Below are 53,428 nucleotides of genomic sequence, written 5' to 3'. Positions count from 1 at the left end.
TCTCCGACGCCGTGGCGCCGGCGCGCACCGCCCCGGCGGCCCGGCCGCCCGCCGCCCCGGCACCCCGGCCCGTCGACGGCCTCGCGGCTCTGCTGCGCAAGCCGGCGGCCCCGCCCGAGGACCGCGAGACGCTGCTGCGCGACGCCGAGGCCAGGGGCCTGGCGCGCGGGCGCGACCTCGGCCGGGCCGAGGCGGCGGCCGAGACCGCCTCGGTCCTCGCCTGCCTGCAGGCCGATTACGACGCCCGCCTCGTCGAGATGCGCCAGGCTTGGTGCGCCGACGAGGGCGACCGCCTCGCGGCCGGCTTCGCCGAGGCGCTCCAGGCGCTCGGGGCCGGTCTGACCGACCGCGTCGGCCATCTGCTGGTGCCGGTGCTGACCGAGGCGCTGCGGCGCCAGGCCGTCGACGAACTCGCCCGGAGCCTCGCCCGCATCCTCGGCGACGTGCGCGCGCCCGTCCGGGTGAGCGGCCCGGCCGACCTCCTCGAGGCGGTGGCGGGCAAGCTCGGCCCCTTCGAGGCCTCCGTCGCCTTCGTGCCGTCGGATGCCGCCGACGTGTCGGTTCAGGCCGACCAGACCGTGATCGAGACCCAGCTCGGCGCCTGGGGCCGCCTCATGACCGCCGCGGTCGGGGGAGCCTGACGCCATGGCGGACGACAAGCTCCAGGAGATCATCATCATCCGGCGCCGGGGCGGCGAGGAAGAGGGCCATCACGGCGGCGCCTGGAAGATCGCGCTGGCCGACTTCATGACCGCCATGATGGCGCTGTTCCTGGTGCTCTGGCTGATCGGCTCCACCACCAAGGAGACGAAATCCGCCATCGCCGAATACTTCAACCCGGTGAAGCTCGCCGATTCCAGCTTCGACCGCCGCGGCCTGCGCGATCCCCAGAACAAGCCCGGAGAGCCGACCCCCGAGGAGGGCAAGCCGGACGGGGGCACGGGCGAGGGCAGCACGGAGGGCAAGACCGGGGGCAAAAGTGATGGGAAGAGCGACGGCAAGGGCGCTTCCGCCGCGCCGGGCACCCGGGCGCGCGAGGCGGCTCTGTTCCAGGACCCCTACGCGGTGCTGGCCAAGCTCGCCGCCGAGATCGAGCCCGGCCCCGAGACCGCCTCCGCCGACGCGGTCGCCACCGAGACCGGCGAGCCCGGGATCAAGGGCGGCGAGGCCGCGCGCGATCCGTTCGACCCGCTCTACTGGCAGGTCGCGCCGCTGGCCAAGACCCGGACCGAGCAGGCCGGCTCCACCGCGACGGTGACGCCCCTGCGCCAGGACAGTCTGCCCGACGCCCGCGGGGCGGCCCCCGGCCCGAAGCCGGCGCCGATCCGGGTCGCGTCGGCCCTGCCCGGCGAGACGGATTCCAAGGTCCTGGCGATGCTGGGCAAACCCGATCCGGTCGCGGGTCCGAAGGACGGCAAGGCCGTGCCGGATTCCAAGCCCTCGTCGGAGTCCAAAGCCTCCGAAGCGAAGGCGTCCGAAGCGAAGGTGGCTGCGGAAGCGGCGGAGAAGATTCTTCGGGATGCCAAGCAGGCGGCCGACGCGGCCGAGACCGCCGCGATGGCCGAGATCAAGGCGGAGATCGCCAAGGTCCTGCCGTCGCAAGGGGGCGCTCCGGCACCCCGGACAGAGGTTCGGCGGACCGGCGAGGGCATCCTCATCAGCCTCACCGACGAGGTCAATTTCAGCATGTTCAGCGTCGGGTCGGCCGAGCCGCAGGCCAAGGTGGTGCGCGCCCTGGAGCAGGTCGCCCGCATCCTCAAGGACCGTCCCGGGCGGATCATCGTGCGCGGCCACACCGATGCGCGGCCGTTCCGCTCGGAGGTCTACGACAACTGGCGCCTGTCCTCGGCCCGCGCCCAGATGGCCTCCTACATGCTGGTGCGCGGCGGCGTCGCCGATGCCCGCCTCGAGCGCATCGAGGGCTATGCCGACCGGCAGCCGCGCAACGGCGCCGACCCGAAGGCCGCCGAGAACCGGCGCATCGAGATCCTGCTGCGGGCGCGCCCCGAATGAGGGCGGGCGCCGGATTGCGCCGGGCGTGGCTCGCCGGCGGCCTTTTCGTCGCCGGTGCGATGCTCGCCGCACCGGCCGGAGCGGCCGATGCTCATGGAAGTTCCCCGGCGGGTGGCCACGGCAGTTCCCCTGCGGGGGGAGCGACAAACGCCCCGGCAAGCTCTCCTATCGGCGATCACGGAAGTGGCGCCGCCGCGGCCGCGCCGATCGAGCCGCTGCCGGTCAAGCCGCGCCCGGTCCCGGTCGAACTCGTTCGGACCCTGCAATTGCTGCAGGACCGCATCGCCCAGGGCTCGGCCCAGGCGCATCAGGGCCAGCGCGCCCTTCTGGCGCTGGCGGAATCGCGCATGCTCGCCCTCGAACCCGAGGTCTGGACCGACTCCGCCGCCCTGAATGCGGCCGTCAGCTTCGCTCTGGGCGGCGGTGGGCCGACGGTGCTGCGCCACCTCGTCGCCTCGGGCAAGCTGCCGGAGGCCGAAACGCCCCTGGTCCTCGGGGCGCTCGCCTATCTGGAGGGGCGCGAGAAGGAGGCCCGGGCCCTGCTGGTCAAGATCGACCCGCAATCGGTGCCGGTCAGCCTCGGCGGCCAGCTCGCCCTGGCCCAATCGGCGCTCGTCGTGCGCGATGATCCGACCCAATCGGTCCGCCTGCTCGACCTGGCGCGTCTGCTGGCGCCCGGTACGCTGGTGGAGGAGGGGGCCCTGCGCCGCGAGATCTTCGTCCTCGCCCAGGCCAACGACCTGTCCAAGTTCGAGACCCTGGCGATCCAGTATCTGCGCCGCTTCCGCCACTCGGTCTATGCCGGCAATTTCCGCCAGCGCTTCGCCGCCGCGCTCACACGGCTCGATTTCACCGGGGACGACACCCGGTTCGGGCGCCTCCAGGCCATGCTCGACGAGATCGAGGTCGAGGGACGGCGCGAACTCTACCTCCTCGTCGCCCGCGCGGCCCTCGACCAGGGCAAGGGCGGGACGGCGGTCTTCGCCGCCGAGCGCGGCGTCACCCTGACCGAGCCCGGCTCGGTCGATGCCATGCGAGCGCGCCTCTACCGGGCGGCGGCCCTCGTCGTGGTGGACGGACGCTTCGAGGAATCGATCGAGACTCTGCGGATGACCGATCGCACCCTGCTGGAGCCCGCCGACCGCGACCTGCTCGATGCGGCCCTGTCGACCGCGCGCGGGATCCGGGCGAATGTCGTTGCCCCAGCCCTTGCCCCAGCCCTTGCCCCAGCCCTTGCCCCGGCCCCGGCCCCGGCCCCAGCGCCGGCCCCGGCGCCGATTCCGGCCGCAGCGGAGCCGACGGGCGCCCGGGTTCTGCCCGTCGCCCCCGCCATCGCGCGGGCGCAGGGCGCGCTCGGGCGCGTCGACGAGATCATGCGGAGGAGTGAGCGATGAACGCGCTCGGTGCCACTTATCCCGGTTCCCGATCCCTCACCGATCCGGCGGGGTCCCGCTCAACCGGATACGAGACGCCGGAGCCCGGCGCCGACGCCTTCGGGACCGTGCTCGGAGCCCTGCACGGTGCGCGAGCCCCGGGCGACACCGTTCCGCCGAAGGCCGAGCGCGGGAAGCGCGGGGAGGACGCCGCCGGCATCGACGACAAGACAGCGTCGCGAGACGGCGAGACGGCATCGCGGGAGGACAAGACGGCGGAGGCGGAGGGCCATCCGGCGTCCGCCGACGCACAGGCGCCGTCACCCGGCGAGGGCTCCGGCCCGATGGCCCTCCTCGCCCTCCTGATGCCGTCCGGCGGGACGCCGGCACCGAGACCGCACGACCTGCCTCAAGAAACGCTGGAAACGCTGGTGGCCCGCGCCCTGCCGGGCCAGGGCGTTGCCTCGGTGGCCGTGCAGGTTGACGGCGTGGCTCTGGCGGCCGGGTCGGAAGCCAGCCTCGCCATCGGGGCACCGGGGATGGAGGCCGCGGCCGGAACGGCCGAGGCGCGCACCCGCGTCACGGTACTCCAGCGCGAAACCCACTTCGCCCCGGTTCGCCCGAACCTCCTGCCCGGCACCTCTCCATCGGGAGCCGAGACGGGCAGCCAGGCGATCATCGCCGGAACCCCGGCCTTCGGCCCGCCCGATGCGGCATCTCTGGCGCATGAGGCCGCCGGTCTGCTCGATGCCGCGGCGATGCCCGCATCCCCGTCCGTGTCACCTCCGGGCGGTGCGCCGGTCGCGGCTGCGGCTCATTCGGGCTCGGCAAGCCCGGTTCAGGACCCGGACCGAGCGATGGCCGCAGCCCTGGCCGATCCGGCGCGGCTGGCGGCGGCGCGCGCGCAGAGTGCCGGCGCGAACGGGTCTCCGCTCCCGGGCGCGCCCTCCGGCCCCCCGGCCGGGCTCGGGGCCGCATCCCCGGATGCCGAGGCGCGGGCGGATGCCCAATCCGGCCCCGGCGAAACTCGGGGAGCCGGCGCGGCCGCGCGGACGCCGGATCTCGGCGTCGCCTCCGCGCTGCGCGGTCCGCTGCCGTCCAGCGGTGGGCCGGTCCAGTCCGCCGGCCTCGCCCGGACGATGGCGGATGCTGGGTGGCGGATCGCGCCGGCGGTCGCCTCTGGGGCTGGCGAAGCCGCCATCCCGTCCGTGCCCAGCCCGGCTCCCTCCCTGCCGGGGATCGCCGATCCCGGCCTTCTAACCGGGGCCTTGCCCGGCCCCGCGGCCGCCCCCGCGCAGCAGGTCGCTGCCGCCGTCGTGGCGGCGCTTCCACCCGGCCCGCCTGTGCTTCCCGGCGCAGCCCAGGGGGAGGGGCCTTTGAGGCTCCTGACGCTGCAACTGCACCCGGCGGATCTCGGCACCGTCCTGGTGCGGATGCGCCTGCGCGACGGTCAGCTCGCGCTGAGCCTGCAGGCTGGTCGTGAGGACACGGCGCGTCTCCTGCGCGAGGGCGGTGCGGTCCTGAACGACCTCCTGCGTCAGGCCGGATATCGTTCCGAGGCCGTGACGGTCACCATCCTGCCGGCCAGCCCGCAGGGCGACGGGTCGGCCAATCCAGGCTCGCAACAGGGACAGGGCGCACAAGGCTTCCCGGCGCAGGGCGAGTCCGGCGCGAACCACGGCCGTGCGACGCCCGACCAGTCGGGCCGGCGTGCCCCGGACGAGTCCGGTGCGGCCTCCCACGATTCCCGAGAGCGGATGCATGAGAGCGTTTCGAGCAGCCCTGATCGCAGCGGCGTTTACCTCTAGCCTTCCGGGCGCGGCGGTCGCCAACAGCGCGCCGCCGGCGCCGGCCAAGGCCGCCGCGCTGCCCGCCTCGGCCAATATCTGCGAGCGCGAGATGGCGGGCGCCTCGGCCCGGCACGGGGTACCGCTCGGCGTGCTCTACGCGGTGGGCCTGACCGAGAGCGGCAGGCGCGGCTCGCTACAGCCCTACGCCATGAACATCCAGGGGCGGGCCTATTTCGGGACCAGCGCCGCCGACGTGATGAGCCAGCTCGCCCAGGCCCGGGCCGGCGGGATCAAGCTCGTCGATCTCGGCTGCATGCAGATCAACCATCACTACCACCGCGAAAAATTCGCGAGCCTGGAGGCGATGATCGATCCGCGCCAGAACGTCGAGTACGCCACCCTGTTCCTGAAGCAGTTGAAGGCGCGCGAGGGCAGCTGGACCCTGGCGGTGGCGCGCTACCATGCCGGGCCGAACAACAACCCGGCGCAGAAGCAGTATGTCTGCCGGGTCATCACCAACATGGTCGCCACCGGCTTCGGAGCCTGGACCCCGGGGGCGCGCAGCTTCTGCCAGTGAGGGAGATCAGCCGACGAAGGTGTAGCCCATGAAGCGCTTGGCTTCGATCGGATCGTAGCCGAGGCGCTGGCTGAGCTTCTTGCGCAGCTTGCTGACGTGGCCCTCGATGACGCTTTCCTCGACGCCGTTGCTGTAGACGCCGTAGACGATGTTGTAGATCTGCGCCTTCGTCATGCGGCGGCCGCGATGGCGCACCAGGCATTCGAGGATGTGCCGTTCCCGGCGCGGCAGGGGCAGCACCGCGCCGTCGACCTCGGGGTCGCGGCCATCGAAATGCACCTTCAGGCGCGCGGCCTCGGGCGTCGTTTCCCGGACCGGCTGGGTCTCGGCGTTGACGCGGCGCCAGATCGCCTCCGAACGCGCCAGGATCTCGCGGATGTGGACGGGCTTCGGCAGCACGTCGTCGATGCCGGCCTCGAACAGCTGGAGGGTCTGGTCGAGCGAGCGCACATCGCTCAGCGCGATGATCGGGGCGCGCGACATCTTCCGGATCAGACCGGCGCAGCGCGCCCGGCCCTCGAAATCCCCGAGCAGGAAGCCCTGGATCGCCTCCCGGTCGACCGGCGATGAGGACTGGAACCAGTGCGTGAATTCCTGCGGATCGAGCCCGAGGGAGGAGATGCCTTCGCGATCGAAGCTGGCCTTGTATCCGGAATTTACTGATGGCCGCTCATCGACCAGGACGTACATCGACAGTCTCCGGGTCACCGTGCACGTCAATCACAGGCGAACGTGTCAACGCGCATAGGCAAGACAACTGAAAGTTCCGCCGGCGCTTAGTCAATGTAGGCGGAGACAAAGCAGGGCGGTTCGATTCGGCTATCATTCAGCAATGTCGAGCATCGACCGCGCCGTCAATGGCTGAATGAGCACACGCGAACGTGATCGAACCGCTTTGGCATACCAAATTGCCGCGCCCGAGATCGTGCCGCATCACGCCGCCGCGCGCACCAGCCTGGCATCCTCCAGGGCCGCCTTGAATTCGGCGAGGCAGAAGCCGGGTTCCTTTTTGGCGCGGATATCCTGATTGGCGCGGATGTCCTGATTGGTGCGGATGTCCTGGTCGGCGCGGATATCCCGGTCCGCGAGGATGCGCTGGATGGCGACGCCGACATAGACCCCGTCGAGGATCAGCTTGAAGAAGACCGTCACGGGTTCGGTGACGAATTCCATGTCGAGCACGACGGTGAGGGAGCGGCCCCAATCGAACTGCACGTCGGCGCCGTCCGCATAGGCGATCGTCGCTTCCTTGAAGAACGGTTCGGCCGAGGAGGCGACGAGGTCGGCGATGTTGCCGTGTCGCGCAGCCTGCACCCATCCGATCAGGATGCCGCCGTCGAGCAGGCAGAGTTCGGCGATGAAGTCGCGGATCGCGGTGGCGAAGACGCGCTCGGCATCGGCGAGCACGTCCGGCTCGTGCCAGGGCGAGGCTTCGGCGGAAAACGACGTTTCGGTCATCAGCGCGCCTTCGAGAACAGGAAGAACAGGATCTGAGCCACTGCGCTGTAGAACTCCGCGGGAATCATCTGGTCCACCTCGACACTGTCGTACAGGGACCTTGCGAGAGGCTTGTCTTCCACCACCGCGATGCCGTTCGCCTCGGCGATTTCTCGGATGCGCAGGGCGACGAGGTCCTTGCCCTTGGCCAGCACGAGGGGCGCGGGCTGCTCGTCGCGGGCATAGCGCAGCGCGATGGCGTAGTGCGTCGGGTTGGCGATCACCACGGTGGCCTGTTTGACGTTGGCGAGCATGCGCTTGCGCGAGCGATCCTGCGCCAGCGAGCGCAGCCGGCTCTTCACCAGCGGATCGCCCTCCGTCTGCTTGTGCTCGTCCTTCAGATCCTGCTTCGACATCCTGAGCGAGCGCTGCCAGCGCATCCGCGACCAGACCAGGTCGGCGGCCACGATGACGATCGTGGCGATGCACACGACCGAAATGAGCCGGATCGACACGGTCAGGATGAGATCCGGGATCTGGCTCGGGTCGGCGAACATGGCACTCACGACTTTGCCGCCCTCCGAGCGCAGGAGCAGCAGGGCAATGAGACTGACACTTAAAAATTTAAGGACCGATTTCAGGAATTCGGCCTGACCCGCCTTTCCGAAGATCCGTCCCCAGCCGGCCATCGGCGACACCCTGGACCATTGCGGGCGGATGCGTTCGAGGACGAGGCTCGGCACGTTCTGGATCAGCGCCGAGACGAGGCCGCAGCCGCCGATGACCAGTACGATCGGCACCAGGAAGCGCGCCGCCGCCAGGGCGGTGGCTTCGAGGAGGCGCGCTACGTCCTGGTTGTTCTCGAGGGCGAAGTCGCGAGGGTGGTCGAGGAACGGAGCCAGCGCCTGGATCAGGGGCGTGAGGGACTCGCGGAGACCGAAGCTGAGGGCGATGAGCAGCCCGAGAATCGAGGCGAAGATCGGCGCCTCGCGCGAGAACGGGACGTTGCCCTTCTCGACCGCCTCGCGGATCTTGCGCTCGGTCGCCGCCTCGGTCTTGCTCTCCTTGTCGTCGTCGGACATCGCATGACCGGGCCGGGACCGCTCGCCTTAGCGGACGAGGGTCTCGACCTCGCCCTCGGCGTTGATTTCGAGTTCGCCGCGCCCGGCCATCTCCAGGGCGAGATCGGTGATGCTGCGGCGCGCCTCGGTCACGTCCTTCTGGGCCGCCGGCTCGCCGCCGTTCAATTCGTGCTCGACCATGCGGCGGACGCGGGCGGAGAGCGCACTCAGGATGACGCCGCGGAACTCGGCATCGGTGCCCTTCAGGGCCAGGACGAGGCGATCGTTGGGCACCGCGTCGAACAGGGTGGTGCGGGCGCGCGGCGCCAGCTTGACGATGTCGTCGAAGGTGAACAGCAGGCCCTTGAGGATCTCGACGGATTTCGGCCGCGATTCGGACAGGCTGGACAGCACCTCGTCGATCTGGGTGCGCTCCATCTTGTTGATGATGTCGGCCATCTTGGCGTGGGTGTCCGCCCCCGCATTGCGGGCTCCGTTGGCGAGCAGGTCCTCGTTCAGGGCGCGCTCGATGGTGGCGATCACCTCGTCGCAGACCGGCTTGAAGCTCAGCATCCGCCGCATCACCGTGTTGCGGGTGGGCTGGGGCAGATGGGCCATCACCTTCGCGGCCGCCGCGGGCTTGAGGCGCGACAGGATGAGGGCCGCCGTCTGCGGATGCTCCTTGACGAGGTAGCTCGCGATCACGCCCTCGGAGACCGCCGCCATGCGTTCCCAGACCGAGCGGTCGGCATCGCCCCGGACATCGGCCAGGATGGCGGCCACCTGATCGGCGGGCATCAGGCCGGTGAGCAGCTTCTCCACCTCCGACGCGGTGCCGATCAGACGGCCGTCGGCGGAAAACTCGTGCGAGAACATCTCGACGATGTCGTCGAGCTGATGCGCGCTGACCGTGCCGAGCTGCGTCGCCGAGCGGGTGATGCGGCGGATCTCGTCCGGCTCGAAATATTTCAGCAGGCGCCCGGCCGCGGGCTTGCCCATGGCCAGGAGCAGGGCCGCGACCTCGTCCACCGGGTTGAGGGGCCGATGGGCGCCCGGGGCCCGTTGGGGGATCGGCACGCTCGCCACGGTCTTCGTCCTCAGCCGTTCTGGCCGGCGTCGGCCGGGCCGACGATCTCGGTCAGGGAGACTCCGAAGCGGGAATTGTCCTCCTCGACCACGACGATCTCGCCGCGCGCCACGACCCGACCGTTGACGGTGACGTCGACGGGTTCGCCGACCCGGTGGTCGAGGGGCACGATGGCGCCGCGCCCGAGCTTCATCAGGTTGGCCACCGGCATGGTGGCGGAGCCCAGCACGACCTGGATCAGCACGGGGATGCGCAGGATCGAATCGAGGTTGCGGCCGTCGCCGATCCGCGCGTCGTTCCCGGCCGGCACGTCGACCGACACGCTGGGGAACACCGGGGCGGTGCCGGCGGCGGCGATGTCCGCATCGTCGAAGGGGCTGTTGCTCATCATCCGCTCGTCAGGGGCTGCAATCGAAAGCCGGACAGGAGGCCGGCCGGGTGCGGAAGGGATAAGGATCGGGGAAAGTCGGTCCGCACGCAAGCGGATCGGCGTCAGGCGGTCAGTTGGTGCCGACCTGTGGCCGCCACATCGCGGCCCGGTCCTTCGCGATCCGGTCCTTCGCCACTTGGTCCTTCGCGACCCGCGATCTCGCGACGGCTGGCCTCCAGCTCGGCCAGGGTCTGGCGCGCTTCGCCGATGCGCTGGTCGAGCGCTTCGAGGATCTCGCGACCCTCGGCGCTGAAGTTGCGCACCGCCTCGCCCGCCTGGGCCAGGGCCTGACCGGACTGCGTCAGGATGCGGCCGTATTCGGCCTGCGTCCGGTCGAGGCGCTTCAGCTTGAGGTACATCGGCACCACGCAGGCGCTCGTCGCCATGAGGGCGAGGAGCAGAATGGTATCAACCCACGGGGTCATGGGGCACGCCCTCCTGGTCCTGCGTGATGGCTTCGTCGACGCGCAGCACGTAGGAGCCCTGCGCCTGGCCCATGTGGCACCAGAACAGCGCCCGGTCGTTGCCCTCGAGCTTCACCCGCGTCGACGGCGTCGCGTCGAGGCTGATGACCTGGCCGACCTTGAGGTCCGCGATCTCGCCGAGCGTGAGCGTGCGCTCCTCGAGCACCGCCCGCAGGGTGACCTCCGCCTTCTGCACCTCGGCGGCGATCTGCTGCGTCCATTTCGGGTCGCGGGCGGCCGAGTCGCCGGTCAGCACCTTGGCAAGGGCCGGCCGCATCGGGTTGATCACCGACTGGGGCAGGATCAGGAACATCTCGCCGCCGCGATTGAGCGCCTGGACCGAGAACTTGGCCTCGACGGCCTTGTTGTTGCGCCCGCCGATCACCGCGAACTCCATCCGGGTCTCGGTGCGCTCCAACCGGAACGGCGTCATCGAGACGAGGGAGAACGACGATTCGAGGGCCTTGCCGACCTGCTCCAGGATGGTCTGGGCGAGGCGGATCTCGAGGCTGGAGAACGGGCGCTCGTCCTCCACCGGCGGCTCGGCCCCATCCGCACCGAACAGAGCCTCCACCAGGGTGAAGAGGAAGTCGCGGTCGAGGCCGACCAGGATGTGGCTGTCCCATTCGGGGGCGTGGAAGATGCCCGCGATCGCGTTGTTCTCGTAGGCGTCGAGCATCTCGCCGAAGCGGCCGCTGGTGACGCCGCTGAAGGAGAAGTAGACCGGCGATGAGACGAGGGGCTTGAGGTTGTCCGAGCAGCCCGAGGTGAGCCGGTCGAACACCACGTGCAGCATCGGCATGCGGTCGAGGGAGAGCCCGCCCGCTTCGATCAGGCGGGCACGGACCTCGGCGGCGTTCCCGGTGGGGACGTTCATGCTCAGGCGGCCTCCCTCTGCGCGCCGCCGTTGACGGTGGCGTTCTCGACCTCGTCGATGGTGGGCCGGTCGCTCAGGGCGATGCCCTTGCGGCCATGCTCGACGGCGATCTGCGGCACGGCCCCGCTCATGTAGGCGATCAGGCTCTGCTTGACGATGACGTAGACGTGGTTCTGCTTCTCGCGGATGATCTTGATCTTGATGGCGAAGGGGCCGAGCACGCCGTAGGACATGAACACGCCGAAGAAGGTGCCCACCAGCGCCGCGCCGATGAGGCCGCCGAGGATCTGAGGCGACTGATCGAGGGCGCCCATCGCCTTCACGATGCCGAGCACCGCCGCCACGATGCCCAGCGCCGGCATCGCCTCGGCCACGGTGGTGACCGCGCCGTAGGGCTTGAGGCGATCCTTGCGGTAGCCGCTGATCTCCTCCTCCATCAGCGCCTCGATCTCGTGCGCGCGGGCGTTGCCGATCAGGATGAGACGGGCATAGTCGCAGATGAACAGCACGAGGTCGGCGTTCTTGGCGATGTCCGGGTAGGCCTTGAAGATCTCGGAATTGGCCGGGTCGTCGAGGTGGGGCTCGACCTCGTTGCGGGGCTTGGCCTTCAGCTCGCGCATCAGGGCGTGCAGGAGGCCCAGCAGGGCGAGGTAATCCTTGCGCTTCGGCACCTTACCGGTCAGCGCATCGAGGCTGGCCTTGCCCGAGTCGACCACCGTCTTCATCGGGTTGGCCATCACGAAGGTGCCGGCCCCCATCCCGCCGATGATGACGAATTCCCAGGGCTGCCAGAGCACGACCAGATGGCCGCCCATGGCGACGAAGCCGCCGAGCATGCAGCCGATTGCGATGACGAGGCCGATCAGAACGCCCAAGGCTCGACGCCTCCGCTGGGGATGGAAAAATCCGATGGAGCGGACCTAACCAGGATGGCTTGCGTGGGGCTGGATCGTTTCTCCCCCGAAACGCCGGGTCCGGGTGGGACCGCGCGCGGCGCCGCGCGTTGACGCTGCGCAGAGTAACCGAAGCGAGACCGCCCGATGAGCAGCACGGCCACGCCCGACAACGACCACGAGCCCGCCACCGTCAACGTCTCGGAGCCCTGGACCCTGGCCTACTGGGCCCGCCGCTTCGAGGTGCCGCGCGAGGAGGTCGAGGCGGCCGTCGCGGCGGTGGGGCACGATCCCCAGGCCGTCGCCGCGCGGCTCGGCCGGCCCTGGCCGTTCGAGGGCAGCGGCATCGTGTAAGGGCGAAGCGGCGTCCCTCAGCGGCGCCCGCTCGAGCCGAAGCCGCCGGTGCCGCGGGGGCCGGACTCGGTGAGGCGCGGAGCCGCACCGGGCCCGTCATGCCCGGTCTCGTCCCGAATCGCGAAGGTCGGCCGCGTCACGCGGGTGAAGACGAGCTGGGCGATGCGGTCGCCCGGCTCGATCCGGATGCCGGCGGCGTCCGGGCCGGGCGGATTGCGGTTCCAGGCCGAGATCATCAGCGGCCCCTCGTAGTCCGCGTCGATCACGCCCGTGCCGTTGCCGAGGACCAGGCCCTCGCGGTGGCCGAGGCCGGAGCGCGCGAAGAGGAGGCCGCACCAGCGCGGATCGCGGATCGCCAGGGAGAACCCGGCCGGGATCAGGGCCGGCGGACCCTGCGGCGCCAGGATCAGGGGCGCGTCGAGGCAGGCGTGGAGATCGAGGCCGGCGGCCTGGGCCGAGCCCCAGCGCGGAAATCCCCAGCCGGCGAGGCGGGAATCGAGCAGGCGCACGTCGACGGCGAGGTTGATGACGATGGAGAGGTTGACGGCGAGGCCCTCGGCACCGTCGGCTCCGGCGGTCACGCGGTCCGCGCCGCGATGGCGTCGGCCAGCGCGACCGTCCGGGTCGCCTCCGCGGCATGCAGGCGCTCCACCATCTTGCCGTCGAGGCCGATGACGCCGCGGTCGCGATTCTCCGGCTCGGCGAAGGCCGCCAGGATGCGTCGGGCCCAGGCGATGTCCGCCTCGCTCGGGCCGAAGGCGGCGTTGGCGGGCGCGATCTGGTCCGGGTGGATCAGCATCTTGCCGTCGAAGCCGCAATCGCGCCCCTGCGCGCATTCGGACGCGAAGCCCGCCGCATCGCGAAACTCGTTGTAGATCCCGTCGATCACGTCGATCTCGTAGGCGCGGGCGGCGGCGATCACGCTCATCAGCCACGGCATCAGGGCCGGCCGGCCCGGCACGCCGAGGCGCAGGCGGCTGGCCTTGGCCAGATCGTTCGGCCCGACCATCAGGCAGGCGAGGCGGGTGTCGACGTCGCGGGCCGAACTCGCGATGTCGGCGAGATGCAGGATCGCCATCGGGCTCTCGATCATCGCCCAGGTGCGGGTCCGGTCCGGTGCGCCGAGGCGGCGCAGGCGCGAGCCCACGGCCACCAGGGCATCGGCGCCCGTCACCTTCGGTACCACGATCGCGTCGGGGCCGGCGGGCGCGATGGCGGCGAGGTCGGCCTCGCCATAGGGCGTGTCGAGGGCGTTGATCCGCACCACGACCTCGCGCCGGCCGAAGCCCCGCTCCGCCACCGCGCGGGCGACGGCCTCGCGCGTCGCCGCCCGCGTCTCCGGCGCGACCCCGTCCTCCAGGTCGATCATCACCACGTCGGTCGGGAGCGTGCGGGCCTTCTCCAGCAGACGGGGATTCGAGCCCGGCATCGCGAGGACGCTGCGGCGAGGGCGGATCTCGGTCATGGCGCATCCCTTCGACGATGGTGCGGGGTCGGGCGCGACGTCACCGGACCCGGCGGCGATGCCGGCCTGTCACGAAGCCCCCTCGGCACCGACTCACCCTGGGAGCCGGCGATACCGGTCCCGCGACAGGGTTTCAAGGCATCGACCCCATGCGCGGCCCGGCACCGCTCCGGGCCGGCCTCGACCAGTCAATCCCGCAGATTGTAATGCGCCACACCACCGCCGAGGCGTGTGTCATGAGACTGTCGCGCAATCGTCATACCGCCTTGGCCCAACGCACCGTATGGCGCGGTGCACACCGGACGACGCGCTGCGGCATGTGATCCGGTGCGCACTCCTCCAGGAGATCCTTCGATGAAGTTCACTACCCTTGCCACCCTCGTGGGACTTGGCCTTGCCTCCCTCGCACCGGCCCAGGCCGCCGAGATCACGGGAGCGGGCGCGACCTTCCCGTTCCCGATCTATTCGAAGTGGGCCGAAGCCTACCGCAAGGAGAGCGGTCTCGGCCTCAACTACCAGTCGATCGGCTCCGGCGGCGGCATCAAGCAGATCCAGGCCAAGACCGTCGATTTCGGCGCTTCCGACGCGCCGCTGAAGGGCCCCGCCCTGGAGAAGGACGGCCTCGTCCAGTTCCCGACCGTCATGGGCGGCGTCGTCACCGTGGTGAACATCCCGGGCGTCGAGCCGGGCAAGCTCAAGCTCACCGGCGACGTCATCGCCGACATCTATGCCGGCAAGATCGCCAAGTGGTCGGATGCCCGCATCGCCAAGCTGAATGAGGGCCTGAAGCTGCCCGATTCCAACATCACCCCGGTCTACCGCTCGGATGCCTCCGGCACGACCAACATCTTCACCACCTACCTGTCCCAGGTCTCCGAGCCCTGGAAGAAGGATTACGGTTCGGCCACCACCATCAGCTGGCCCGTGGGCCAGGGCGGCAAGGGCAACGAGGGCGTCACCGCCACCGTCAAGCAGGTCCCGAACGCCATCGGCTACGTCGAGTCGGCCTACGCCAAGCAGAACAAGCTCAGCTACGCTCTGATCCAGAACAAGGCCGGCAAGTTCCCGCAGCCCGACGACAAGGCCTTCCAGGCCGCCGCCGCCAGCGCCGATTGGAAAGCCGCCCCCGGCTTCGGCATCTCGCTGACCAACGAGCCCGGCGACGATGCCTGGCCGATCACCGCCGCGACCTTCATCCTCGTCCACAAGGACCCGACCGACCCGGCCCGCACGGCCGAAGTCCTGAAGTTCTTCGACTGGGCCTACAAGAATGGCGACAAGCTCGCGGTCGACCTCGACTACGTGCCGCTGCCCGACGCCGTCGTGAGCCAGATCCACGACGCGTGGAAGGAGATCAAGGGCAAGGACGGCAAGCCCGTCTTCAACATGTGAGCCGAAACCCTCGCGGGCTCCGGCCCGCGAGCCCCGCGGGGGCGAGCCACCCCGCGCGGCCAGCGAGCCCCGCGGGGCGAGCCACCTCGCGCAAGCGTGCCAGACCGGCCCGGCGTCACGACGCCGGGTTCGGCCGGCGCACCCCCCCTGGCAACGATCCGGTGATCCCCTCTCGCGCCGACGCCCGGCGCAGGGTAGGACGCCGCCCGGTGAAGAGAAGACACTCGGATGGCCGCCTTGACTGACCAGATCGCCCTGACGCGGGACCGCGCCTCGGTCCGCAAGAAGCCCGGCGGCCTCGGCGACAGCCTGTTCCGCACGGCCTCCTACGGCTCGGCCCTCCTGGTGCTCCTCTTCCTGGCCGGCATCCTGGGCTCCATCGCCTACGGCGCCTGGCCGGCCTTCAACGAGTTCGGCTTCGGCTTCATCACCTCCAGCACCTGGAATATCGGGCAGGAGCAGTACGGCGCCCTGGTGGCCATCGTGGGCACCCTGGCCTCGGCGGTCCTCGCCCTGCTGATCGGCGTGCCGCTGTCGCTCGGCATCGCGGTCTACCTGACCCAGCTTTGCCCCGGCTGGGCCCGCAAGCCGGTCTCGATGACCATCGAGCTTCTCGCCTCGGTGCCGAGCATCATCTACGGCATGTGGGGCCTGTTCGTGTTCGCCCCCCTGTTCGCCCGCTTCGTGCAGGTGCCGGTCTCGAACCTGGTCGAGGGGATGCCCATCGTCGGCACCCTGTTCTACGCCCGCGTGCCCTCCGGCGTCGGCATCCTCACCGCCGGCATCATCCTCGCCATCATGATCGTGCCCTTCGTGGCCTCGATCACCCGCGACATGCTCGACCAGATCCCGACCGTGCTGCGCGAGAGCGCCTACGGCATCGGCTGCACCACCTGGGAGGTGGTGCGCCACGTGCTGGTGCCGCAGGCCTCGGTCTCGATCATCGGCGCGATCATGCTCGGCCTCGGCCGGGCGCTCGGCGAGACCATGGCGGTGACCTTCGTCATCGGCAACGCCAACCGGCTCTCGGGTTCGGTCTTCGATCCGGGCTCCACCATCGCGTCGCGCATCGCCAACGAGTTCAACGAGGCCGACGGCCTGCAGCTGAACTCCCTGATGGCGCTGGGCTGCATCCTCTTCGTGATCACCTTCTTCGTCCTGATCATCGCCCGCATCCTCACCCGCCGCGCCAAGGTCGCCTGAAGCCGGATCGCCCCAAGGCCCGCGACCCCGCGCTTCGAGACGTCAGGAACCCCATCATGGACGCCGCCAACCCCCTCACCGCCAACCCCCTCACTGCCACGCCGGCCCGGATCAGCCGGGTCCGCTCGGGCCGCCGGATCGCCGACCGGACCCTGATCCTGGCCAGCACGATCGCCACGCTGGTCGGCATCGTCGTGCTCGGCTCGATCCTGTTCATGCTGGTGGTCGAGGGCATCAAGGGCTTCTCGCCGATGCTCTTCACCGAGCCGACGCCGGGACCCGGCTCCGAGGGCGGCGGCATCGCCAACGCCATCCTGGGCAGCCTCGTGATGACCGTCCTGGCCATCCTGGTGGCGACCCCGGTCGGCGTGATGGCCGGCACCTTCCTGGCCGAGTACGGCCGCAACTCGAAGCTCGCCGATGTCATCCGCTTCCTGAACGACATCCTTCTGTCGGCGCCCTCGATCCTCATCGGCCTGTTCGTCTACACCCTGATGGTGCGCCCGATGGGCTCCTATTCGGGCTGGGCCGGCGCCGTGGCGCTCGCCATCATCGCCACCCCGGTCATCGTGCGCACCACCGAGGACATGCTGCGCCTCGTGCCCTCGACCCTGCGCGAAGCCGGCGCGGCGCTCGGCGCGCCGCCCTCCATCGTGATCAAGAGCATCACCTGGCGCGGGGCCAGCGCCGGCATCGTCACCGGCATCATCCTGGCGCTCGCCCGCATCGCCGGCGAGACGGCGCCGCTCCTGTTCACGGCGCTCAACAACAACAGCTGGTTCTCCGCCAACCTGATGGGCGGCGTCCCGAACCTGCCGGTGATGATCTACCAGTTCGCGCTCTCGCCCTACCAGAACTGGCAGCAGCTCGCCTGGGCCGGCGCCCTCCTGATCACGGTCACGATCCTCGCCCTGTCGATCGTGGCCCGGTTCGTCATCAAGACCGAGCGGTCGCGCTGACCTCCAGCGCCCCGCCTCCCGCTTCCTCCCCTTCGCTCGACAGGATGCTGAACCGATGAACGCCGCCCCCGGGATCACCTCCGCGCAGCTCACCGGACGCCACAAGGCCGACGAGACCTCGCCGATCCGCATCGCCGTCAAGGACCTGAACTTCTACTACGGCAGCTTCCACGGCCTGAAGTCGGTCAACCTCAACTTCCACGACCGCCAGGTGACGGCGCTGATCGGCCCGTCCGGCTGCGGGAAGTCGACCCTGCTGCGCACCTTCAACCGCATCTACAGCCTGTATCCGGACCAGCGGGCGGAGGGCGAAATCCTCCTCGACGGCCAGAACGTGCTGGATTCCAACGTCGACCTGAACGAGCTGCGCTCGCGCATCGGCATGGTGTTCCAGAAGCCGACGCCGTTCCCGATGTCGATCTACGACAACGTCGCCTTCGGCCTGCGCCTCTACGAGAAGCTGCCCAAGGCCGACCTCGACGTGCGCGTCGAGGAATCGCTCCGCAAGGCCGCCCTCTGGGACGAGGTCAAGGACAAGCTCAAGCAATCCGGCATGGGCCTGTCCGGCGGTCAGCAGCAGCGCCTCTGCATCGCCCGCACCGTGGCCCAGCGCCCGGAGGTGATCCTGTTCGACGAGCCGACCTCGGCCCTCGACCCGATCTCGACCGGTCGCATCGAGGAGCTGATCGAGCAGCTGCGCTCGGAATTCACCATTGTCATCGTGACCCACAACATGCAGCAGGCGGCGCGCATCTCGCAGTTCACCGCCTTCATGTATCTCGGCGAACTGGTGGAGTTCGGACCCACCACGCGCATCTTCATGAATCCGGAGAAGCGCCAGACCCAGGACTACATCACCGGCCGCTTCGGCTGATCCGGTCCACGCCAGACCCCATGCCAGAACCCATGCCAGATCCCATGCCGTGGCGGGCACCGGACAGGCGGGCCCGACCGAGGAGTGCGACCCATGCCCGACCACATCGTCAAATCCTACGACACGGATCTTGAGAACCTGCGCCGCTCGATCTCCGAGATGGGCGGCATCGCCGAGAAGATGATGACCGAGGCCGGCGAGGCCCTGGTGCGCCGCGACTCTCCCCTGGCTCAGGCCGTCATCGCGGCCGATACCCGCCTCGACACCCTTCAGCGCGAGATCGAGGAGCGGGCGATCCTGCTGATCGCCCGGCGCCAGCCGCTGGCCATCGACCTGCGCGAGACGGTGACGGCGATCCGCGTCTCGAACGATATCGAGCGCATCGGCGATCTCGCCAAGAACGTCGCCAAGCGCGTCGTGGCCATCGCCGACCAGATCCAGCCGCAGAAGATCGTCATCGGCGTCCAGCACATGAGCGACCTCGTGCAGGAGCAGCTCAAGGACGTGCTCGACGCCTATGCCAGCCGCGACATCAAGGCGGCGCTCGACGTGTGGGAGCGCGACGACGCCATCGACGCGCTCTACAACTCGCTGTTCCGCGAACTCCTGACCTACATGATGGAGGACCCGCGCAACATCTCGTTCTGTACCCACCTGCTGTTCGTGGCCAAGAACATCGAGCGCATCGGCGATCACACCACCAACATCGCCGAGACGATCCACTACCTGGTCACCGGCGAGAACCTGCTGGCGGAGCGGGAGCGACCCAAGAACGACGCGTCCAACTACGCCACGGTGGACATGCCCGGCGCGGCCTGACTCCGCCTGATCGAAAGCGCACGATGAGTACGCGTATCCTGATCGTCGAGGACGAGGAGGCCCTGACCCTCCTCCTCCGCTACAACCTCGAGGCCGAGGGCTTCATCGTCGATTCCGCCGCGCGCGGCGACGAGGCGGACCTGCGCCTGCAGGAGCAGGTCCCCGACCTCGTCCTGCTCGACTGGATGCTGCCGGCCCTGTCGGGCATCGAGCTGTGCCGCCGCATCCGGGCCCGGCGCGAGACCGAGCGCCTGCCGGTGATCATGCTCACGGCGCGCGGCGAGGAGGGCGACCGCATCCGCGGTCTCGGCACGGGCGCCGACGACTACATCGTCAAGCCGTTCTCGGTGCCGGAACTGCTGGCGCGGGTGCGCGCGCTGCTGCGTCGGGCCAAGCCCGCCCACGTGGCCAACCTGCTGGTGGCCGGCGACATCGAGCTCGACCGGGTCAGCCACCGCATTCGCCGCGAGGGCCGCGAGATCCATCTCGGGCCGACCGAGTTCAAGCTGCTCGAGTTCCTGATGCAGAGCCCCGGCCGGGTGTTTTCCCGCGAGCAGCTCCTCGATGGGGTCTGGGGCCACGACGTCTACATCGACGAGCGCACCGTCGACGTCCATGTCGGCCGCCTGCGCAAGGCCCTGAACCGTCCGCGCCAGAGCGACCCGATCCGCACCGTGCGCGGCTCGGGCTATTCCTTCGACGAGATGTTCGAGGCAGAGGGCGAGTAGGGCGGCCGTTACCACGCAGTCAGGCGAACAGCATGCCGTCGCTGGGCGCGTGCACGGTGAAGCCCTTGCCCTCGTCGATCCAGCCCGCACCGGCAGCGCCCTGGTTGATGCCGGCGGCCTCCTCGGCATTGCCGGCGAAGTGATGCTGGCCGGTCTTGGTGTTGAAGAACCGCTCCAGCGTCACGGTGCCGGGCGCGCTGGCATCCGCGTAGGCCTCGAACGCGACGCCCTCGTATTTGTAGGACGGGTTGGTCTTGATGATCTGGTCGCGCTCGCCGACGCTGGTCGTGAAGAAATGCGCGGTCGTGCCGGTGTCGAAGAACCGGAACACGTCGATGGTGTCGGCTCCCTGGCTCGGGGTCGCCCACGGGGTTCCCTCGTAGGTGAACCACGGCAGGGTCTGCAGGATCTGCGCCTTCTCGGCGCCGCTCGTGGTGTAGAAATGGTCCCCGGTCTTAGTGTCGTAGAAACGGTGCACAGCCGTGACCTCGGCCTGCACGACCAGGGCGGGCGGTGCTGCCTGAATCGGGGCGCTGCGAGCGCCGTACAGCGCCTGGACGCCCGCGATGTCGCCGGCCGCGAGGCTGGAGATGGTGGGATCCAGGATGGCGTTCATCACCTCCGGCTTGGCATTGTAGTGGTCGAGCCCGATCGCATGCCCGATCTCGTGAAGGGCGACGGCGGAAAGATCGACGTTCTGATTGCTGACGACGCGGCCCTTCGCCGTGTGCCATCCTTCTCCACTGTCGAAGGCGACGGTCACGGATTGAAGGCGCTGTCCGCTATAGGAATAGGTCGCATTCCCGACGACCTTGCCGAGACCGTCGATGCTGTTCAGGGTGAAATCGATATCGGATTCGACCATCGACACGACCTGCTGGAAGGCGATGTCGGCATAGCTCGACCAGGCGGCGAAGGCGGCCTGGATGACGCCGACGAAGCTCGCGGGAATCGTTGCGTCGAGAGCCCAGGTGACCATGCCGCCGCCTGTCCCCGCCGGACCTCGGCCCCAGCGCGGTCCCTCGAGCGCGTAATCTCCCATCGGCATCCTCCCATCGGCCCGGGAACCTCGAATGGAAGGATGACCAAATCGTTAATGACACCGCGCTTTTTTCAATCCTTTTCGATCCCGGCCCTTCTCAATCGAGTGCTCGGCTCCGTGTGACTTGGGCGTCACACGATGCTGCGCACCACGCCGCCATCGACCCGGAGGGCCGCCCCGCTGGTGGCGCTGGCGGCCGGGCTGCAGATATAGGCCACCATGCTGGCGACTTCGTCGACGGTGGCGAGGCGGCCGATCAGCGAGGTCGGGCGGTGCTCGGCCACGAAGGCGCGGCCGGCGGCATCGAGGTCGACGTCGCCGCCCCGTCCATCGTCCTTGGCCATGCTCTTCATGAAGTCCGCGACGCCCTCGGACAGGGTCGGTCCCGGCAGCACGCTGTTCACGGTCACGCCGGAGCCGGACACGGTCTCGGCCAGGCCGCGCGCCACGGCGAGCTGGGCCGTCTTGGTCATGCCGTAATGGACCATCTCCACCGGGATGTTCACGCCGGATTCGCTGGAAATGAAGACAACCCGGCCCCAACCGCGCTGGACCATGCCCGGCGTGTAGGCGCGCGACAGGCGCACGCCGCTCATCACGTTGGTCTCGAAGAAGCGGTGCCAGTCCTCGTCCGGAATGTCGAAGAACGGCTTCGGCTCGAAGATGCCGGTGTTGTTGACCAGGATGTCGATGTCCGGCAGCCCCGCGACCACGCGCGCGGCCCCGTCCGGGGTGGAGACGTCGCCCGGCGCGCCGATGAAGGTCGCCTTGCCGGTCTCGCGCTTGAGGCGCTCGACGGCGTCGCGCACGCGATCCTGGGTGCGCCCGTTGATCGCCACCGTCGCGCCGAGCTCCGCCAGGGCCTTGGCGATGGCGTAGCCGATGCCGGTGGTGGAACCGCTGACGAGGGCGCGCTTGCCCGACAGGTCGAGTTGCATGGTCTTGTCCTCGGTGGAGCTGGCACCGGGTCAACGCGCCGGAACGGCCCTGGTGCGATCACGCCATCGGCGCGGCTCTGCCGGGGCTGGGTCAACGTTCCGAAGACCGTCTCTCCGAAGTCTCGTTTCTCCGAAGCGTCATCCTGTCTGTTGGCGCCGCAAGACGCTGGCCACCGCCCCGAAGGCGGCGAGACCGACGGCGCACCACAGGGTCGCGGCCACCGGTCCGGCCGGAGCGGCGCCCTGGTGCAACCCGAAGATCACCGCCACCAGGGCGGCCCCGAAGGATTGTCCGGTCAGACGCGCGGTGGATTGCATGCCGCTGGCCCCGCCGCTGCGGTCACGCGGGGCGCTGGTGATGATGACCTTGTTGTTCGGCGACTGGAACAGCCCGAAGCCGAGGCCGCACAGGGTGAGGCGCCAGGCGATATCGAGATGGGAGGCGTCCGCCGGCAGCAGCGCGATCGCCGCCAGGCCGGTCGCCATCAGGGCGAGACCGAGGCCGCCCAGCAGCCCTGGAGCGTAGCGGTCCGCGAGGCGCCCGGACAGGGGGGCCATCACCGCGATGGCGATGGGCCAGGGCGTCATCAGGAAGCCGGTCTGCGTCTCGGACAGGTGCAGCACGTCCTGAAAGTAGAAGGGCAGGGCGACATAGGCCATCATCTGCGCCCCGAACGAGGCGATCGAGGTCGCCATGGAGAGGGCGAAGGCTGGAATCCGCAGGAGATCGACCGGCAGGAGCGGACGGGTCATCCGGGTCTGCGTCCAGACGAAGACGGCGCCGACGCAGAGGGCCGCGCCGATCTCCGCCAGGGCGACGCCCCGCGTGGCCGGATCGCCGAGGCCGTCGACGCCGGTGATCAGGAGCCCGAAGGTCAGGGCGTTGAGAAGCGCGCTGCGGATGTCGAAGCGGCCGCCGCTCTTCGGCGTCGCCGGCAGGGTGCGGGCGCCGACCGCGAGGGCGATCACCCCAACCGGCAGGTTGACCAGGAACAGCCAGGGCCAGGTCGCCACCGACAGGATCGCGGCCGCCACCGTCGGCCCGGCGGCCGAGGCCATGGCCACCACCAGGGCGACGTTGCCGACGCCGCGCCCGATCAGGCGATGCGGATAGATGAAGCGCACCAGGGCGATGTTGACGCTCATGATGCCGGCGGCGCCGAACCCCTGCGCGATCCGCGCCGCCACCAGCCAGTCGAGGGTCGGGGCGAAGGCGCAGGCCACGGAGGCCGCCGTGAACAGGACGAGGCCGGTGAGGTAGACCCGGCGATAACCGAGGATGTCGCCCAGCGAGGCCAGAGGCAGCAGGGAGGCCGTCACCGCGATCTGGAAGCTGTTGGTGACGAAGATCGCCGCGGAGGGCTCCACCGCCAGATCCTTGGCCATCACCGGCAGGGCCACGTTGACGATGGCGCCGTCGAGCACCGCCATGGTCATCGCAAGGCTGATCGCCAAAAGCGCCAGCATGCGTTCGCGCACCGGCAAACCATCCGGTACGGGCTCGGGCGAGGCGTGGCGGGGCGCGTCGACATTCATGGCCGAGGCGTGGGACGCGGCGCCGGTTTCCGCAAGGGGGCCGGAGACTCCGCGTGTCCTTTGTCACCCGGATCGGGCGGCATGCGGCCGGAACCTGCGCTATGTCAGCCGACGCGTGCGACCGCGCGCCGTTGTCGGGAACACACATGGACGCGCTCCGCTCAGTCTCCGCCCTCCTTCTGGCGGCCCAGCTCACCGTCGCACCGGCCGCCGCGCAGACGAGGTCCGACGACGCGTCTCCCCTGGGCATCGCCCTCGAAGGCTTCGCCTATCCCTATCCGGTGTTCTTCCTCGAGCGGATGCGCGACGGCGAGCGCCAGCGCCTCGCCTATATGGATGTGCCCGCCGAGGGGCAGGCCAACGGACGCACCGTCCTGCTCCTGCACGGGCGCAATTTCCCGTCGAGCTACTGGCAACCGGTGATCCTGGCGCTCAGCCGCGCCGGGTACCGGGTGCTGGTTCCGGATCAGCTCGGATTCGGCAAATCGGCCAAGCCCGTCGGCCCGTACACGTTCGACGCCATGGCGGCCGACACGGTGGGCCTGCTCGATTCCCTCGGGTTGCCGCGCGTCGACGTGGTGGCCCATTCGATGGGCGGAATGCTGGCGGTGCGCCTGACCCGCAATGCCCCGGCCCGCATCAACAGCCTCGTGCTCGAAGCCCCGATCGGTCTGGAGGATTACCGGTTCACCGTGCCGCCCGTCTCCGACGCGACCCTGCTGCGCCTGGAGGGCGACGCGACCGCCGATTCCTATCGCCGCCAGTTGATGACGAACTATGCCCTGTCGCTGCCGTCCTCCGCCATCGAGCCGTTCGTCTCCGTGCGCGAGCGGGTCAAGGGCTCGGGCGAGTATCCGCGCTGGCTCCAGTCCTTCGTCAATTCCTACCAGGCCATCTGGGGCCAGCCGGTGGTGCATGAGATCCCGCTGATCCCGGTGCCGACCCTCTTCCTCATGGGCGAAAACGACCACAATGCCCCGGGCAAGCCCTTCGCGCCGGAATCGCTCCGGGCCGACATGGGGCGCAACGCCGAGCACGCGCGCACGTTGGCCGCTCGGATGCCGAACGGCCGCGCCGTGGTGCTGCCGGGCATCGGCCACCTCGTCCACCTGGAAGCGACGGACCAGTTCAACACGCTGACCCTCGAATTCCTCAACGGCCACTGAGACGACGCAACGCGGGAGACGGTTCATGGATGTGGGCGTGATCGGCCTCGGCCGGATGGGACGCGGCATGGCGGCGAGCCTCGTGCGGGCCGGTCACCGGGTCCGGGTCTGGAATCGCTCCCCGGCGGGGGTCGAGGGGCTGGAAGGCGTGGTGCCGGTGGCCACGGCCGCCGAAGCCTTCGCGGGCGATGCGGCGATCACCATGCTGGCGGACGACGCGGCGTTGCGCGCCGTGATCGTCGCGGGCGGTCTCCTCGACGGCGGCACCCGCCCGGGCCTGCACCTGTCGATGAGCACGATCTCGGTGGCCCTGGCCGAGGATCTGGCGGCGATCCATGCGCGCGCCGGAGTGCCCTACGTCGCGGCCCCCGTCTTCGGTCGCCCCGATGTCGCCGCCATGGGCAAGCTGAACATCGTCGCGGCGGGCGATCCCGCAGCCGTCGCCCGGGCGCAGCCGCTGCTCGATGCCATGGGCGCCCGGACCTGGGCCTTCGGGTCCGAGCCGCACCGGGCCAACGCGGTCAAGCTCGCGGGCAACTTCATGCTGATCTCGGCGATCGAGGCGATGGGCGAAGCGGCCGCCTTGGTGGAGGGGCACGGGGTCACGGGGGGCGATCTCCTCGACCTTCTCACCAACACGCTGTTCGCATCGCCGGTCTACAAGAACTACGGCGCTTTGATCGCCGACCATCGCTACGAGCCGCCGGGATTTGCCCTCAAGCTCGGCGCCAAGGATATCGGCCTCGCCCTGGACGCCGCCGGGGCGGCCGGCGTGCCGATGCCCTTCGCCGACGTGTTGCGCGACACCCTGATCGCGGCGATGGACTACGGCGATGCCGACAAGGACCTCGCCGCCCTCGCCGAGGTCGCCCGCCGGCGCAGCCGGACCGTCTGAGGTCCGGCCCTTCCCGCGGCGTGCGGTCGCCTATCGTCCGAACAGGTAGAGCGACGTACCGACCACCACGGGGACCATCGCGGCGAACCCGATGAACAGCGGCAGGATCCACCGGTTGTGACCCTCGGGCTTCGCTGCGGCGCGGACCTTCGGGGGGGCCGCCTCGGTCTTGCGTGCCAGGGCGATGCGCGCATGCGAGGGGGCATTGCCGGCCGCCTCGTCGTCGGTGCCGAGTTGCGACAGGCCGGTGTCGTAATGGGCGATCTTGTCGCCGGTCCGCCCGCTGTCGATATCCGCCTTGAGCATGGCGGTGGTGGGCCGCTCGGAGTCCGGGGGCGTCTCGACGGAGAGATCGCCCGGGGTGGGTGGGGTTTCGGATCGCAGGGCCATGGAGGTCTCCGGGTGTCTGTGCGGGGCCAACGCGTCAATCCGACCGGCCGTTCGACGCCCTCGGGCGACGCCACGCTGTGACGCAGCCGGAATGCCAGAAGAGCCCCGAACCGGGATTCGGGGCTCTTCTGGCTGCATTCGGGTCCGAGGTGATCGGGCCTGTGCGATCAGCGACCGCCGCCGCCGCCACCCGCGCTGCCGTTCGGGATGGCGCGCTCGGGCAGGTTGGCGTTGCCGCCCGCGGCCGAGTCGGTGGTGATGGTGTCGGCCCCGTTGGCGCCCCGCGCGATCACCACGTCGGGATCGTTTCCGGTGGTGTTCGGCTGGCTCTCGACGATGGTGCCGCGTCCACCGGGTCCGCGCTCGGGCAGGACGCCGGTCTGGGCCGAGACGGACAGGCCGGTGACGGCGGCGATGAGGGCGGCTCCGAAAAGGGGCGCGGACGTTTTCACGAGGGACATGCTACGAAGGCTTTCCGAAGAGGGGATATGTCAGGGCAATCGCCGAATATCGCGCTCGTTCCTCAGTCCTGAGACGCGCGATACTTCTGTCCTGATCCGTACAGTTCCTGTAATGGCTCTGCTGTCCGATGGGGAACACACGTTGTCGTTTGAGTTTTTACCAGGATCTGACAATCGAGAGCCATGAGGAGCGACGAATGCCGGATCCGGAACCGACCAAACCCGGTGACGAGGCCACGCCTGGCGCGCCGGGGACCGGCGAGAACCTGTGTCGTCACTGCCAGGGGACCGGACTGCTGAACGCCCAGCCCTGCCCCGAATGCCGGGGGACCGGCACCATCACCAGCGGGATTGGCGGCGGCTGAGCCGCCAGCCCCACGGGTCGATCACGAAATTCGCGGGGCATGACGCGGTCTGCCCCGCGAATTTCTCCGATCCGCGTCAGACGTGGCCGCCGCGGCGCAGGCTGCTGAGCATGGACAGGTGGGTCTGGATCGACGGCACCGCCACGGTGGCCACCGCGCGGCCGCGGGGGTCGGAGCCACCCTGCGCATAGGCGGTGTTCAGCGCCAGCAACTCCTCATGACCGGCGATCTGTCCCTGCACGTAGGCGCGGTCGAAGGCTCGACCCGGCGAGACGCCCTGTAGTTGCTGCAGGATCGCCATCTGGTCCGGCCGCGGCTGCACGCTGCCCGGTGTCGCCCCGAGGGCGGCCGCCACGGCGGTCTGCTCGTTGATCTCGAGTTGCGCGAAGTTGCGGATGGCGGGGCTGCGCGAGCGCTCGAGAGCGAGCCGGCTGGTCTGGATGGCGAACTCGCCGCCCATCAGTTCCGACAGCCGGAACTGATCCGGCGAGCCGAGGTCGAAAGCGGGCTGGGCCTGGGCCAGCGGCACGGCCGAGACCAAGCCTGCCATAGCAAACAGAACGGAACGTCGATCCATGGGAACGGTCTTTCGAGCTGAGAGAACAGGATTTTGATCTTAAGGCGTGATCATTTCCGTGAATCTCAGTTCGCCGTTGCTTGTTCCCACTTGTCGGATGCGGCCGAGTCGATTTTCAGATTAGAAAAGATCTTAACTTCGATCAATGAGTAGACTATCCGATGATGACCTTGCGACCCGTGCCCGGCTCAAGGTGAGCACTTTGCTGATGCCGATCATTGCGGCGGCAGGGGCGATGGGATCATGACGAAGTAGATCGTGTAGGCGATCAGGGCTGCTACCAGCAGACCGGCGGCGATCCATCCGAAGCGGTTCGTCCGCACAGGGTTGGGTTTATGGTCGATGGGCGGCACGAAGGATCTCCCGAATTGCATCCGGTCGCCAGATCCGAAGCCGATCCCGCGTCCGTCGGTAAGCCCGGCTCAGTGGATGAGGGCTTCCAGGGTCACGACCACGCCGGCGCCCACGATGGCGAGGCCGAGCAACACCAGGCTGCTGACCTGATCGGCTTGATCGACGGTCCGACCGTCGCCGGAACCCGGACCCTGACGGGGGCCGCCGGTCTCGGGGCGGCCCTGGTCGCGAAGCTGCGTGGTTGTCTGCATGGGCAAGATCCTCGTGGGCAAGATCCTCGTGGGCAAGATCCTCGTGAGCAAGATCTTCTGCGGCCTACGGCTTGTCCTGGCTGGCGAGGCTGCTCTGAGCGCCGGACAGGTCCGACTTCGGGCTGGCGAGCCCGGTCGTGTTTCCGGCCGGACCCGACTCGATCGCGTCGGCCGGAATCTCCCGGTTGGCGGCATGGTCCTGATACTGCTCGGTCTGGACCATCTTGCTGTCGAGCCCGCGCATGTCGTTGTGCCGGGACTTGTCGCGATTGCTGAGAACCATGTTCTCTTCGAGAATTCCGTCCGGCAGGTCCGTCATGGCGCCGGTTCCGGTGCCCTTGCCCTGTGCGGCCGGACCCATCTTGTGTCGATCGGCGTTCGCCATCGCTGCGTCTCCTGAGATGTTGAGATCCTGAGGGCCGGCGCCGGCACCGAAGACGCCGGCTCGGCAAAGGTCAGCTCCGAAAAAGTCAGCTCCGAAGAAGCCGACTCAGTGCGACCGGGCGGCGGATTTGCCCTCGGCATCGTGGGCATGATGGCGGTCGCGCTCACCGCCGCCGCCGGATACATGGGACGTCGCGTCGTTGGTCGGACTGCCCGGAATCGGGCCGTGCCGTACGTCCGCCTGCGGCTTGGACGCGTCCTGATGGCTGCTGCCGGGGCCGCCGTGATGACGGTCGGCGGCGGGCGTCTTCTTCGAGGTGCTCATTAGCGATCCTGCTGGTAGCCCTGGTTCGTGGTGTTCACCTTGGAATTGCCGGCCTGCCCGATCTTGTCGGGGTTCTGGGTCTGGCTCGACCCCTTCGGACCCGTGGCAAGGGGCGCTTCCGGTGCGCTCCCGGGGCCCTTATCGGACTGGTTGGCGGGCGGAACGGGCGGTGCCTTGGCCGTCATGCGCGGCTCCTGTCTGCGGTTTCGGGTGGGTAAGGAATCAATCGTTCCGCATTCGAACAGTTCCGTCGCGATGCTGTCGCATCGGTGCCAGGCTATAGCGTGCGGATCTTGTCCGCGATGCGCTTGAGTTCCGTGTCATCGACTTGCACCGGACGGCCGCTGTCGTCCGGAATACCGTCTCCGGTCTGAGCGATGGTTGTCTCACGCGGACGCGCGTTGGTGCCGGTGGAGTCCGGCTTGTCCGATGTCGAGTCCTCGATGTCGCGCTCCATGGCGGGCTCCCGTGGTTCGATCAGGAAGGCGTTCGGTGAGCCGCTAGCGCTGCCGTCCATCGGTCGTCGCGCGCGCGTCCCACGGCGGATGCCGGCGGCTCGCCGCGATGACGGCGAGTTCCCCGAGACCGATGGCGGCCAGCAGCAGACGGTCCCGGGCCGGCTCGTCCTGCAGCAGGGCGGCCGCCCCGACGAAGCCGAGGGCACCGACGGCATCGCACGCCAGATGGGTCGGCATTCCGATCGCCGGAACGAGACCGCCTTCGTAGCGGGTGAGCATCGTGTAGCCGTAGTGCCAGACCGGCCCGACCCTCATGATCCGGCGCGTCGCGCGCCCACGCCGCGGCGAGAGCGAGAGGGCGGCGATGGCGGCCGGCAGCAGGTAGTCGGCCACGGCGTGCAGGCGGGTGGGAATCATCGCTGTCGGCCTTCGTGTCAGAGCGTTTCTTTCGAACCGGACGCGGCCGGACGCGGATCGGGATCGGGGCTCGAATTGGAGGCGGGGCTTGCCTTGGAGGAAAGGCTTACCTTCGAAGCAGGGCTTGGATCGGAGATGCGGCGCAGGTTGGCGGCCGGCGTCTCCGCCTCGGTCGCCTCGACGCTGGCGATATCGCCGCCGCCGATGGAATCCTGGCGGGGAAAGCCGGAGGCGACGCGCGCCGTCTCGGCCTGCCAGCTCGGGTCCGAGTCCAACGCGTTCTGCAACCGGTCCGGGCGGCCGACATCGCGGGCCTCGTCCTGACCGAAATCCTGGCCGTTCCGGTCGGTATAGGCGTCGAAGTCTCGCAAGCTCGGGCGCGCGGGCGCATCGGGGCGGTTCCGGGGGGCGTTCATGGCGATCTCCTCACAGGATCGGCTGATCACAGGATCACAGGATCGGCGCGCTCGGATGACGGGCGTGATCAGATGATTGCCGGAATCAGATGATAGACGTGATCAGATGATAGGTTTGCCGCCGGTGACCGCGATGGTGGCGCCGGAGACGTAGCTGGCTTCCGGGCTCGCCAGCATGACGTAAACGGGGGCCAGTTCGCAGGGCTGGCCGGGCCGCTGCATCGGCACCTGCGATCCGAAGCTCCGGACCTTCTCCATCGGCATGGTGGAGGGGATCAGCGGCGTCCAGATCGGCCCCGGCGCGACGCAATTCACCCGGATGTCGCGGTCGGCCAGCATCTGGGCCAGACCGCCGGTGAAGTTCTGGATCGCGCCTTTGGTGGTGGCGTAGGCGAGCAGTTGCGGGCTCGGCGTGTCGGCATTGACCGATGTGGTGTTGATGATGGCCGCACCCGCCTTCATGTGCGGCAGCGCGGCCTTCACCAGATAGAACATCGCATGGATGTTGGTGGCGAAGGTGACCTCCCACTCCTCGTCGGAGATGTCCTCGGGCTTCTCGAAGGTCTTCTGGTGGGCTGCGTTGTTGACGAGGACGTCGACCTGCCCGAAGGCCGCCACCGCCCGGTCGATGATCGCGCGGCAATGCTTGGGGTCCTTGATGTCGCCCGCGACGGCTACGGCCTTGCGTCCGGCCTCCTCGACCAGGCGGCAGGTCTCCTTCGCGTCGTCGTGTTCGTCGTAATAGGCGACGAGCACGTCGGCACCCTCGCGGGCATAGGCCAGGGCGACGGCGCGACCGATGCCGCTGTCGGCGCCGGTGATGATGGTCTTCCGCCCGGTGAGCCGCCCCGACCCGCGGTAATGCGCCTCGCCGTAATCGGGGCGCGGGTCCATGTCGGCGTCGCGGGCCGGCGGCGTGAGCTGGCGCTGCTTGTCGAAGGGCGGCTTCGGGAAGTCCGTCATCGCGAAACTCTTCCTGAGGGGTGGCGGATCGGGTTCGGGGCACCGGCAGGCCGCGCCGCGCACGGGATCAGGATGTCCCGGAAGGGCGGTTCGGCATCGTGGCGGTGGTGCAGCGGTCGGGGCAGACCCGAGGACCAGATCTGACCGCGCCGCATCCTTGTATCGTGCGTCGGCCTGCGACGTGTCCCGGTGTGTTGGGTCGGTTCTGTCACGATAACCGCGCCCGGATCACTTTGTTTCGCGGCTCGAATTTTGATCTATGTTGACATCCGGATGGTATGAGCAGTGGGTCCGTCTCGCTGTACGATCCGATACTCATAATCGATCATTGCCGGCTGGGCTGGGCTGGGCTGGGCTGGGCCATCGCCATCCTGCATGTCCGCCGCCACAACTGGACCGCCCACCCCCTCGAACTCGCGCCCTGGCAGATGCTGCTGGCGGCGATCCCGCTGCCGGTTGCCGCCCTCGCCGTCGAGGAGCCGCTCACCGTAGCCTGGTCGCCACGCCTGATCGGCCTCCTGTCCTCCGCCATGCTGCAGGGCGAGCGCCTGAGCCTCGCGCTGATCGGGCTCGGGTGCCTCGCCGCCGCCCTGGTCACCGGCGCCCAGCCGGGGCGCCGCCCGTGACGATTCCCGCCTTTCGCACCAGGCAGCGTCCCGTGGCCCCTCGACCGAAGGCATCGGACCCTGTCTGGTCCCGCTCGTGCTTCCGAACCACCGGGACGAATCGGGACCACATACGGGACGAAAGGCAGAGTCACTTGCAGAGCCACATGCAGAGTCACTTGCAGAGCCACTCGCAGGACGACAACACGCGGGCGGGGACCAAGGATCGGGTCGGGTCGATCTGCCGGGCCCTGCGCCGCGCGATCGTCGAGCGGGCCATCGTGCCCGGGGACCGTCTGCCGGAGGATGCCCTCGGCGAACGCTTCGGGGTCAGCCGCACCATCGCCCGTCAGGCCCTCGGGCAACTGGCGAGCGAGGGGCTGGTGGAGCTGCGGCGCAACCGGATCGCCGTGGTGGCAACGCCGAGCTGGGAAGAGGCCCGCGACACCTTCGATGTCCGCATCTGCCTGGAGCGGCTGGTGGTCGCCCGCCTGGCCGGGCGCCTCACCGAGGCGCAGCAGGCGGCGCTGCTCGCGCATATCGCGCTGGAGGAGGCCGCGCAGGGAGGCTCCGAGGCCGGGTCGATCCGGCTGGCCACCGAGTTCCACCTGTTGCTGGCCCAGATGACCCGCAGCCCCGTGCTGGAGCGCTACGTGGCCGAACTCGGATACCGCTGCGCCCTGGTGCTCTCGCTCTACAGCCGACCCCATTCGGCCGAGTGCGGTGTCAGCGAGCACCGCGCCCTGGTGGCCGCCCTGATCGCCGGCGATCCGGAGCGCGTGAGCGCCCTGATGGACCATCATCTCGACGCGGTCGCCGAGCGGGCGCGCATCGTCGCGACCCCGCCGCGCGAGCGCGACCTCGGCCGCCTGCTGGCGCCCTACATCGAGGCCGTGGACGGCTGAGCCCGGCTCAGGTGTCGAGGCCGGCGCGGGTGAGCAGCCGCTCGGCGCTGTCGTTCCAGACCTCCATGGTCACGATCAGACCGTCCCGCACCGTGAACCGGTCGACGTAGCGGTTGCCCTCGAACGGCGTCCCGTCCGGCCAGGCACCGTAGAGCGTGCCGAGGCTGTAGACCGTGGTGACGCCATCGCCCGGCACCACGTCGAGGCGCTCCATCCGCTTCTTCACCCAGGCGTAGCGCCCGGCATTGAACGCGGTGACCTCGCGCGGATGCGCGAAGGTGCGGGCCCCCGTGAACACGATGCTGATGCCCGGTGCCATGTAGGTCGCGGCCCGCTCGGGGTCCGGCACCATCGAGGCTTCGAGATAGGCGGTGACGTTGGCCGCGTCGCGCGCGGTGATGTCTTGAGTGAGGGAGGTATCGGGCATGGTCGGGTCTCCGAGGCGTCGCCAAACCTGACGCAAATGCCGCCAAAGTGCATGCAACAACTGTATGCACTTTGGCGCATCGTGAGGCACCGACGCGGACAGTCCCGAGAATTTCCCAGCGATGTCAGCGGTGTGCCCGATGGCATGGCGGTTGCGGACGGGTTGCCAAATTGCCCGCCGGAGAGACCCGATGCCCCGCCGATCGACGCCGCCCCTGACCCGCCGCCTCGCGCTCGGCGCCTGCCTGCTCCTGGGGCTGCCCCTCGCCGGTGCGGCGCGGGCCGCGGAGCCGATCCGGATCGGCCTCGTCACGGCGCTGAGCGGACAGTCGGCGAAATCCGGCGAGGCGATCTCCCGCGGCATCGGCCTCGCCATCGACGAGATCAACGCCGGTGGCGGCGTGCTCGGGCGGCCCCTGGAGCTGGTGGCGCGCGACGACGAGGCCAACCCGTCGAAAGGCGTGCTCGCCGCCCGGGAGCTGATCCAGCGGGTCGGCGTGGTGGCGCTGGTCGGCGGTCTCGACACGCCGGTCTCGATGGCGCTGGTGCCCATCGCCAACCAGATGAAGGTGCCGTTCCTCGGCCCCTGGGCCGCCGGCACCGGCATCACCCGCAACGGGGCCGCCGACAACTACGCCTTCCGGGTCTCGGCGGTGGATGCCCTGGTGGACGAGGCGCTGGTGGCCTACGCGGTGAAGACTCACGGGGCGAAGAAGCCCGGGATGATCCTGGTCAACAACGCCTGGGGCGAGTCGAACCAGCAGGGCCTGACGGCGGCGCTGAAGGCCGCCAACCTGTCGGCCGCCGGCATCGAGAAGTACGAGGCCGCAGACCTCGACATGGTGCCCCAGCTCACCCGCCTGCGGGAGGCCGGCGCCGACACCCTGTTCCTCGTCGGCAATGTCGGCCCCTCGGCCCAGGTGGTGAAGTCCCTCGACCGGATGGGCTGGAGCGTGCCGGTGGTCTCGCATTGGGGGCCGGCCGGCGGACGCTTCGACGAGCTTGCCGGGCCGAGCGCCGCGAAGGTCCATTTCATCCAGACCTTCACCTTCGCGGGCAACAGCGCCCCGAAGGCGCTGGCCGTGCTCGAGGCGCTGAAGAAGAAGTATCCGGCGATCAAGTCGATGGCCGACGTCACCCCGGCGGTGGGCATCGCCAACGCCTACGACGCCATCCACCTGCTCGCCCTGGCGATCAAGGCCGCCGGTTCGACCAAGGGACCGGAGGTGCGCGACGGCTTCTACAAGGTCGCGGCCTATCCGGGCCTGATCAAGACCTACGACAAGCCTTTCGCGCCCGGGCAGCACGACGCCCTCGGGCCGCAGGACTACGTCTTCACCCGCTTCAAGGATGGCGAGATCGTCGCCGTCACGAACTGAAGGCGCCGCGCCGATGCTCGCCAGCACCCTCATCACCGGCCTCGGCCTCGGCAGCATGTACGGGCTGGTGGCGCTCGGCTTCCACATCACCTACGCGGTCTCCGGCACGGTGAACTTCGCACAGGGCAGCGCCGTCACGCTCGGGGCCGTGCTCGGCTACGCGCTCGGCGTCACCCTGGGCTGGCCGATGCCGGCGGCGATCCTCGGGGCTCTGCTGGGCTGCGCCGTCCTCGGCCTCGTGGTCGAGCGGCTGCTGGTGCGGCCCTTCGTCGAGAAGGGTTCGGATGCCTGGCTGCTCGCCACCGTGGCGGGCGGCATCGTCCTCGACAACGCGATGCTGTTCACCTTCGGCAAGGAGCCGCGCAGCCTGCCCTCGTCGCTTGCGGTGACGCCGGTGGAAATCCTCGGCACCGGCATCTACCCGCTCCAGCTCCTCATTCCCGTCGTCGGCCTCTCGGTCGCTGCGGCGATCCAGACCCTGTTCCGCCGCACCGATCTCGGCCGGGTGCTGCTGGCGGTGGCGCAGAATTCCGACGCCGCCCGTCTGATGGGCATCGACGTCCGGCGCACGGTCGCCTGCGCCTTCGCGCTCTCGGCCCTGCTCGCCGGGGCGGCCGGCCTCCTCATCGCGCCGCTGTTCTCGGTCTCGGCCGAGATGGGCGCATTGTTCGGAATCAAGGCCTTCGCGGTGGCGATCCTGGGTGGCATCGGCTCGGCCACCGGCGTGGTGCTGGCAGGCCTGCTCTACGGCCTCGTCGAGGCCGGCGTCACCGCGACCCTCGGCTCCACCTACACCCAGCTCGTGGTGTTCTCGGTGATCATCGTCGCCCTGGCGCTGCGTCCCGACGGGCTCCTCGGCCGCGCCGCGATCAACAAGGTCTGAGCCCGATGCACATCTTGCGCGCCCCGGGTGCGATGCCGGTCGCCATCCTGGCCCTGACCCTGGCGGGCCTCGCCCTGGTGGGACTGACGGGCGGCTACAGCCACTTCGTCATCGCCCTGGTGGCGCTCACCACCGTGGCGGGAACCGGGCTCAACGTCCTTCTCGGGCTGACCGGGCTGATCTCCTTCGGCCATGCCGGCTTCTACGCCATCGGCGCCTATGCCAGCGCGATCCTGACCGGCGCCGGCCTGAGCTTCTGGCTCGCGGTGCCGGCCGCGGGCCTGCTCTCGGGCCTGGTCGGGGCCGGGCTGGCGGTGCCGGCGATGCGGGTGAAGGGGCCTTACCTCGCGATGGTCACCATCGCGTTCGGCTTCATCATCGAGCACGCCCTGATCGAGGGCGGGTCGCTCACCGGTGGCCAGAACGGCCTCGTGGTCACCGCCGGGCCGAGCCTGTTCGGAGTTCCCTTCGCCGAGCGCGAGCTGGCTTGCCTCGCCGTGCTGGGCGCAGGCCTGAGCCTCTACGGCTTCCACCGCCTCGCCCGCAGCCGCCTCGGCCGGGCCATGCGGGCGGTGCGCGATGCCGACGTGGCGGCCGCGTCCCTGGGCTTCGACCCGGTGCGGGTGAAGACCCTGGCCTTCGCGATCTCGGCCGCGCTGACTGGGCTCGCCGGGGCTGTGCTGCCGCCGTTGATGCTTTTCATCGCCCCAAGCTCCTTCCCGTTCTCGCAGTCGATCCTGTTCGTGCTCTCCGTGGTGGTCGGCGGGGCCGGTACCGTGCTCGGGCCGCTGCTGGGTGCCCTCGTCACCGTGCTGCTGCCCGAGACCCTGGCGGGGCTCGCCGAGTACCGGCTGCTGTTCTTCGGCCTCGCCACCCTGGTGGTTTTGTGGCTGGTGCCCTCGGGGATCGTCGGCAGCGCGGCCCGGCTGCTGCCGCGGCCGCGCGCCGGTACCGTCCCGCCGGCCACGGATTTCGGGCAACTGATCGGGCAGCGCGCGGCCGAGGCCCTGGTGGTCGAGGGCATCGGCATCAGCTTCGGCGGCATCCGCGCGGCGGAGGGCGTCTCGGTGAGGGCCGAGGCTGGGGCGGTGACGAGCCTCATCGGCCCCAACGGCGCCGGCAAGACCACCGTGCTCAACATGGTCTCGGGGTTCTACCGTCCTCAGGCCGGGACGATCCGCCTCGGAGGGCGCGACCTCGCCGGCGCTCCGGCCCACGTCATCGCCCGGGCCGGCATCGCCCGCACCTACCAGACCACGCGCCTGTTCGGTTCGCTCAGCGTTCTCGACAACGTGGCCCTCGCCCTCGACCCGGGGCGCCTGTGGCGGCGCACCCGTGCCCGGGATCGCGCCGCGGCCGCGACCCTGCTGGATTTTGTCGGTTATGCGGGCGCTCCGGACCGGCCCGCATCCGAACTGCCGCATGTCGACCGCCGCCTCGTGGAGATCGCCCGGGCGCTCGCCGGCCGGCCCCGCATCCTCCTCCTCGACGAGCCCGCCGCCGGCCTGACCCGGGCCGACACCGATGTGCTCGGCGGGCTCCTGCGCCGGATCGCCGGGCAGGGCATCGCCGTGGTGCTGGTCGAGCACGACATGCCCCTCGTCATGAGCGTTTCCGACGCCATCCTGGTCATGGATGCCGGGCGGCCGATCGCGCAGGGGACCCCGGCCGCGATCCGGCGCGACCCGGCGGTGATCCGCGCCTATCTGGGCGGCGCCGACACGCCGGCGCGGCCCCGCGCGGCCGCATGGACGCCCCCGGCCGACGCGGTGCTCTCGACCCTGGGCCTCACCGCCGGCTATGGCGCCGCCCCGGTCCTCGACGGCGTCAGCGTCGAGGTCCGCCCCGGCGAGACCGTGGCGCTCCTGGGCGCCAACGGCGCCGGCAAGTCGACCACCATGCGGGCGCTCGCCGGGCTGCTCCGGCCGGTGGAGGGCCGGATCGTCCTGGAGGACCGCAGCATCGCGCACCTGCCGGCCCATGCCATCGCCCGCCTCGGCCTCGCCCTGGTGCCCGAGGGCCGGCAGGTATTTCCCGAACTCACCGTCATCGAGAACATCCGCCTCGGGGCGCATGGCCGCAAGGCGCCGATCGACCCGGCCGAGATCGAGGCGCTGCTCACCCGGTTCCCCCGTCTGCGCGACCGGGCGACGAGCCGGGCCGGCCTCCTCTCGGGAGGCGAACAGCAGATGCTGGCGATCGCCCGCGGGATGATGGCACAGCCGCGCATCCTCCTCCTCGACGAGCCCTCCCTCGGTCTCGCGCCCGCGATGATCAACGCCCTCTACGCCGTGGTGGCGGACCTGCGGGACCAGGGCGTGACCATCCTGATCGTCGACCAGATGGCGGCTCTCGCCCTGACGGTGGCGGATCGCGGCTACGTGCTGGAGCAGGGCCGGGTCGTCACCGCGGGGACGGCGGCCGAACTCGGCGCCGATGCCGGCCTGGAGGCCGCCTATCTCGGGGCGGCCTGAAACGGCTCAGTCGGCAAAACCCGGCTCAGCCGCGCGGATCGTGGCCTCGGCCAGGGACCGCGCCCGTTCCCAGCGCCGGCACTCGCGCCGCGCATCCGACAGGGCGCGATGGTCCGGGGCGGGGTCGGCCTGCGCGTCCCGGAGCAGGTCCGCGAGCAGCTTGCCCGCAATGCCGTCGCGCGACGGGAGCGGGATGCCGCCATGGGCCAGTACGTCCAGGATGGCGCTGCGCTGCGCCTCCCGGGTCGCCCTGAGCCGGAGGGCGTGCCGGGGCAGGCCGGACGCGCGCAGGAGCCGGCTCAGCCATTGGCCGTCCCAGGACGGCGCCGAGGCATAGAGGGCGACGTCGCGCAAAGTGGTCAGCATATGCAGTGCCACCCAGTCGTGAGCCACGCCCTCCCGGATCAGGCGCGCGCGCTCCAGGCCGTGGACCCGCTCCGCCTCCGGGGACCAATCGGTCCAGCCTGGGGCCGGGCGGATCAGGTAGCTCTCCGAAGGCCCGTCCGCGAAGACCCAGGCGACCTCGATCGGATAGCTGGTCCTGGCCAGCGACGAAGCCTCGAAATCCAGGAAGGCGATGCGGGTCACGGGCGGACCATCGGTGGGGCCACGGCTCGGGGTCGAGAGGATCGGCACGGGAAAAGGAACGATGCCGGGCAACAAACCGGCACAAAGCCGAGTTCCGGCTTCGACGAACCGCGAAGGACCCTGTGTGAGCGACGCAACACCGATCTCGATGCCCGTGCGCGGCGCGCGCCGGTGGCGTGCCGATATCGTTCCGGTGTTCCTGGCCCCGACCCGTTTCGTCCGCTCCCGTCTCGAGACGCCGGTCGGGCGGATCAACCGGTTCGCCGCGGCCCTGGCGGCGCCGCATCCCGGTCTCTGGGGACTCGCTGGCGCGGTCGCACTTCTCGACGCGCTCTGGCTGCGCCGGCTCGGGATCGCCGTGGCGCCGCAGGGATTCACCGTGGCGGCGGGGCTCGTCGGGGCGCTGCTCGCTCTGGCCTTCCTGTTCGGGCCGATCCTGTCCGAACCGAAGCTGCGGGCCATGGCCCTCGCAAGTGCCTGTCTGATCGCCGTGACGCTGCCGATCGCGGTGCTGCACTACCTCACCGCCACCTGGGCCCTGCCGCTCGCCGATGCCCGCCTGGCGCGCACGGAGGTCGCGCTCGGCTTCGACTGGCCGGCCTATCTCGCCTTTCTGCAGGCGCATCCGCGCCTCGCCTGGTGGCTGGCGCTCGCCTACCACACCAGCGGCCCGCAGGTGGGGCTGACGGTGATCGTGCTCGCCGCCACCTGCCGCCTCGGCCGGCTCTGGGCCTATGTCCGGATGTTCACCGTCCTGCTCGTCGCCGTGGTGTTGATCGCCGCCTTGGTGCCGGCCGCCGGTCCCTTCGTGCAATACGGCCTTCCGACCGACCCGGACGGGTCGATCGAGACCATGGGGGCGCTCTGGCACCTCGACGCGCTGGAGCACCTGAGGGCCGGCACCCTTCACACCCTGGCCCTCGGGGACATCCGGGGCCTCGTGACCTTTCCGTCCTTCCATGTCTGCCTCGCCGCCCTGACCGCCTGGGCGCTGGCGCCGGTTCCGGTCGTCGGCCCGCTGGCGATCCTGCTCAACGCCGTGATCATGGTGGCGACCCTGGGGGCCGGCGGACATTATCTGCCGGATGTCCTGGCGGGTTTCGCCCTGTCCGCCGTCGTCATCGGCGGTCGCTCGATGCTGCGGCGGCGGGTCTGGTCTCGCCCGAGGGCGCGGGGCGCCTCTGAACCCGCCGCGGACGGGCCGCGTTGTCCGGCGTGACGGCTCCTGCGGTCCGGATCGGCGCTTCGCATCGGCTCATCGCTACCACACCTGCGGCCGGGAGCTTCGACGCCGAGCGCCGAGATCAGGGTGGCGCCGCCTCTCCGAAGGCACCGTGATCCCTCTGGTCGGGACAACTGACCGGAGCCATACCCCATGAACGTCGCCGCGCAGGATTTGCCTTGCGGGCTGCCAGACCCCAGCTCGGGGATCGACATGGCCGCCGCGCCCCACACGGGATCACCCCTTCGATGACACCCGCTACCTCCTCCGCCATTCCCTTCGCCAACACCTACGCGCGCCTGCCAGAGCGCTTCTTCGCCGAAGTCGCGCCGACGCCGGTCGCCGCGCCCCGGCTCATCCGGGTGAACGCCGAACTGGCCGCCCTGCTCGGTATCGATCCCGATTGGCTCGCCAGCCCGGACGGTGTCGCGGTGCTGGCGGGCAACCGGGTGCCGGAGGGCGCCGAGCCGCTCGCCATGGCCTATGCGGGCCACCAGTTCGGCAACCGCGTGCCGCAGCTCGGCGACGGCCGGGCCATCCTGCTCGGTGAGGTGGTCGGCCGCGACGGCATCCGGCGCGATATCCAGCTTAAAGGGTCGGGCCCGACCCCGTTCTCGCGGCGGGGTGACGGCCGGGCCGCCCTCGGTCCGGTGCTGCGGGAATACGTGGTCAGCGAGGCCATGGCGGCGCTCGGCATTCCCAGCACCCGCGCCCTGGCGGCCGTGCTCACCGGCGATTCCGTGATGCGCGAGACGGTCCTGCCCGGCGGTGTCCTGACCCGGGTGGCCACCAGCCACATCCGCGTCGGCACCTTCCAGTTCTTCGCCATGCGGGGCGATGTCGACGGGGTGCGCGATCTCGCCGATCACGTCATCGGCCGGCACTATCCGGAACTGGCGCAAGCCGACAATCCCTATCAGGCCCTGCTCACGCGGGTGGTCGAACGGCAGGCGGACCTCGTCGCGCGCTGGCTCCTGGTCGGCTTCATCCACGGGGTGATGAACACCGACAATTGCGCGGTCTCCGGGGAGACCATCGATTTCGGCCCCTGCGCCTTCCTCGACGCCTACGACCCGTCCGCCGTCTTCAGCGCAATCGACGAGAACGGCCGCTACGCCTACGGCAATCAGCCCGGCATCCTGCATTGGAACCTCACCCGTCTGGCCGAGGCCCTGCTGCCCCTGCTCGCCCGCGAGACGGAGGACGGTGTCGCAGTGGCGCAGGATCTCCTCGGGGCCTTCGGGCCGCGCTTCGAGGCAGCGTATTACGGCGGCCTGCGGGCCAAGCTCGGCCTGACTCGTGCGGAGGAAGCCGACAAGGACCTCGGCCGGGCACTGCTGGAGATCATGGGCGCGAACCACGCGGATTTCACCCTGACGTTCCGCCACCTCGGCGAGGCCGCCCTCGGACCGGAGGGTGACGCCGGCATGCGCACCCTGTTCGACGATCCCGGGGCCTACGACGCCTGGGCGGTGCGTTGGCGCGAGCGGCTCGCCGCCGAACCGATGGACCCCGGAACGCGCCGGGCCGCGATGAACCGGGTCAATCCCGCCTTCATCCCGCGCAACCACCGAGTCGAAGCCGTCATCGAAGCGGCGATCGCCCGCGACGATTTCGGCCCCTTCCACGAACTCGTGACGGTGCTGGCCAAGCCCTACGACGACCAGCCTGCCTTCGCGACCTATGCCGAGCCGCCCCAGCCGCACGAGCGGGTGCTGCGCACCTTCTGCGGCACCTGACACCCAGGGAGCACCGGCACGCGGTTATCGGTGCTTCCAGAACAGGTCCGGCCGGCGGAGCGTTCTTAAGCCAGGAGGACCTTCAGCCATGGTCGACACACGCACGACATCGTCCGAATCGCTCGCCACCGGTCCGCGCGATACCGTCAGCGGCGCGGTCCGGGACGCTCCGGGTGAGCCGATGGAGCGGCCCGGAACCGAAAACGCCGAGCAGGCCGCGCGGACCGGGGGGACCGGGGGGATCGCGGGAGCCATCGACGGACCACGCCTGACCCCGCAGGGTCGGACCGGCGAGGACGCGTCCGACCCGGATGAAACCGACCCGATGGGCGGCATGAAAACCGGGCAGCGCGACAAGGCGGAGGGCTGATCCCGCATTGGGACGCGCGCCGAAACCAGTTGGCCCCGCGAACCATCCCCTTGCAAAGTTGTTGGTATACCGTATTCCAAGTGGCGTTCTCGCGTCATGCCGAGAGGTGCATCGATGACACAGACAGTGAAGCCGGATCGTCCGATCTGGCCACCCGTCCCCGACACGCGGACGGGCCCGGAGCCCAAGCCTGCCCAAGCTGACACCCCGCCGCCGAATTCGGCCGGCATCGAACGTCCGGCACCGGATTCCGGCCTGATCAAGCCGACCGCCTTCGAGGGCTTCGGCTCGTTCTCGGGCTGAGGACACCGGGCCGGCCGGGATCGCCAAAATCGATCGCGGATCCTCAAGCACCGATCGACCATCAAACCCTCCTTGGCGCGGAAAGCCACGGAGGGTTTCGTCTGTCGGGACACACGATTGGTTCCCCGCGTGAGGCAGATCCAGGTCTTTGCGCAGGCTGCCGAAGGGCAGTTAATCCCAGTGTATTTCAGTCTGATCGCCGAAGTCGTGCCGCCGCGCACCCGGGCGATGGGGCGAATGGATTAAAATAAATCTTTATACTTGTGCAGTTCTGCACTTTCCGTCGCGATGTTGCGACCTAATCTGTTCTTCCTGCATCAACGAGAGAACGCGGCGGGGTCGAACGGATGCAGGCGCGCATCGTCCGCTCCTGCCTGCCTCTCGGCGCCTCGCATCTCACCGGCTTGCATCCCGGTGCTTCGGCGCCTCGGCGCGTCGGGCAAGGCCATCACCAGCGAAGGAACAGGTATGGACACGCTCATCCAGGGCATTTCGGAGTTTCGCGGCAACGTCTTCCCCGGGCAGGAGGCGATGTATCGCCAGCTGGTCCGCGACGGGCAGCAGCCTCAGGCGCTGTTCATCGCCTGCGCGGATTCCCGCGTCTCGCCCGAGCACATCACCCAGGCCGGCCCCGGCGACCTGTTCGTGTGCCGCAACGCCGGCAACATCGTGCCTCCGTTCTCGCAGGTGAACGGCGGCGTCTCCTCGGCCATTGAGTACGCCGTGGTGGCGCTGGGGGTGAAGGACATCGTGATCTGCGGCCATTCGGATTGCGGGGCGATGAAGGGTTTGGCCGATACCAAGGCCCTGGAGGCGATGCCGAGCGTCGCCGCCTGGCTGCGCCACAGCCACGCCGCTCAGAAGATCGTCTGCGAGGCCTATCCGGCCGATCTCGATCCCAGGACCCATGCGCGGGTCCTGGCGCTCGAGAACGTCGTGGTCCAGCTCAACCATCTGCGCACGCATCCGAGCGTCGCCGCCGGCCTCGCCAAGGGCGAATTGCGCCTGCACGGCTGGTTCTTCGAGATCGAGACCGGCGAGGTCCTGGCCTATGACGGCGCGCAGTCGCGCTTCGTGGGCCTCGCGGACGGCGCGGCGCTTCCGGTCGCCGACGCTCCGAGCGCTCGGGTGATGACGACCGGACACGCGGCCTGACACAAACCTGGGCGGCGGCTGTCTGGCCGCTGCCTCAGGCGACGGACGGGAGGGCGGGCTCGGTCTCCGGGGCATCCGCGTCATCGGCCCACGACACCGCAAAGAGCCGCATGTCGCGGGTGTCGCGACAATCCGAGGGCGGCATGGCCGAGAGCCGCAGCGTCGCCAGGGTGGTCGGGCTCAGCAGGCGGATCACGTCGTCCGAGGCCGCGACGGACAGATCTGCGGCCTTGGCCCGCGCCTCGATCCGGGCGAGGCGGTTCATCGGCGTCCCCAGCACGGTGAATTCGGCCCGGTGCCCGTCGTCGAAGACGCCGACCAGGACCTCGCCGGCATGCAGCGCCAGGGTGATGCGCAGGACGGGACGGCCCTCGTCGCGACGCTCCACGTTCAGGCGCGCGAGGCGCGCCAGGATGGTCCGGCCGCAGGCGAGGGCCGCCTGAGCCTGGGCCTGGGGGCGTCCGACGATGAACTGGGCCAGGATGCCGTCGCCGACGTACTTGTCGACGATGCCGCCATGCTCGGTGACGGCCACATGGGTCAGGGCGCGCATGTCGAGCAGCGCCCGCACTACCTCCTCCTGCGCGTGGTTGCGCGAGAAGGCCGAGAAGCCGCGCAGGTCGAGGCCGAACAGGCAGGCGTGGCGGGATTGTACGGTGCCGAGCCCGCCGCCGCTCTCGGCGAGGGCGCCCGCGACCCGGCGGGGCACGAAGCGCGCGAGGCTGGTGCGCTCCCGCTCCATGCGCAGGGCCGTGGTCACCGCCGCCTGGAGGCGCCGCACCCCGTCGATCACCACGAGGCTGGCGGCCAGGAAGGTCAGGAGGCCGGGCACTTCCTCCTCGAAGGTCACGTGCGGGCCGAGCAGCGCGCTCTCGGGGACCAGGAAGGCGAACAGGAGGGTGAGGCCCCACCCCAGGCCCACCAGCCCTGAGAAGGCCGCCGTGTGCCACACCCGCATGCTGAGCCCGGTCTGGAGCAGCAGGAGGAAAGCCGGCAGACGGCTGACGGCCGTGGCAGTCTCCTCGGTCTCCACCGCGCCGACCAGCATGTGCTCGACGAGAAGGAACAGGGCCACGCCGGCATTGAGTAGCGTTGCCGTCCAGGCCAGCCATTCGGTCGTGCGCTCGCCCGCCCGGTCGCTCTGGCTCGCGCGCCAATCGGCGAGACCGAGGCCGAGAGAGAACAGCGCGTAGATGCTGAGGCCGACCCAGTGATGGGCCGAGTGGTTCGATCCGTCATAGCCCTGCGCGGTGGCGAGCAGCACCAGGACGATGACGAGATGAAGCACCAGCGAGCGGCGTCCCGAAGCCGCCTGGAGGCGGCGCAGGATGGTGGGGTCACCCAGGTTCGGACGGCGACGGGACGGAATGCGCATGACGGGACGATCGATTGGAGGGATCGCGGGGGCTTAGCACCCTGTGCGTCCGCGGCGTCATAACAACTCCGAACCGCGCGTCTCGCAGGTGGCACGGTTCGGCCGCAGCGCTGCGTCGCCCTGGCCAGAACGAGGTCCCGCACTTGACGAGGTCCCGCACTTCTCGCAACCCGTGAAGCCAGGAATGGCGGGTCTCGACGGTGCGCCGACCGGCAGTGATCCGCGGGAGAGCATCATCGCCGGCGATCCGGCGAACGGGATCTCAGAGGGCGCCTTCGCGGATCGCGCCGGGATCGGCCAGGGCGTGCAGCAGGCGCGCCGCGTTGTGGGCGAAGCGCAGGGTCACGGCTTTGCGCCGGGGACCACTCAGGGGATGATCGGCGGGATCGCGCAGGATCGCTGCCCCGAAGGCATCGGCGACGATGAGGCCGGCCTCCTCCGGCGTCAGGGTGGTGGAGAGCGTCTCGGGGATGGCGAAGTAGAAGCGGTCGCAATAGTCGCGGTAATCCGGCCATTTCCGATCGGCACGAAAATCGGCCACGCTCGACTTGATCTCCACGATGGTCAGGCGCCCGGCCGGGCACAGGGCGATGATGTCGGCGCGCCGACCGTTCGCCAGGGAAAATTCCGGAATGGTGACGTGGCCGAGTTCGGCGAACAGACGCCGGACGCCGCGTTGGACCTGGAGCGCGGTGGCCGACTGACGCCGGTCGGGCGGGAGGAGGACGGTCGCGAGGGCTGCTGACATACGGCTCTGATGGATCGGGAATTTGTCCCGAATCGGGATCGACCACAGGAAATCAGCCGCCGCGCGGCTTGTCACCTGCGACCCCGTTGCGCGGGCATCGGCGCCAAGCATCACCGGCCGAGCATCACCCGCCGGTCAGAACGTCCGAGGCGTGCAGGGCCGCCCGGATCGCATCGAATCCGTCGGTAAGCGCGGCCGGACCCGGCTGCAGGATCAGCGGCGATTTGATTTCGTGGATGCGGCCGGCCGCGACGGCGGGGATCGCGTCCCAACCGGGGCGGGCGCGGATACGATCCGGGTTCACGCGCTTGCCGCACCAGGAGGCGAGGATCACGTCCGGCCGCGCGGCGATCACCGCCTCCGCGGTGACGATCCGATCCTTGGCCGCCGGTTCCCGGCTGAGGTCTGCGAAGACATCGTCGCCGCCCGCCTGCGCGATCAGGTCCGAGACCCAGCCGATCCCGGAAATCATCGGCGCGTCCCATTCCTCGAAATACACGCGCGGCCGCGGCCGGCCGACGCTCTCCCGGGCGACGCAGTCGATCCGCTCGGCGAGGCGCGTGGCCAGGGCGTCGGCGTCGCCAGGCACGCCCACCAGGGCACCGACGGTGCGGATCATGGCGAGGCAGCCGGGCAGGTCGCGCTGGTTGAACAGGTGCACGGCGATGCCGGCCCGGGCCAGGTCGGCCACGATCTCCGCCTGCAGATCGGAGAAGGCGAGCACGAGATCGGGGCTGAGGGCCAGGATCTTCGGCAGGTCGGCCGAGGTGAAGGCCGAGACCCGTGGCTTCTCGCGGCGCACCCGCGCCGGCCGCACCGCATAGCCCGAGACCCCGACGATGCGGTCCTCCTGTCCCAGCAGGTACAGGGTCTCGACCGTCTCCTCCGTCAGGCAGACGATGCGCTCGGGTGGAAAGCACCGCATGGCGCTCAGCCCTTGAAGTAGGCGAGCAGGCCGGCGCCTGGGGCCAGCATCAGGAAGGCCCAGGCCAGGGCCGAGGTCACGTTGGCGATCTGGAACGGCAGGCGTTTGACGCCGAACACCCCGGCGATGAGGGGCACCACGGCGCGGGCCGGGCCGATGAAGCGCCCGATCAGGATGCCGCCCGCGCCCCACCTGTGGCAGAAGTTTTCGGCGCGCTCGACGAGCGCGGGGTAGCGCCGCATCGGCCACATCTGCTTGGCGCCCTCCTTGTAGTAGTGCCCGAATTCGTAGGAGACCCAGTCGCCCAGGGCTGCGCCGAAGGCGCCGGCCAGCATCACCGGCCAGAACGGGATGCCGACCGAGCCCATCAGCGCCCCGATGCCGAGAAGCAGGAAGGTGGCGGGTACCAGCAGCGACAGGAAGGCCAGGGATTCGCAGAAGGCGAGGATGCCGACGATGAGCGGCGTCCATCCCTGATTCGCCTCCACGAAGGCGAGGGTGCTGGTGCGGAGGGCTTCGAAGTCCATGTCGTCCGGAAATCCATCATGGCTGAGTGTGTCGTGCGCGTTTCGGAGCCCTGACCCCGAATGCGGACCGGACCGGTTGCGCCGCTGTGGCGAAAGCCCTGTGCCGGGGCAAGCCGGGGTCACACGAAGGAGGGTGCGAAGGCGGGAGACCTTGCGGTAAGGGCTGGCACGACCGATCCTTCGGCGCGCGTCTTTGGGAGAAAACGGTTTGAACATCCTCTCGATTCAGTCGCACGTCGCCTTCGGCCATGTCGGCAACGCGTCCGCGGTGTTTCCGATGCAGCGCCTCGGTGTCGAAGTCTGGCCGATCCACACGGTTCAGTTCTCCAACCACACGGGCTACGGCGCCTGGCGCGGCCGGGTGTTCGACGGACCCGCGATCGAGGATCTCGTCGCCGGCATCGCGGAGCGCGGAGTGCTCGGCACCTGCGACGGCGTCCTGTCGGGCTACATGGGCTCGGCCGATATCGGCACCGCCATCGTGCGGGCGGTGGCCTCGGTGCGGGCGCTCAACCCGAAGGCGCTCTATGCCTGCGATCCCGTGATGGGCGATACCGATCGGGGCATCTACGTGCGCCCTGGCATCCCGGAATTCATGCGCGACCAGGCGGTTCCCGCCGCCGACATCGTGACCCCGAACCAGTTCGAGCTGAATCACCTCTCGGGCCTGCCGACCGGGACCCTGGCGCAGGCCAAGCGCGCGGTGGCCTCGGTACAGGCCCTCGGCCCCCGGGTCGTGCTCGTCACGTCGCTGATCACCGACGACACCCCCGCCGACGCCATCGACCTGATGGCCGGGGAGGGCGGGCGGTTCTGGCGGCTGCGCACGCCACGCCTGCATCTCGACGTGAACGGGGCCGGCGACGCCATCGCGGCCCTGTTCCTGGTGCATTATGCCCGCACCGGCTCGGCGGCCGAGGCCCTCGGGCTGGCGGGGGCGTCGGTCTATGGACTGCTTCGGCGGACGGCCGAGGCCGGCTCGCGCGAGATCCTGACGGTGGCCGCGCAGGACGAGTTCGTCACGCCGAGCGAGACGTTCCCGGTGGAGACGGTCTAGCCAAGACGGGTTAGCCAAGACGGTCTAGCCAAGACGGTTGACGCGAGACGGTTGAGCCAGGACGGTTAAGGTAAGACGGTCTAGGCAAGACCCTCCAGGGTTGTATCGCCCCCCCCGTTCGGAGATCCCCACCATGACGCGCCGCTTCGTGACCCTCGACGTGTTCACCGACACCGCTCTCGCCGGCAACCCCTTGGCGGTGGTGCTGGATGCCGAGGGTTTGGACACGGGCGCCATGCAGGCCCTCGCGGGCGAGTTCAACCTGTCCGAGACGGTGTTCGTGCTGCCGCCCGAGGCGTCGCGCCACCGGGCCCGCCTGCGCATCTTCACACCCGCCACCGAATTGCCCTTCGCGGGGCACCCCACCCTCGGCACGGCCGTGCTGCTGGCGCTCCGCGACCGAAGGGCCGGCCTGACCGACGCGCTGGCCTTCGGGCTCGAAACCACGCTCGGGACCCTGGCCTGCGTGATCGTGCCGGGGGAGGGACGCGGCACCGGCCGGTTCAAGATGCCGGTCCTGCCCGAGTTCCTGGGCGATGGCCCGGAGCCGGACGCGGTCGCCGCCGCGCTCGGCCTGGAGCCCGCCGAGATCGGCTTCCTGCGTCATGCCCCGAGCCGCCACGGGGCCGGACCGGGCTTCCTGTTCGTGCCGCTGGCGAGCCGCGAAGCCCTCGGGCGCGCACGCGTGGCGTCGAGCGCGCTCGCGGCCCTGGGACCGCCTGCGGCGCTCTACTGCTACACGCCCGACCCGGAGGGGCTCGGCCATCGCTACCAGGCCCGGATGTTTGCGCCTCATCTGGGCGTGCCGGAGGACCCGGCGACGGGGTCGGCGGCGGCGGCCTTCGCGGGGGTGATGATGCAGTTCGAGCCCCTCGGCGAGGGCGAGCACGACATCGTCCTGACCCAGGGCGTCGCGATGGGCCGCCCGAGCACCATCGGGGTGCAACTCTGCATCGAGGCCGGCGCCCTGCGCTCGGTGGAGATCAGCGGCAGCGCCGTGCTGGTCAGCGAGGGAACCCTGCTTGTCTGAGTCCTTCACCTGGACGCGGCTGCGCCACCTCGAAGCGCGGCTGGTGGCGCATGACTGGGCCTGGGCCCGCGACAATGCCGAGACCATCGCCGCCACATGGGCGCGGCGCTGCGCGGAGCGGTCCGGCCTGTTCGACGGGCGCGTTCTCCTCGCCCGCGCCTGCCGCATCACGGGGGATCGCTGCGAGATCGACCTGTTCGAGGTCGCGTACTCGCAGTTCCTGGCCTTCCGGCAGGCCGGATCGCCCGATCCCGCAGTGACCAACGCCTTCGCGGCCATCGTGCCGTGGACCGCCGACGGCGCGGCCCTCCTCGGCATCATGGGGTCGCACACCGCCAATGCGGGCCAGATCTACTTCGCCTGCGGAACGCCGGACCGGGACGACATCCGCCCTGGCGGAGAGGTCGATCTCGCCGGCAGCGCTGCCCGCGAGTTTCGTGAAGAGACGGGAATCGCCCTGGCCCCGGACGCGGCGGAGGCGTGGGTTCTCCTCAGCGGTGAGAGCCAGCGCGCCTTCCTGCGGCCGGTCCGCTTCGCGGAGGAGACCGATGCGCTGCTGGCCCGGATGGAAGCGCATCGCCGGGCCGAGGCGGCGCCGGAACTCGCCGGCTTCGTCACCGTGCGGGGGCGCGACGACCTCGATCCCACCCGCATGCCCCCCTTCGTGCGGGCCTACCTGGAGGGCGCCTTCGCGGGGACCTACGGGTAGCCGTAGCGCGCCTTCGCGGCCGCGAGCAGACCGAGCGCTTCCCGGTCGCGTCCACCCTCGCAGGCCGTCGCGGCATTGCGCAGGTCGGTGCTGAAGCGCTCGCCCACGGGGGCGTTGAGATTGCCGGTCGCGACATCGCTGTCGACCACCGCCTGAGTCCGGGCGATGGCCGGCCCGCAGCCACTGCCCTGTGGAAAAGGCGCGGCGACCACGGGAGCGGCGGCGACGGCCGCGGCCGGTGGGGTTGAGGCGGTCGGCTTGCAGGCCCCGACGAGGCCGGCGGTGACGAGGACAACGATGAGGCTGACGCGGGACACGGCGGCTCCTGACAACGAAGGTGCCGGCAAACGGCACAGCTTGATCCGGGCCGGTTCTGCGCTGCCTCGCAGGGCCGGTCAATCCGGCCTGCCGCTCCGTCCCGGCGAAGCTCCGAAGGCGGAAAACACGGCAGGACGGCGCGAAGGCATCGCCCTGCCGCTATTTGGCGCCATTACTTGCCGTAGTTACTTGGCGCCGTTACTTGGCACTGTTACTTCGACTTGTCGGCGATCGCCTTCAGGCCGGACTCGTAGATGCCCGAGATGGCATCGACCGCGACGGTGTCCGGAGCGCCCTTCGCCTTGAAGCTGCCGGTCCACTTGACCGTCGAGCCCGTGCCCTTCGGCATGACCGACAGAGTGGAGCTGTAATCGCTGACCGGCAACGGGCCGGAGACGATGGCGTAGGTGTAGGACATCGCCTTGTCGTCACGGGCCGTCTGCGATTCGACGATGGTACCGCCGCCCTTCAGGCTGAGGGTCCGGACGGACTTGCCGCCCTCCTGCGACAGGACACACTTCTCGATCGCCGGATGCCATTGGCCGATCCCGCAGAAATCCCCGATCGTCGACCAGACCTTGGCCGGGGGCGCCGCGACCTCGGTGGATTTGGCGACGTCGAGGGCATAGCCCGGGAGGGTGCCGGCGAGGAGCGCGAGGGTGGGCAGCGCGAGGGTGCGCGTGAGCGTCCGAAGCATGGTGGGGGTTCCTTCCTGATGTTTTTTCTTGGGTGAGCGGACTGTTTTGCCCGCCGGACCGTGTGAGGCCCGAATGGCAAGCTAGGCAGAGTTGCGCTGGCGGCAATGCGCAGCGATCCGATCGTGGTGGTTATCGCCTGCGATCGAGCGCCAGAACCGCCCTGGAGCTGCCTTCGACCGAAATTCCTGCGTCCCGGCCAGAGCTTGCGGCCTGCCCAGCCAGCCCCGAACCTTGTCAATCCGCGGCCCAGGGTCTACGACAGCCTCCTTCGCAACGGTTCGCGCGCCCCATCGACGCGCCCTTGCCCCTCGGGAGAGACGAGCCTTGGCCAGTGCCGGCTCCACGCGCCGCTTCACCGACGCCGCTTCCGCGGCGGCTCGGTCGCGCGCGTCTCTCGTCCTCCTGCGTCTCCTTATCCGCCCCTGAGGGCCGTCCGGGCGCGTGCGCCTGGGCTCTCAGGGGAGCGCATCCGCGAGACCCGTGACGGCGCTGACCGCCCGGGCTCCCTCGACACCACCGGCGTCCGCGTCCGCCCGGGACCGCGCCGCGACAGGATTCCTCCGATGACCGCTTCCGTGACCGATTCCACACCCAAAGACCGCGTCCTCATCTTCGACACCACCCTGCGCGACGGCGAGCAATGCCCCGGCGCCACCATGACGCTCGACGAGAAGCTGGCGGTGGCCGAACTCCTCGACACGATGGGCGTCGACATCATCGAGGCGGGCTTCCCGATTGCTTCGCATGGCGACTTCGAGGCGGTGTCCGAGATCGCGCGCCGGGCCAAGCGCGCCACGATCGCGGGTCTCGCCCGGGCGATCCCGGCCGACATCGCCCGCGCGGGCGAGGCGGTGCGCCACGCTGTCCGGGGACGGATCCACACCTTCGTCTCGACATCGCCGATCCATCTCGCGCACCAGATGCGCAAGTCCGAGGACGAGGTGGTGGAGATCATCCTGAAAACCGTGACCCAGGCGCGCAACCTCGTCGAGGATGTCGAATGGTCGGCCATGGACGCGACCCGCACGCCGATCGATTATCTCTGCCGCTGCGTCGAGGCGGCGATCCGATCGGGCGCCACCACCATCAACCTGCCCGACACGGTGGGCTACGCCACGCCGGACGAGTACCGCCGGATGTTCCAGGACGTCCGAAACCGCGTGCCCAACGCCGAAAAGGCGATCTTCTCGGTGCATTGCCACGATGACCTTGGCCTCGCCATCGCCAATTCCCTGGCGGGGCTCGAGGGCGGTGCACGGCAGGTGGAATGCACCATCAACGGCATCGGCGAGCGCGCCGGCAACGCCGCCCTGGAAGAGATCGTGATGGCGATCCGCACCCGTGGCGACGTGATGCCTTACGAGACCGGCATCGAGTCGACGATGCTGACGCGCGCCTCGAAGCTGGTCAGCCACGCGACGAACTTCCCCGTGCAGTACAACAAGGCGATCGTCGGCCGGAATGCCTTCGCCCATGAGAGCGGCATCCACCAGGACGGCATGCTCAAGCACACCGAGACCTACGAGATCATGACCCCGGCCTCGGTCGGCGTCGCCAAGACGTCGCTGGTGATGGGCAAGCACTCGGGCCGCGCCGCCTTCCGCTCGAAGCTGGAAGAGCTCGGCCTGAGCTTGAGCGACAACCAGATGCAGGACGTGTTCGAGCGCTTCAAGGCCCTGGCCGACCGCAAGAAGCATGTCTACGACGAGGATATCGAGGCCCTGGTCGATGAGAACCTCGCGACCGCGCACCACCGCATCCGTCTCGTCTCCCTGTCGGTGATCGCGGGCACGCGCGGCCCGCAGCGCGCCACCCTCAAGCTCGATATCGAGGGACGCGTGGTCACCGAGGAGGCCGACGGCAACGGTCCGGTCGATGCCGTCTTCAACGCGATCCAGGCCCTGGTGCCGCACGAGGCCGACCTCGAGCTGTATCAGGTCCACGCGGTCACGGAGGGCACCGATGCCCAGGCCGAGGTCTCGGTTCGCCTGAAGAGCGGCGAACGCAGCGTCACCGCGCGCGGCGCCGACCCGGACACCCTGGTGGCCTCGGCCCGGGCCTATCTCTCCGCCCTCAACAAGCTCTCGGCCTCGGCCGTTCGCCTGCACGCCCAGAGCCCGGCGGCGGTTTAGCCGAGAAAATAACGCTCCGGGGGTGGACACCCCCGGAGCCCTTTGCTATCAGCCCCCTCGTCGCAGCGGACTTGGTGGGCCGCAGCGACCGCCGCAAGGCGTTGGGTGCATAGCTCAGTTGGTAGAGCAGCTGACTCTTAATCAGCGGGTCCAAGGTTCGAACCCTTGTGCACCCACCAAACAATTCAGACGCTTAGCCGGTTCTCCCTAGCCAGGCAGATTGCTGTGTCCGGCCTGTGTCCGCATCTTGGCCCAGCTTGGGATGTGTAACGGGATGGCTACCAAATTTCGAGTGTGCGTGAGTCGGTGTCTTAGGTCGTGATGAGTGGCACCTAACGGCCAACGCGTTTTGGCGCATAAGATTCGATTGGCGACCGCATTTAAAAACCCTGATATTTCTCGGTAGTGGGTCAGTTTGAAATCTGACGGGGTCGATTAGGCCTTGGTGCGGGCTAGTGAGCGTGGCATGCTTGGGCATGTCCCCGCTTGATCAATGCCTCCAAACCGTTCGGGCTGTCGTCGCCACGGGCGACCTCAACGCAGTCCAACAAGCTGAACAGGCGATAGACGCTTACCAAGCGACATTCACAAGCGGGGCGGAGAAGCTGGAGGCGCTCGGCGAGTTACGGCCCTGCTTGCTACCAGCACAGCAGGGGAACCAAGGGGTGAGTCACGCCCTAGCAAAAATCATTCTTGAGTATGTTGAGACAAAGCTGCGCACTACAAGTGAGGCGGAATGACCATCCCCAGTCAGGGTATCCGTTGACGGGGAGGAGCTTCCAAAAAGGCGGCCTGATCCTAAACCTGCTGAGAAATTATATACAGCAACGGGCATTGCACCTGGGTGCAAAACTGATTGTCAGGTTATGGATAACTGCTGAGCATAATGCCTTTTGCATTCAGGTTGACGTCGATACTCCGCTGGAAGCATTGGATGCGAGCCGCCGTAAGAACCGGATGGGTCGGTAAGCTCAGGTACGATCAGGCCAAGGTGGTAGCAGAGCCAAGCCGAGACGTAGCCGCGATGACACCAGTCGCCTGAGCCCAGGGCCTCAAAGCATGCGAGTACAGGGATCTTACCGGAAGCCACATCATCGATCTGGGCCACGATCTCCGAGGCATTGAG

The 53,428-nt window shown here is 69.5% G+C and carries 61 protein-coding genes and 1 tRNA gene (1 of these 62 cut by a window edge); 29 read left to right on the top strand and 33 right to left on the bottom strand.

From position 1 onward, the window contains the following. The 5 genes in view from ACV7NL_RS01865 to ACV7NL_RS01845 are tightly spaced (at most 4 nt apart) and all read left to right on the top strand, a layout consistent with a single transcriptional unit that may run on beyond the window. Positions 1 to 641, top strand: partial view of a hypothetical protein gene (locus tag ACV7NL_RS01865; RefSeq protein WP_463354772.1) — the 3' portion only. Its footprint begins 34 nt before the window's first position; the window shows 641 of its 675 coding nt (coding positions 35–675); its start codon lies beyond the left edge, outside the window; the stop codon is at positions 639 to 641. A gap of 4 nt (positions 642 to 645) precedes the next feature. Then, entirely contained in the window at positions 646 to 2,013 is a 1,368-nt protein-coding gene (locus ACV7NL_RS01860; protein ID WP_463354771.1) for a MotB family protein, read from the top strand. Next, positions 2,010 to 3,407, top strand: a complete 1,398-nt coding sequence (locus ACV7NL_RS01855; RefSeq protein WP_463354770.1) for a chemotaxis protein MotC — start codon at positions 2,010 to 2,012, stop codon at positions 3,405 to 3,407. The genes ACV7NL_RS01860 and ACV7NL_RS01855 overlap by 4 nt, the downstream gene beginning before the upstream one ends. After that, complete coding sequence (locus ACV7NL_RS01850) at positions 3,404 to 5,194, top strand: flagellar hook-length control protein FliK (protein ID WP_463354769.1); 1,791 nt, start codon at positions 3,404 to 3,406, stop codon at positions 5,192 to 5,194. The genes ACV7NL_RS01855 and ACV7NL_RS01850 overlap by 4 nt, the downstream gene beginning before the upstream one ends. Continuing rightward, positions 5,148 to 5,753 (top strand): transglycosylase SLT domain-containing protein, encoded by a 606-nt coding sequence (locus ACV7NL_RS01845; RefSeq protein WP_082507755.1) that lies wholly within the window; start codon positions 5,148 to 5,150, stop codon positions 5,751 to 5,753. Before ACV7NL_RS01850 ends, ACV7NL_RS01845 begins: the two co-directional genes overlap by 47 nt. Positions 5,754 to 5,759: 6 nt before the next feature. Here the strand turns inward: ACV7NL_RS01845 and ACV7NL_RS01840 are convergent, their stop codons facing one another. The 8 genes from ACV7NL_RS01840 to motA all read right to left on the bottom strand — a co-directional run bounded on the left by ACV7NL_RS01840 (position 5,760) and on the right by motA (position 11,984). Beyond that, complete coding sequence (locus ACV7NL_RS01840; protein ID WP_056484876.1) at positions 5,760 to 6,443, bottom strand: response regulator transcription factor; 684 nt, start codon at positions 6,441 to 6,443, stop codon at positions 5,760 to 5,762. A gap of 243 nt (positions 6,444 to 6,686) precedes the next feature. Beyond that, positions 6,687 to 7,211: a hypothetical protein gene (locus ACV7NL_RS01835; protein WP_463354768.1), complete on the bottom strand. Its 525-nt coding sequence runs from the start codon at positions 7,209 to 7,211 to the stop codon at positions 6,687 to 6,689. Further along, positions 7,211 to 8,272: a flagellar biosynthesis protein FlhB gene (gene flhB, locus ACV7NL_RS01830; protein ID WP_056484874.1), complete on the bottom strand. Its 1,062-nt coding sequence runs from the start codon at positions 8,270 to 8,272 to the stop codon at positions 7,211 to 7,213. The genes ACV7NL_RS01835 and flhB overlap by 1 nt, the downstream gene beginning before the upstream one ends. A gap of 27 nt (positions 8,273 to 8,299) precedes the next feature. Beyond that, the gene (locus tag ACV7NL_RS01825) at positions 8,300 to 9,337 is read right to left on the bottom strand and encodes a flagellar motor switch protein FliG (protein ID WP_056181348.1); all 1,038 of its coding nucleotides are present in this window, start codon (positions 9,335 to 9,337) and stop codon (positions 8,300 to 8,302) included. Positions 9,338 to 9,348: 11 nt separating this feature from the next. Next, a complete protein-coding gene (fliN, locus tag ACV7NL_RS01820) occupies positions 9,349 to 9,726 on the bottom strand; it encodes a flagellar motor switch protein FliN (protein WP_463354767.1) in 378 nt (125 codons plus the stop codon). Positions 9,727 to 9,830: 104 nt separating this feature from the next. After that, the gene (locus tag ACV7NL_RS01815) at positions 9,831 to 10,193 is read right to left on the bottom strand and encodes a hypothetical protein (RefSeq protein ID WP_463354766.1); all 363 of its coding nucleotides are present in this window, start codon (positions 10,191 to 10,193) and stop codon (positions 9,831 to 9,833) included. After that, complete coding sequence (locus ACV7NL_RS01810; RefSeq protein ID WP_463354765.1) at positions 10,177 to 11,109, bottom strand: flagellar motor switch protein FliM; 933 nt, start codon at positions 11,107 to 11,109, stop codon at positions 10,177 to 10,179. Before ACV7NL_RS01810 ends, ACV7NL_RS01815 begins: the two co-directional genes overlap by 17 nt. A 2-nt stretch (positions 11,110 to 11,111) precedes the next feature. Continuing rightward, a complete protein-coding gene (gene motA, locus ACV7NL_RS01805; RefSeq protein ID WP_056181344.1) occupies positions 11,112 to 11,984 on the bottom strand; it encodes a flagellar motor stator protein MotA in 873 nt (290 codons plus the stop codon). Between the two features lie 165 nt (positions 11,985 to 12,149). Here motA and ACV7NL_RS01800 point away from each other — a divergent pair, with 165 nt between their 5' ends. Further along, positions 12,150 to 12,356: a DUF3606 domain-containing protein gene (locus tag ACV7NL_RS01800; protein ID WP_056181341.1), complete on the top strand. Its 207-nt coding sequence runs from the start codon at positions 12,150 to 12,152 to the stop codon at positions 12,354 to 12,356. A 17-nt stretch (positions 12,357 to 12,373) separates the two neighbouring features. Here ACV7NL_RS01800 and dut read toward each other — a convergent pair whose 3' ends face one another. Together dut and ACV7NL_RS01790 are read right to left on the bottom strand one after the other, a co-directional pair. Continuing rightward, positions 12,374 to 12,889 carry a dUTP diphosphatase gene (dut, locus tag ACV7NL_RS01795; protein WP_463357036.1) on the bottom strand — a complete coding sequence of 172 codons (516 nt, stop codon included), beginning with the start codon at positions 12,887 to 12,889 and terminating at the stop codon, positions 12,374 to 12,376. Positions 12,890 to 12,933: 44 nt separating this feature from the next. Beyond that, the gene (locus ACV7NL_RS01790; RefSeq protein ID WP_056181337.1) at positions 12,934 to 13,821 is read right to left on the bottom strand and encodes an HpcH/HpaI aldolase/citrate lyase family protein; all 888 of its coding nucleotides are present in this window, start codon (positions 13,819 to 13,821) and stop codon (positions 12,934 to 12,936) included. Positions 13,822 to 14,175: 354 nt separating this feature from the next. Here ACV7NL_RS01790 and pstS point away from each other — a divergent pair, with 354 nt between their 5' ends. From pstS to phoB, 6 genes are all read left to right on the top strand, one after another. Then, positions 14,176 to 15,213 carry a phosphate ABC transporter substrate-binding protein PstS gene (gene pstS / locus ACV7NL_RS01785; protein WP_056484870.1) on the top strand — a complete coding sequence of 346 codons (1,038 nt, stop codon included), beginning with the start codon at positions 14,176 to 14,178 and terminating at the stop codon, positions 15,211 to 15,213. Positions 15,214 to 15,441: 228 nt separating this feature from the next. Next, on the top strand, positions 15,442 to 16,416 hold the full coding sequence (gene pstC / locus ACV7NL_RS01780; protein WP_056181330.1) for a phosphate ABC transporter permease subunit PstC: 975 nt from the start codon (positions 15,442 to 15,444) through the stop codon (positions 16,414 to 16,416). Between the two features lie 56 nt (positions 16,417 to 16,472). Next, entirely contained in the window at positions 16,473 to 17,375 is a 903-nt protein-coding gene (pstA, locus tag ACV7NL_RS01775) for a phosphate ABC transporter permease PstA (protein ID WP_463354764.1), read from the top strand. 55 nt (positions 17,376 to 17,430) lie between these two features. Then, a complete protein-coding gene (gene pstB / locus ACV7NL_RS01770; protein WP_056181324.1) occupies positions 17,431 to 18,249 on the top strand; it encodes a phosphate ABC transporter ATP-binding protein PstB in 819 nt (272 codons plus the stop codon). A 93-nt stretch (positions 18,250 to 18,342) separates the two neighbouring features. After that, the gene (gene phoU, locus ACV7NL_RS01765; protein ID WP_056181321.1) at positions 18,343 to 19,068 is read left to right on the top strand and encodes a phosphate signaling complex protein PhoU; all 726 of its coding nucleotides are present in this window, start codon (positions 18,343 to 18,345) and stop codon (positions 19,066 to 19,068) included. Between the two features lie 23 nt (positions 19,069 to 19,091). Then, positions 19,092 to 19,796: a phosphate regulon transcriptional regulator PhoB gene (gene phoB, locus ACV7NL_RS01760; RefSeq protein ID WP_056181319.1), complete on the top strand. Its 705-nt coding sequence runs from the start codon at positions 19,092 to 19,094 to the stop codon at positions 19,794 to 19,796. A gap of 19 nt (positions 19,797 to 19,815) precedes the next feature. On the opposite strand, the gene ACV7NL_RS01755 is transcribed toward phoB, so the two are convergent. From ACV7NL_RS01755 to ACV7NL_RS01745, 3 genes are all read right to left on the bottom strand, one after another. Continuing rightward, positions 19,816 to 20,775 (bottom strand): matrixin family metalloprotease, encoded by a 960-nt coding sequence (locus ACV7NL_RS01755; RefSeq protein ID WP_463354763.1) that lies wholly within the window; start codon positions 20,773 to 20,775, stop codon positions 19,816 to 19,818. Positions 20,776 to 20,969: 194 nt separating this feature from the next. Next, positions 20,970 to 21,776 (bottom strand): SDR family NAD(P)-dependent oxidoreductase, encoded by an 807-nt coding sequence (locus ACV7NL_RS01750; protein ID WP_056185843.1) that lies wholly within the window; start codon positions 21,774 to 21,776, stop codon positions 20,970 to 20,972. A 138-nt stretch (positions 21,777 to 21,914) separates the two neighbouring features. Continuing rightward, complete coding sequence (locus ACV7NL_RS01745; RefSeq protein ID WP_463354762.1) at positions 21,915 to 23,312, bottom strand: MFS transporter; 1,398 nt, start codon at positions 23,310 to 23,312, stop codon at positions 21,915 to 21,917. A gap of 146 nt (positions 23,313 to 23,458) precedes the next feature. On the opposite strand from ACV7NL_RS01745, the gene ACV7NL_RS01740 reads away from it, so the two are divergent. Both ACV7NL_RS01740 and ACV7NL_RS01735 read left to right on the top strand, forming a co-directional pair. After that, a complete protein-coding gene (locus tag ACV7NL_RS01740; protein ID WP_463354761.1) occupies positions 23,459 to 24,478 on the top strand; it encodes an alpha/beta fold hydrolase in 1,020 nt (339 codons plus the stop codon). Positions 24,479 to 24,503: 25 nt separating this feature from the next. Then, complete coding sequence (locus tag ACV7NL_RS01735) at positions 24,504 to 25,373, top strand: NAD(P)-dependent oxidoreductase (protein ID WP_463354760.1); 870 nt, start codon at positions 24,504 to 24,506, stop codon at positions 25,371 to 25,373. A gap of 30 nt (positions 25,374 to 25,403) precedes the next feature. Here ACV7NL_RS01735 and ACV7NL_RS01730 read toward each other — a convergent pair whose 3' ends face one another. From ACV7NL_RS01730 to ACV7NL_RS01675, 12 genes are all read right to left on the bottom strand, one after another. Further along, entirely contained in the window at positions 25,404 to 25,763 is a 360-nt protein-coding gene (locus tag ACV7NL_RS01730) for a hypothetical protein (RefSeq protein WP_056185830.1), read from the bottom strand. 167 nt (positions 25,764 to 25,930) lie between these two features. Further along, on the bottom strand, positions 25,931 to 26,224 hold the full coding sequence (locus ACV7NL_RS01725; protein ID WP_463354759.1) for a hypothetical protein: 294 nt from the start codon (positions 26,222 to 26,224) through the stop codon (positions 25,931 to 25,933). A gap of 441 nt (positions 26,225 to 26,665) precedes the next feature. Further along, positions 26,666 to 27,166 carry a DUF4142 domain-containing protein gene (locus ACV7NL_RS01720; protein ID WP_463354758.1) on the bottom strand — a complete coding sequence of 167 codons (501 nt, stop codon included), beginning with the start codon at positions 27,164 to 27,166 and terminating at the stop codon, positions 26,666 to 26,668. A gap of 215 nt (positions 27,167 to 27,381) precedes the next feature. After that, positions 27,382 to 27,519, bottom strand: a complete 138-nt coding sequence (locus ACV7NL_RS01715; protein ID WP_156376169.1) for a hypothetical protein — start codon at positions 27,517 to 27,519, stop codon at positions 27,382 to 27,384. Positions 27,520 to 27,588: 69 nt separating this feature from the next. Continuing rightward, the gene (locus ACV7NL_RS01710) at positions 27,589 to 27,771 is read right to left on the bottom strand and encodes a hypothetical protein (RefSeq protein ID WP_247634815.1); all 183 of its coding nucleotides are present in this window, start codon (positions 27,769 to 27,771) and stop codon (positions 27,589 to 27,591) included. 64 nt (positions 27,772 to 27,835) lie between these two features. Then, positions 27,836 to 28,156, bottom strand: a complete 321-nt coding sequence (locus ACV7NL_RS01705; RefSeq protein WP_056185819.1) for a hypothetical protein — start codon at positions 28,154 to 28,156, stop codon at positions 27,836 to 27,838. Between the two features lie 105 nt (positions 28,157 to 28,261). Further along, positions 28,262 to 28,480: a hypothetical protein gene (locus tag ACV7NL_RS01700; RefSeq protein WP_056185816.1), complete on the bottom strand. Its 219-nt coding sequence runs from the start codon at positions 28,478 to 28,480 to the stop codon at positions 28,262 to 28,264. Beyond that, positions 28,480 to 28,665 carry a hypothetical protein gene (locus ACV7NL_RS01695; protein WP_056185813.1) on the bottom strand — a complete coding sequence of 62 codons (186 nt, stop codon included), beginning with the start codon at positions 28,663 to 28,665 and terminating at the stop codon, positions 28,480 to 28,482. Before ACV7NL_RS01695 ends, ACV7NL_RS01700 begins: the two co-directional genes overlap by 1 nt. 92 nt (positions 28,666 to 28,757) lie before the next feature. Continuing rightward, complete coding sequence (locus tag ACV7NL_RS01690; protein WP_056485962.1) at positions 28,758 to 28,937, bottom strand: hypothetical protein; 180 nt, start codon at positions 28,935 to 28,937, stop codon at positions 28,758 to 28,760. A 43-nt stretch (positions 28,938 to 28,980) separates the two neighbouring features. After that, positions 28,981 to 29,355: a hypothetical protein gene (locus ACV7NL_RS01685; RefSeq protein ID WP_056185810.1), complete on the bottom strand. Its 375-nt coding sequence runs from the start codon at positions 29,353 to 29,355 to the stop codon at positions 28,981 to 28,983. A 17-nt stretch (positions 29,356 to 29,372) separates the two neighbouring features. Further along, positions 29,373 to 29,771, bottom strand: coding sequence for a hypothetical protein (locus tag ACV7NL_RS01680; RefSeq protein WP_463354757.1), 399 nt, complete (start codon positions 29,769 to 29,771; stop codon positions 29,373 to 29,375). A gap of 102 nt (positions 29,772 to 29,873) precedes the next feature. Next, positions 29,874 to 30,734 (bottom strand): glucose 1-dehydrogenase, encoded by an 861-nt coding sequence (locus ACV7NL_RS01675; RefSeq protein WP_056185807.1) that lies wholly within the window; start codon positions 30,732 to 30,734, stop codon positions 29,874 to 29,876. A 278-nt stretch (positions 30,735 to 31,012) separates the two neighbouring features. Between ACV7NL_RS01675 and ACV7NL_RS01670 the strand changes: the two genes are divergently transcribed. Next, a complete protein-coding gene (locus tag ACV7NL_RS01670; RefSeq protein ID WP_463354756.1) occupies positions 31,013 to 31,360 on the top strand; it encodes a hypothetical protein in 348 nt (115 codons plus the stop codon). A 146-nt stretch (positions 31,361 to 31,506) separates the two neighbouring features. Then, on the top strand, positions 31,507 to 32,244 hold the full coding sequence (locus ACV7NL_RS01665; protein ID WP_247634809.1) for a GntR family transcriptional regulator: 738 nt from the start codon (positions 31,507 to 31,509) through the stop codon (positions 32,242 to 32,244). Between the two features lie 7 nt (positions 32,245 to 32,251). Here the strand turns inward: ACV7NL_RS01665 and ACV7NL_RS01660 are convergent, their stop codons facing one another. Further along, positions 32,252 to 32,671: a nuclear transport factor 2 family protein gene (locus tag ACV7NL_RS01660; protein WP_056185796.1), complete on the bottom strand. Its 420-nt coding sequence runs from the start codon at positions 32,669 to 32,671 to the stop codon at positions 32,252 to 32,254. Positions 32,672 to 32,861: 190 nt separating this feature from the next. Here ACV7NL_RS01660 and ACV7NL_RS01655 point away from each other — a divergent pair, with 190 nt between their 5' ends. The 3 genes from ACV7NL_RS01655 to ACV7NL_RS01645 are packed head-to-tail and all read left to right on the top strand — an operon-like array spanning position 32,862 to position 37,406. Further along, positions 32,862 to 34,049, top strand: coding sequence for an ABC transporter substrate-binding protein (locus ACV7NL_RS01655; protein ID WP_463354755.1), 1,188 nt, complete (start codon positions 32,862 to 32,864; stop codon positions 34,047 to 34,049). A gap of 13 nt (positions 34,050 to 34,062) precedes the next feature. Beyond that, positions 34,063 to 34,932: a branched-chain amino acid ABC transporter permease gene (locus tag ACV7NL_RS01650; RefSeq protein ID WP_463354754.1), complete on the top strand. Its 870-nt coding sequence runs from the start codon at positions 34,063 to 34,065 to the stop codon at positions 34,930 to 34,932. Between the two features lie 5 nt (positions 34,933 to 34,937). Continuing rightward, positions 34,938 to 37,406 carry a branched-chain amino acid ABC transporter ATP-binding protein/permease gene (locus tag ACV7NL_RS01645; RefSeq protein ID WP_463354753.1) on the top strand — a complete coding sequence of 823 codons (2,469 nt, stop codon included), beginning with the start codon at positions 34,938 to 34,940 and terminating at the stop codon, positions 37,404 to 37,406. A 6-nt stretch (positions 37,407 to 37,412) separates the two neighbouring features. Here the strand turns inward: ACV7NL_RS01645 and ACV7NL_RS01640 are convergent, their stop codons facing one another. Further along, entirely contained in the window at positions 37,413 to 37,994 is a 582-nt protein-coding gene (locus ACV7NL_RS01640) for a transcriptional regulator (RefSeq protein ID WP_463354752.1), read from the bottom strand. A gap of 124 nt (positions 37,995 to 38,118) precedes the next feature. On the opposite strand from ACV7NL_RS01640, the gene ACV7NL_RS01635 reads away from it, so the two are divergent. The 5 genes from ACV7NL_RS01635 to ACV7NL_RS01615 all read left to right on the top strand — a co-directional run bounded on the left by ACV7NL_RS01635 (position 38,119) and on the right by ACV7NL_RS01615 (position 42,783). After that, positions 38,119 to 39,213 (top strand): phosphatase PAP2 family protein, encoded by a 1,095-nt coding sequence (locus tag ACV7NL_RS01635; protein ID WP_463354751.1) that lies wholly within the window; start codon positions 38,119 to 38,121, stop codon positions 39,211 to 39,213. Between the two features lie 251 nt (positions 39,214 to 39,464). Next, positions 39,465 to 40,955 carry a protein adenylyltransferase SelO gene (locus tag ACV7NL_RS01630; protein WP_463354750.1) on the top strand — a complete coding sequence of 497 codons (1,491 nt, stop codon included), beginning with the start codon at positions 39,465 to 39,467 and terminating at the stop codon, positions 40,953 to 40,955. An 88-nt stretch (positions 40,956 to 41,043) separates the two neighbouring features. Continuing rightward, positions 41,044 to 41,325: a hypothetical protein gene (locus ACV7NL_RS01625; RefSeq protein ID WP_463354749.1), complete on the top strand. Its 282-nt coding sequence runs from the start codon at positions 41,044 to 41,046 to the stop codon at positions 41,323 to 41,325. 114 nt (positions 41,326 to 41,439) lie between these two features. After that, positions 41,440 to 41,628: a hypothetical protein gene (locus ACV7NL_RS01620; RefSeq protein ID WP_463354748.1), complete on the top strand. Its 189-nt coding sequence runs from the start codon at positions 41,440 to 41,442 to the stop codon at positions 41,626 to 41,628. A gap of 468 nt (positions 41,629 to 42,096) precedes the next feature. Then, entirely contained in the window at positions 42,097 to 42,783 is a 687-nt protein-coding gene (locus tag ACV7NL_RS01615) for a carbonic anhydrase (RefSeq protein WP_463354747.1), read from the top strand. Between the two features lie 34 nt (positions 42,784 to 42,817). Here ACV7NL_RS01615 and ACV7NL_RS01610 read toward each other — a convergent pair whose 3' ends face one another. The 4 genes from ACV7NL_RS01610 to ACV7NL_RS01595 form a co-directional block, all read right to left on the bottom strand. Beyond that, positions 42,818 to 44,158 carry an adenylate/guanylate cyclase domain-containing protein gene (locus tag ACV7NL_RS01610; RefSeq protein ID WP_082504019.1) on the bottom strand — a complete coding sequence of 447 codons (1,341 nt, stop codon included), beginning with the start codon at positions 44,156 to 44,158 and terminating at the stop codon, positions 42,818 to 42,820. A gap of 262 nt (positions 44,159 to 44,420) precedes the next feature. Continuing rightward, positions 44,421 to 44,906: an MmcB family DNA repair protein gene (locus tag ACV7NL_RS01605; protein WP_056185847.1), complete on the bottom strand. Its 486-nt coding sequence runs from the start codon at positions 44,904 to 44,906 to the stop codon at positions 44,421 to 44,423. 124 nt (positions 44,907 to 45,030) lie between these two features. After that, positions 45,031 to 45,831 (bottom strand): cobalamin-binding protein, encoded by an 801-nt coding sequence (locus ACV7NL_RS01600; protein WP_463354746.1) that lies wholly within the window; start codon positions 45,829 to 45,831, stop codon positions 45,031 to 45,033. 5 nt (positions 45,832 to 45,836) lie between these two features. Then, the gene (locus ACV7NL_RS01595; RefSeq protein ID WP_463354745.1) at positions 45,837 to 46,358 is read right to left on the bottom strand and encodes a DedA family protein; all 522 of its coding nucleotides are present in this window, start codon (positions 46,356 to 46,358) and stop codon (positions 45,837 to 45,839) included. Positions 46,359 to 46,566: 208 nt separating this feature from the next. Between ACV7NL_RS01595 and pdxY the strand changes: the two genes are divergently transcribed. The 3 genes from pdxY to ACV7NL_RS01580 all read left to right on the top strand — a co-directional run bounded on the left by pdxY (position 46,567) and on the right by ACV7NL_RS01580 (position 49,154). Next, a complete protein-coding gene (pdxY, locus tag ACV7NL_RS01590; RefSeq protein ID WP_056185769.1) occupies positions 46,567 to 47,415 on the top strand; it encodes a pyridoxal kinase PdxY in 849 nt (282 codons plus the stop codon). Between the two features lie 133 nt (positions 47,416 to 47,548). Continuing rightward, on the top strand, positions 47,549 to 48,445 hold the full coding sequence (locus tag ACV7NL_RS01585) for a PhzF family phenazine biosynthesis protein (protein ID WP_463354744.1): 897 nt from the start codon (positions 47,549 to 47,551) through the stop codon (positions 48,443 to 48,445). Next, entirely contained in the window at positions 48,438 to 49,154 is a 717-nt protein-coding gene (locus ACV7NL_RS01580; RefSeq protein WP_463354743.1) for an NUDIX hydrolase, read from the top strand. Before ACV7NL_RS01585 ends, ACV7NL_RS01580 begins: the two co-directional genes overlap by 8 nt. Here ACV7NL_RS01580 and ACV7NL_RS01575 read toward each other — a convergent pair. After that, a complete protein-coding gene (locus ACV7NL_RS01575) occupies positions 49,145 to 49,471 on the bottom strand; it encodes a hypothetical protein (RefSeq protein ID WP_463354742.1) in 327 nt (108 codons plus the stop codon). The two genes, ACV7NL_RS01580 and ACV7NL_RS01575, sit on opposite strands and share 10 nt — an antisense overlap. Before the next feature lie 212 nt (positions 49,472 to 49,683). Further along, a complete protein-coding gene (locus ACV7NL_RS01570) occupies positions 49,684 to 50,169 on the bottom strand; it encodes an SRPBCC family protein (RefSeq protein ID WP_463354741.1) in 486 nt (161 codons plus the stop codon). A gap of 564 nt (positions 50,170 to 50,733) precedes the next feature. On the opposite strand from ACV7NL_RS01570, the gene ACV7NL_RS01565 reads away from it, so the two are divergent. Further along, positions 50,734 to 52,302 carry a 2-isopropylmalate synthase gene (locus ACV7NL_RS01565; protein WP_463354740.1) on the top strand — a complete coding sequence of 523 codons (1,569 nt, stop codon included), beginning with the start codon at positions 50,734 to 50,736 and terminating at the stop codon, positions 52,300 to 52,302. Positions 52,303 to 52,405: 103 nt separating this feature from the next. Further along, positions 52,406 to 52,481, top strand: a tRNA-Lys gene (locus ACV7NL_RS01560). Positions 52,482 to 53,428 lie beyond the last annotated feature (947 nt).

The sequence above is a fragment of the Methylobacterium sp. Ger2507 genome, from assembly GCF_055231875.1.
This window is presented reverse-complemented; position numbering and strand designations above follow the sequence as displayed.

Excerpts from the sequence above, each read along its gene's own strand:
- ACV7NL_RS01860 (WP_463354771.1), top strand. The coding sequence starts at position 646 with ATGGCGGACGACAAGCTCCAGGAGATCATCATCATCCGGCGCCGGGGC.
- ACV7NL_RS01855 (WP_463354770.1), top strand. The coding sequence starts at position 2,010 with ATGAGGGCGGGCGCCGGATTGCGCCGGGCGTGGCTCGCCGGCGGCCTT.
- ACV7NL_RS01850 (WP_463354769.1), top strand. The coding sequence starts at position 3,404 with ATGAACGCGCTCGGTGCCACTTATCCCGGTTCCCGATCCCTCACCGAT.
- ACV7NL_RS01845 (WP_082507755.1), top strand. The coding sequence starts at position 5,148 with ATGAGAGCGTTTCGAGCAGCCCTGATCGCAGCGGCGTTTACCTCTAGC.
- ACV7NL_RS01840 (WP_056484876.1), bottom strand. The coding sequence starts at position 6,443 with ATGTACGTCCTGGTCGATGAGCGGCCATCAGTAAATTCCGGATACAAG.
- ACV7NL_RS01835 (WP_463354768.1), bottom strand. The coding sequence starts at position 7,211 with ATGACCGAAACGTCGTTTTCCGCCGAAGCCTCGCCCTGGCACGAGCCG.
- flhB (WP_056484874.1), bottom strand. The coding sequence starts at position 8,272 with ATGTCCGACGACGACAAGGAGAGCAAGACCGAGGCGGCGACCGAGCGC.
- fliN (WP_463354767.1), bottom strand. The coding sequence starts at position 9,726 with ATGAGCAACAGCCCCTTCGACGATGCGGACATCGCCGCCGCCGGCACC.
- ACV7NL_RS01815 (WP_463354766.1), bottom strand. The coding sequence starts at position 10,193 with ATGACCCCGTGGGTTGATACCATTCTGCTCCTCGCCCTCATGGCGACG.
- ACV7NL_RS01810 (WP_463354765.1), bottom strand. The coding sequence starts at position 11,109 with ATGAACGTCCCCACCGGGAACGCCGCCGAGGTCCGTGCCCGCCTGATC.
- ACV7NL_RS01800 (WP_056181341.1), top strand. The coding sequence starts at position 12,150 with ATGAGCAGCACGGCCACGCCCGACAACGACCACGAGCCCGCCACCGTC.
- ACV7NL_RS01790 (WP_056181337.1), bottom strand. The coding sequence starts at position 13,821 with ATGACCGAGATCCGCCCTCGCCGCAGCGTCCTCGCGATGCCGGGCTCG.
- pstS (WP_056484870.1), top strand. The coding sequence starts at position 14,176 with ATGAAGTTCACTACCCTTGCCACCCTCGTGGGACTTGGCCTTGCCTCC.
- pstC (WP_056181330.1), top strand. The coding sequence starts at position 15,442 with ATGGCCGCCTTGACTGACCAGATCGCCCTGACGCGGGACCGCGCCTCG.
- pstA (WP_463354764.1), top strand. The coding sequence starts at position 16,473 with ATGGACGCCGCCAACCCCCTCACCGCCAACCCCCTCACTGCCACGCCG.
- pstB (WP_056181324.1), top strand. The coding sequence starts at position 17,431 with ATGAACGCCGCCCCCGGGATCACCTCCGCGCAGCTCACCGGACGCCAC.
- phoU (WP_056181321.1), top strand. The coding sequence starts at position 18,343 with ATGCCCGACCACATCGTCAAATCCTACGACACGGATCTTGAGAACCTG.
- phoB (WP_056181319.1), top strand. The coding sequence starts at position 19,092 with ATGAGTACGCGTATCCTGATCGTCGAGGACGAGGAGGCCCTGACCCTC.
- ACV7NL_RS01755 (WP_463354763.1), bottom strand. The coding sequence starts at position 20,775 with ATGGTCACCTGGGCTCTCGACGCAACGATTCCCGCGAGCTTCGTCGGC.
- ACV7NL_RS01750 (WP_056185843.1), bottom strand. The coding sequence starts at position 21,776 with ATGCAACTCGACCTGTCGGGCAAGCGCGCCCTCGTCAGCGGTTCCACC.
- ACV7NL_RS01745 (WP_463354762.1), bottom strand. The coding sequence starts at position 23,312 with ATGAATGTCGACGCGCCCCGCCACGCCTCGCCCGAGCCCGTACCGGAT.
- ACV7NL_RS01740 (WP_463354761.1), top strand. The coding sequence starts at position 23,459 with ATGGACGCGCTCCGCTCAGTCTCCGCCCTCCTTCTGGCGGCCCAGCTC.
- ACV7NL_RS01735 (WP_463354760.1), top strand. The coding sequence starts at position 24,504 with ATGGATGTGGGCGTGATCGGCCTCGGCCGGATGGGACGCGGCATGGCG.
- ACV7NL_RS01730 (WP_056185830.1), bottom strand. The coding sequence starts at position 25,763 with ATGGCCCTGCGATCCGAAACCCCACCCACCCCGGGCGATCTCTCCGTC.
- ACV7NL_RS01725 (WP_463354759.1), bottom strand. The coding sequence starts at position 26,224 with ATGTCCCTCGTGAAAACGTCCGCGCCCCTTTTCGGAGCCGCCCTCATC.
- ACV7NL_RS01720 (WP_463354758.1), bottom strand. The coding sequence starts at position 27,166 with ATGGATCGACGTTCCGTTCTGTTTGCTATGGCAGGCTTGGTCTCGGCC.
- ACV7NL_RS01710 (WP_247634815.1), bottom strand. The coding sequence starts at position 27,771 with ATGCAGACAACCACGCAGCTTCGCGACCAGGGCCGCCCCGAGACCGGC.
- ACV7NL_RS01705 (WP_056185819.1), bottom strand. The coding sequence starts at position 28,156 with ATGGCGAACGCCGATCGACACAAGATGGGTCCGGCCGCACAGGGCAAG.
- ACV7NL_RS01700 (WP_056185816.1), bottom strand. The coding sequence starts at position 28,480 with ATGAGCACCTCGAAGAAGACGCCCGCCGCCGACCGTCATCACGGCGGC.
- ACV7NL_RS01695 (WP_056185813.1), bottom strand. The coding sequence starts at position 28,665 with ATGACGGCCAAGGCACCGCCCGTTCCGCCCGCCAACCAGTCCGATAAG.
- ACV7NL_RS01690 (WP_056485962.1), bottom strand. The coding sequence starts at position 28,937 with ATGGAGCGCGACATCGAGGACTCGACATCGGACAAGCCGGACTCCACC.
- ACV7NL_RS01685 (WP_056185810.1), bottom strand. The coding sequence starts at position 29,355 with ATGATTCCCACCCGCCTGCACGCCGTGGCCGACTACCTGCTGCCGGCC.
- ACV7NL_RS01680 (WP_463354757.1), bottom strand. The coding sequence starts at position 29,771 with ATGAACGCCCCCCGGAACCGCCCCGATGCGCCCGCGCGCCCGAGCTTG.
- ACV7NL_RS01675 (WP_056185807.1), bottom strand. The coding sequence starts at position 30,734 with ATGACGGACTTCCCGAAGCCGCCCTTCGACAAGCAGCGCCAGCTCACG.
- ACV7NL_RS01670 (WP_463354756.1), top strand. The coding sequence starts at position 31,013 with ATGAGCAGTGGGTCCGTCTCGCTGTACGATCCGATACTCATAATCGAT.
- ACV7NL_RS01665 (WP_247634809.1), top strand. The coding sequence starts at position 31,507 with ATGCAGAGTCACTTGCAGAGCCACTCGCAGGACGACAACACGCGGGCG.
- ACV7NL_RS01660 (WP_056185796.1), bottom strand. The coding sequence starts at position 32,671 with ATGCCCGATACCTCCCTCACTCAAGACATCACCGCGCGCGACGCGGCC.
- ACV7NL_RS01655 (WP_463354755.1), top strand. The coding sequence starts at position 32,862 with ATGCCCCGCCGATCGACGCCGCCCCTGACCCGCCGCCTCGCGCTCGGC.
- ACV7NL_RS01650 (WP_463354754.1), top strand. The coding sequence starts at position 34,063 with ATGCTCGCCAGCACCCTCATCACCGGCCTCGGCCTCGGCAGCATGTAC.
- ACV7NL_RS01645 (WP_463354753.1), top strand. The coding sequence starts at position 34,938 with ATGCACATCTTGCGCGCCCCGGGTGCGATGCCGGTCGCCATCCTGGCC.
- ACV7NL_RS01630 (WP_463354750.1), top strand. The coding sequence starts at position 39,465 with ATGACACCCGCTACCTCCTCCGCCATTCCCTTCGCCAACACCTACGCG.
- ACV7NL_RS01625 (WP_463354749.1), top strand. The coding sequence starts at position 41,044 with ATGGTCGACACACGCACGACATCGTCCGAATCGCTCGCCACCGGTCCG.
- ACV7NL_RS01620 (WP_463354748.1), top strand. The coding sequence starts at position 41,440 with ATGACACAGACAGTGAAGCCGGATCGTCCGATCTGGCCACCCGTCCCC.
- ACV7NL_RS01615 (WP_463354747.1), top strand. The coding sequence starts at position 42,097 with ATGGACACGCTCATCCAGGGCATTTCGGAGTTTCGCGGCAACGTCTTC.
- ACV7NL_RS01610 (WP_082504019.1), bottom strand. The coding sequence starts at position 44,158 with ATGCGCATTCCGTCCCGTCGCCGTCCGAACCTGGGTGACCCCACCATC.
- ACV7NL_RS01605 (WP_056185847.1), bottom strand. The coding sequence starts at position 44,906 with ATGTCAGCAGCCCTCGCGACCGTCCTCCTCCCGCCCGACCGGCGTCAG.
- ACV7NL_RS01600 (WP_463354746.1), bottom strand. The coding sequence starts at position 45,831 with ATGCGGTGCTTTCCACCCGAGCGCATCGTCTGCCTGACGGAGGAGACG.
- ACV7NL_RS01595 (WP_463354745.1), bottom strand. The coding sequence starts at position 46,358 with ATGGACTTCGAAGCCCTCCGCACCAGCACCCTCGCCTTCGTGGAGGCG.
- ACV7NL_RS01585 (WP_463354744.1), top strand. The coding sequence starts at position 47,549 with ATGACGCGCCGCTTCGTGACCCTCGACGTGTTCACCGACACCGCTCTC.
- ACV7NL_RS01570 (WP_463354741.1), bottom strand. The coding sequence starts at position 50,169 with ATGCTTCGGACGCTCACGCGCACCCTCGCGCTGCCCACCCTCGCGCTC.
- ACV7NL_RS01565 (WP_463354740.1), top strand. The coding sequence starts at position 50,734 with ATGACCGCTTCCGTGACCGATTCCACACCCAAAGACCGCGTCCTCATC.